Genomic DNA, 57,671 nt, shown 5'->3' with positions numbered 1-57,671 from the left:
CGGGCTGTATAGGAAGCGGATTTTTGGGGTGTTATCTGGACGGGGTGTGAGCGCTTCGGAATGACGATCACGTCGCCGCCAACAGAAAATGAATCCTGCAATAGGCTTATACGGATACGACTCGTGATAAAAGCTTTTATTTTACTGACCTTCAGCGCCTTGCTAATCGGTTGCCAAAGCACAAACAGCAGCGCCCGGAATGACGCTTTCGCGGACCTGCGCTGCATTGCTTTACGTAATCAAAACCCTATCACTTCGCATGGAATTACCGAGATTAGCGACTACGCCGACCGCGGTAATATTCGCTGCAAAATCATTCTGGGCACCCTGTATGAAAACGGTGAAAGTGTCTTGCAAAACTTTTCCAGCGCCAGGGCGCTTTATCAGTCTGCAGCCGATGTAGACCCAGCGGCGTATTACCAGCTCGGGCGCATGGCTGAGAATGGCATTGGCGAACCGGTCGACTACGTCAAGGCCAGACAACTCTACCAGCGGGCAGCCGGTACACCTGCAAACATACGCAGTAGCATTCAGTTGGCGGGACTTCTAGAGAACGGCAAAGGTGGCCCTCAGGATCGCGAGGGTGCGCTGACACTTTATCTCAGTGCTGTCAGCTACGCCGGCGACGAAGCGTGGGGTAACGTGCAGCGACTGCGTCGTACGGGGCTGACGCTCTCTATCACGCAGGCGAACCGCTACAACGAAATATGGGCCAAGGGCGCAAGAGGCAACGTCATCAGAGCCATTCAGGCGTTGCATCGCAAAACGGAAAAGTTGACGAATCCAGACCCAGCGGGCAAACCGGCTACCCTGCAACTCGACTATGCCCCCGGCAGCGCTGCGTCAGACGTTTCATTAGTTGAAAGCTCTGGCAATAGCGCTTTCGATCAGCAAGCCATGGACGCCATGCGCGAAGTGCGATTTATCGACGAACCGATCATGCCCGAAGGGCAAAAGAACTGGGTATTGAACGTTGAGGTCACCCAAAAAGCTCGTTCGCGCACACGGCAGAATATCCAGACAGTTGCGCCCGCCGCCGCACGATGAGTCGTGCTCGATCTGGTCGAGGCCTCGAGAAGGCGGTCAGCAGGCTCAACATGCACGCGTGGAAAACCCTCACGTCCCCCTCGGTTTCACCCGCGCCGTGGCCTCCGCCACCAACGGATCATCCGGCCAGTAATGCTTTGGATACCGCCCCTTCAAATCCTTCTTCACCTCAATGTAAGTCGACCGCCAGAAGTTAGCCAGATCCTGCGTCACCTGCACAGGGCGGCGCGCCGGGGACAATAAGTGCAGTTTAAGCACCTGTCGCCCGTTGGCGATGCGTGGTGTATCGGACAGTCCGAACAGTTCTTGCAGCCGCACCGACAGGATCGGCGGCTGTTCGCTGTAGTCGATGCGGATGTTTGAGCCGGAGGGCACCTGGATGGTCTGCGGGGCCTGCGCTTCCAGTTGTTGCGGCATCGGCCACGGCAGGAGGTTGCGCAAGATAGATGACAGGTCGAGCTGGCTGAAATGGCTGAGTCGGGTGACTTTGCCGAGGTACGGCATCAGCCAGTTTTCGAGTGTATCCATCAGTTGCGGGTCACTCAGGTCGGGCCATTCGCTCGTTCCGTTTTTGTCGATGTCCAGATTACGCAGTAGCGCGACACGCGCCTGCCATTGGCGCAGCTCTGGCGTCCACGGCAATAACTCCAGGCCTTTGCGACGTACCAACGCCAGCAGCGCGTGGCTGCGGGCTGCATCGTCGAGGCCGGTCAGCGGTTCGCGGCTGAGGATCAATTCACCCACTTTGCGCTGCCGCTCGGCGCGGAATACGCCTTCGCGCTCATCCCAGTCGATCTGGTCCACGGTGATGACCTGCTCGGCCAGCACGGAGTCGAACAGCGCCGGATCGAACTCCGCGGCGAGGTAGATGCGCTCTTCGCGCTGGCCCTGTCGACTGCCCAAGTCTGCAATGACCAGCCACGGCTGCTTCATCAGTGCGTCGGCCTCGGCGAACAGTGCCGCACGACCGTTGGCCAGTCGATATTCGGCACCGCCGGGGCGACGTTGTTGCGCTACACGATCCGGATAGGCCAGCGCCAGCAACGCACCGAGCCAGCGAGAGTGATCCGGGTCGCTGACCGGGCTGTTCGCAGCACCGCGCAGGTATCCGCGATATTGCCGCGACAATTGCCTGGCCCGCTGCACGCCGCCTTGCGCCCCACGCGCGGCTCGCTCGGTGCCCGCCAGCAAGGTCAGGCGACTGTGCAGATCAGCCCCGCCGCCGCGCAGAATATCGCGCTCACCCAACAAGGCGGCCACGTCACACGCCAGCTCGCCCAAACCCAATGCATGGCCCCGCAACAGTAGATGAGCGATACGCGGATGGGCAGGCAACTCGGCCATCGCCTGACCGTGTGACGTCAGGGCAGGCGGCTGACCCGGCTGATTGCTCAGCGCTTCAAGCCGCACCAGCAGGTCCTGCGCCTGCGCATACGCTGCGGCGGGCGGTATGTCGAGCCAGACCAGTTGCGCGGGCGTGACGCCCCAGCGCGCCAGTTGCAGCGCAAGCCCGGCGAGGTCCGCCTGAAGAATTTCTGCTGCCCCGTAGGCAGCCAGTTGGTCATGCTGCGCCTCGGACCAGAGCCGGTAACACACGCCCGGCTCCAGCCGCCCTGCCCGTCCGGCTCGCTGAGTGGCGCTGGCGCGGGAGATGCGCTGGGTTTCCAGACGCGTCATGCCGCTGCCTGGATCGAAACGCGGCACCCGCGCCAGCCCGGCATCGATCACCACACGCACGCCGTCGATGGTCAGGCTGGTTTCCGCGATGTTGGTCGCCAGCACCACCTTGCGCGTGCCTTTGGGGGCCGGTTCGATGGCGGCCCGCTGGGCACTGAGGTCAAGCTCGCCGTGCAAGGGGCAAAGCAGAATGTCGGCGCGCTCACCCAGCGCTTCCGCCAGTTGCTGGTTGACCCGTCGAATCTCGGCCTGCCCCGGCAAAAACACGAGCAGGCTACCGGACTCGCTGCCCAGCGCATCCAGCACCGTTTGCACGACTCGTGGCTCGACAAATTCACCCGTCTGAAAAGGACGTCCCCACTGCATCGCCACCGGAAACATCCGCCCATCGCTGCGCACCACGGGCGCATCGTCCAGCAACGCCGCCAACCGCTCGCCTTCCAGCGTTGCCGACATGAGCAGAATCTTCAGCGGTTGATCGTCTCGAAACAGCTCGCGGCCATTAAGGCTCAACGCCAGCGCCAGGTCAGCGTCCAGACTGCGCTCGTGAAACTCATCAAAAATCAGCAGCCCGACGCCTTCCAGCGCCGGGTCGTCCTGCAAGCGACGGGTCAGAATCCCTTCGGTGACGACTTCGATGCGCGTCTTCGGGCCGACCCGGCTTTCCAGACGAATGCGATAACCCACCGTCTCGCCGACCTTCTCGCCCAGCTCACTGGCCAACCGCTCCGCCGCAGCGCGTGCAGCCAGGCGGCGCGGTTCCAGCATCAGAATGGTCTGCCCCGCCAGCCAGGTTTCCTCCAGCAGCGCGAGCGGCACCCGCGTGGTCTTGCCCGCGCCGGGAGGGGCTTCGAGCACGGCTTCGTGGCGTGTGGTCAGGGCCTGACGCAGGGCTGGCAGGACGGAGTCGATGGGTAACGAAATCATGGGGGCTCCCGGAGAGATTCCGGGAGTATACAGAGCGCGGTGTGGTGGAATCAGGTAGCGTGTTTTATCGCCCGTAAACCGTCTGCAGTTGCGCCTGCGTCAATGCATCCTCAAAAGGCACGGGCACTGATTTCACGGCGCCGTAGAGGTTGCGATAGCGCCAGTAATGGCCGTTGCTGGCCAGCTGGTAGCCGCGCTCGACCACACGCCTGCCATCCAGCACATAGCGCAAAGTCTCTTGGGCGGCTTCTGGTGGGGCGGGCAGCATCAGGTCAGCGGCCAGCACGCGCATCGATTCTTCGATGCACTCATCGAGGGCTGCGGTGACTTGCGCCAGATCCAGCGCGCCGTCATCGATGCACTGTTTGCCACAGCGCCGAATGGGCTGGCTGTTGACCTCGATGCGCATGCGATATAACGCAGAACCGGCAATGTCCTGGACCTGGACCTGATTGATCAGCACAAAACTGCCGCGGTCGGGCGTGAGCATCAGCTTGGGCTCTATCACCAGACGCGCGCTGACGTTCCCCACCCCCTGTTTCAGGCCTGCAGTTGAGGAGGCCTGCTGAAAGCGTTGTTGCAGACGCTCCTGCAACTGCACGCCAGCCAGGAGGTTGGCCAACGGGAGCGACTCTTTGGCTGCGGCTTGTTCCGCATCGCGTTGCAAGCTGCCGCTGCCCATCTGAGTATTGATCAGGCTGGCGACCAGCAAACCGGCAAGCCCGGCGGCGTTGCCGGAACTCGCGACCAGGTTATGGCTGGACGACGCAGCCTTTTGCGCCGCTTCGGCATCCACCACGGTGCTGGCACCGACAAATGCCTGGGGCAGTTGCATGTCCACTTTGACCCCGTGGGCCTGGACGTAAGACACCGCGTCTTGCGTCTTGAAACCGGCCGGTGGCCCTGGCTTCTGCGCACAACCGGCGAGCATCAGCAGGGCCTGTGCGGCAACCGTGATCAATACGCGTTTCATTGCTCGAAGGAGCTGATCATTTGCTGGCGGCTTGTGTCCATCGCCTGATAGAACGCGTTGGTCAGGTTGGCGTATGTGGGCTCGTCCCACTCGCCTTGAGCGGCCTGCACGACCGAAAAGGGCTTGAACCACAGCAATTTGTTGTCGGACAGATCGACCAGCATGCCTTGACCGCCCACCTGCGCCATCGGCACGCTGGTTGGCACAACGCTGTAGTAGCTGCGAGTAGCGCCGGTGACCAGAACGTTGACCAATAGCAAGCGATCAACGCCATAAGTCGCCTTGAGCGGTGTCAGGTCACGGACGGTGTAGCCCTCTCGAAAACTCACTTCCTTGTAAGCGGTGAGGTTCACAGGCTCATTGATTCGTTTGACCTTGTAACCTTTGGCCTGCAGCTTGGCGACAATGACGTCAGGCAAGGTATTGAGATCGCGCACCTGCCACTTTTCGACATTTCCCCGAAGATTGCTGTTAACCCCGGTATTGATGGCCAGGTCCAGAAGCCCCTGGTTGCCGGTCAATGCCAGCACAGGCACTGGCACCACGGTAATCGCCACGCCGATGGTAGGCTCTTTGGCATTCCAGAATTGCTGGTCCAGCGCGACGGGAGGTTGAACGTGGGCGCAGCCGGTGAGGGCCACACAGGCGAGCAAAGCCAGCGCTGACAAGGTGCGAAGCGTATGAAATGACATGTATCAAATCCCTATGGTTAAAAACGATGCCGCCTGTATCGGCAGTCAACGTCCCAACAATAGTGGCTTATTGATATTTTTTTGCAGCATCAGCGCAGCCTTGATACTCAGCCGGCCTTGGCCGCCATCGCCGTCACTTCCACACGCATCCCCTCTACCGCCAGCGCAGCCACGCCCACCGCCGCCCGGACCGGCCACGGTTGTTTGAAGAAGCGTTTGTACACTTCATTGAAGGCAGCGCGGTCTGCCATGTCGGTCAGGTAGATGGTCAGGTGCATGACCCGGTCCATCGAACTACCGGCGCGCTCCAGTGCGTCTTTCAAGGCTCGAAGCGTGCATTCGCTTTGTTCGGTGATATCGCCCAGCTCCAGGCTGCCGTCGGGACGGGTCGGAATCTGGGTGCTGACCATCAGGCCGTTGAAGTCGGCGACGTCGGAAGAGATGGACTCCACGTCGGGATCGGGGGTGAAGGTGATGTCTGCGTTTGCCATGGGATCTCTGCTTTGCAAAAGTCGGAAAAGGATAAGCCTACGCGAGCGGCCAATAAGGGTCGAGCCGCAGGGCACGTCGCAGGCAGTTGAAATGCGGAGCGTAGCCCGACAGAATCGCGCCCCGATCCGGCCACAGCGCCGGGCGTTTGTGCTGAAAGGGGTTGCCGGTGAACGAACAGAAATTGTCCATGCGCCTTGAGCGTGTGGCGACGCATGTGCCAAGCGGTGCGCGGCTGGCCGACATTGGCTCGGACCACGGCTATTTGCCGGTGGCGCTGCTGAACCGCGGTGCAATCGCCTTTGCGGTGGCGGGCGAAGTGGCGTTGACGCCGTTTGGCGCAGCCGAGCGCACCGTGCGCGAGCACGATCTGGACCAGCACATCAGCGTGCGTCTGGCCGATGGTCTGGCGGCGATTGCACCGGAAGACGGGATCACAGCGGTCAGTCTCTGTGGCATGGGCGGCGAGACGATCCGTGACATTCTCGACAGCGGCAAAGCGCGGCTGAGCGGTCAGGAGCGTCTGATCCTGCAACCCAACGGTGGCGAACAACCACTGCGCCGGTGGCTGATGGAAAATGGCTACCGCATCGTTGCCGAGGACGTGCTGCGGGAACACCGTTTCGACTACGAGATCATCGTCGCCGAGCGTACCGGTCCGGTGACGTACACCGCCGAAGAACTGTATTTCGGCCCCTTGCAGATGCAGGCGCGCAGCCCGGCTTTTTTGCTCAAGTGGCAGCGTCTGCTGGGCAAGAAACAGAAGACACTGAGCAACTTCGCCCGGGCGCAAACGGCCGTACCCGAAGAGAAAGTGCAGGAAGTTGTGCAGCAGATCAGGTGGATGACCACGTTACTGGCCTGAAAATCGAACTCACGCCCTGATCGGCTCTCAAAACCGCATGATCGACGCGCAGCGCGAGTCAGTCTCTGCGCACCTCTTACGCAACCATCAACGGGAGAAACACGACCATGCAGTCAGACGCACTTTCCTGGGGCCACGGGCCTCGTCTGTTTGAAGTCTTCCTTGAGCCAACCTGCCCTTTTTCGGTCAAGGCGTTCTTCAAGCTTGATGAGTTGCTGGCTCAGGCCGGCGAAGACCGGATCACCGTCAAAATCCGCCTGCAATCCCAGCCCTGGCACATGTTTTCCGGCGTAATCGTGCGCTGCATTCTGGCGGCTGCAACGCTGGAGGGTGGCAAGGAAAGCGCCAAGGCCGTGATGACAGCGGTGGCATCGCACCGTGAAGAGTTCGAGTTTGAACACCATGCGGGCGGACCGAATCTCGACGCCACGCCCAATGACATCATTGCGCGCATCGAACGTTACAGCGGTCTGGCGCTGGCCGAAGCGTTCGCCAATCCCGACCTTGAACAAGCCGTCAAATGGCACACTAAATATGCTCGGCAGAACGGTATCCACGTTTCGCCGACCTTCATGATCGACGGCCTCGTACAGCCCGGCTTGAGCAGCGGCGATCCGGTCTCTAAGTGGGTGTCGGAGATTGGCTGAAAAAACGCCTCAGCCCGCCGCCGCGACCCGTTCGTTTATCCACACATGACTGCGCGCAAGAACCTTGCGCGCCAAAGCTGTCGGAAAGTGGATGAAGCCGTGCGGTGACTCGGGCAGAAGGTGCATCTCAACGTCTGCCGAACGTGCCCAGCGTTCAGCCATTTGCAGCGTGTCGTCCAGAAGCGGGTCGATCTCGCCGACGAACATCAGGGCGGGCGGCAGGTCGGTCAGGTCGCCATAAAGTGGCGACAGGGGCGGCTCACGACGTTGTTCGTCACTGAGGCCGGGGGTCAGCGAGCGCATGGCGCTGACCATGCCCGGGCCGTCCAGCACCAGCGTGTCAGGGCCTGCGGTGCGCACGCTGGGTGTTCCGGTCAGGTCATAGACGCCGTAATACAGCACTGTACCGATCACCCGCTTGAGCAGGTCGGGCCTGGTTTTCAATTTGAGCAACGTGGCTGCAGCGAGGTGCCCGCCCGCCGACTCGCCGACCACTATAACGGGCAGGCCGGCAAACTCTTTACAGTCACTCAACAACCAGCAAGCGGCCGAGAAACAGTCGTCCATCAAGCCTTCGACAGGGGTCGATAACGCGAGCCGGTAATCAACCGAGACAATGGCGACGTCGCACGCGTTGGCCATGCCGACGTTAAGATCGTCATTCATCTGGGCGTTGCCGATGACCCAGCCGCCACCATGAATATCCAGCACCACGGCCTTGGGTGTGCCGTGGGGTTTGATGATTCGCACCGGCACGGGTACGTTGTTCGTACTGACGACTCTTTTCTCGATCCGCAGATCACGCCGGGAAGGTTTGAGGGCGCTACCGACCTGGCTAACCCGTAACAATGCCTGAATCACCAACGGTGTCACGCGATTGCGAATCCGGAAGCGTGGCAGCCGTGCGAGGGTCTTGTTGAACCGACGGACTTCTGCCAGCTCCTGTTCGCTGGAAGGCCAAAGCTGTTTGATGTTCAATTTCTGCCCTCTTGTCAGGCTGATGTAGCAAGAGCAAGCACAGCGCCTGCTCCCGCTTATACCTGAGAGGCGTTTAATCGTAGAACGGTTCAACCGACGCGCGACTGCCGACAAAAAAACTGTCCGCGACCAGTCGCAAGGGCTCCAAATCAAGGTCGCTGGCGTTGTGGATGATCAGCTGCTGAAAGTGTCGATACACCGCTGCGTACTCGCCCTCTTCCGACACCGCCTGACGCACGCCATCGATACTCAGCAGCGCGCCGCCGTTGTCCAGTCGCAACGTGCCTTCGGCGCAGCGAATCTCGATACTCCAGAGTTCATCGTGGCCGTGATCAAAATCGAACTCCGCACGGATGTCGAGTTGACGCGTGTCGGACATTTTGATCGACGCGGCAATCGGCGACTGGCAGTTACCGGGCACACGCAGTTCGGCAGACTCTACGAACAGCGGCAGTGGCAACAGGTGCGTCGCAATCGACAACGCATTGATGCCCGGATCGAAGACACCCAGACCACCGGGCTGCCAGATCCACGCCTGGCCCGGATGCCATTTGCGCACGTCTTCTTTCCAGTCGATCTGTACGCTTTTCAGGGTGCGTGTAGCCAGCCAGTCGCGAGCCGCTTCGACACCAGGCGCGTACCGCGAATGCCAGGCGAACAGACCGCTGACGCCCTGCTCCGCCGCTTGCTGCACCAACGCCATCGCTTCGCCCAAAGTGGCGCATGGCGGCTTTTCAACCAGCACATGCTTGCCAGCGGCCAACGCCTGCTGCACCAGCGCGAACCGGCCTTGCGGCGGCGTGCAGAACGCAATCGCATCCACCTCTAAGCCGCTCTCAAGCAACTCGCCCAATGACTTGAAATTCTCCACCCCGGCGCAGGGCTGCCCTTGTGTCGCGACGGCCACCAGCTGGAACGCAGGATTGGCGTGAATGGCGGGCACGTGCTGATCCTGGGCGATCTTGCCATAGCCCACCAGACCGAGACGAATCGGTTGCATACATGACTCCTGAGTTTTTGTAATTATCTTGGGCACAGTAAACCAGATGTTAATCGTGGTCGGTAAGGGGGGCATCATGTGCATCTGACCGAAGACCCGAGATCGCGCTTAGCGTCGGGAAACGTTACGGGCAACCGTTGCTGCTTGCCGTTGATACGAAGGGCATGTGTGAAGCGGAGGGCGGCTTTTTCAGGCAGACAATGGGATTGGGCGGGTGGAGGCTGTGAACCGAGACTCCATCACGGTGCTGCAATGGCGCACCACTGAATAATGACATCTATCGAAACGCGGGGGACTGGGTGCTGGCCTTTGGAAAACGATACGTGCCGTTACCAAAATCCATAAACGAGGAGGCCCCGCAAGCGGGGCCACAACTTAACCTGGCCTCATCACCGTTTCTTGTAGCACGGGAGTGGAGCTTCCAGGGCAGCGAAGTGAATCTACCACACTACGAGGCGACGTCAACTCCCAAGACAGGGTTTGAAAGCGCCTGACCGACCTCTCGTGAGCGAGCCGATCACCTCAGGCTGCTACCCATTTCAGCAGACGCCAAAACAGGGAGCACTTCGTTTTCCCGCTACCGCGCCTCGATGATTTGTATTAAAGGCATCCCGATACAGCTATGAGCTTCTACGAGAAATCATTGACGTGTACCCTTTCGGTTTTGGCCCAAGGAATGAAGACCGGCCATTTAGACACCCAGGAGCAGTGAATCGCTATGGTTTGGCAAACGCTGGAGGCGAAGCTTTCTACGCCAAGGATGTCCCGCTACCTGAAGGGCAACCGAAACAAGGACCGAGCCGCAGAGGCTTACGTCCACAACATGAAAATTGCAGAGTCTCTCGTTTCAGTTTTTCATGTTCTTGAGGTAGCCGTGCGCAACGGAATTCAGAAAGAAATGGCCTTGGAGTATGGCCGGAATGACTGGTATGAAGAATGGAATGGCACCGGCAATGCACATTTCCAGAAACTCTATAACAAAATTTCAGAGGCCAAAGAAGAGCTTCGTAATCGAAAAATCGAGCTTACCCCTGACAACATAGTAGCGGAGCTCAGCTTTGGTTTCTGGACGTCTCTATTCAACCGGGCAACCATCACCAACCTGTCAAAACCGCTCATGCGGGTTTTCTATTTCTGCCCTAAGAGCATGCGACAACCCGATAACATCCGCACGCGCCTGAACAAGGGGCGAGACCTGCGGAACCGATGCTTCCACCATGAGCCGCTTTTGTGGCAACCGCTCTATGAACTGCATAGGGACATATCGGAAGTCATCAAGTGGATCGAGCCTGGATTACATGAGTGGATAAAGACCCATGATCGAGTGCCTGCCACGCTCGGAGACTGGGTGAACTGGCGAGACTCACCGGCGCCAGCGCATGCAGAGAGCCTACCGGCAATAACGAATGAGCAGAACGTGTCGAACAGCCTTTCCAAAAGTGCTTATCCAGCCGCTGATCCGGAAAACATCGCTGGGCACACACAGACTTGATTCAATACCGAGCTGTCTTCTACCTTTTTCAGAGCCGCTGCGCAGCCGTCGCAGTCGCCTTGACCTCCTGACGCTCCACCGCAGAACCACTCCCGTCACTCAATAGTCTTAGCCTTGCAGCCATTGCCTTGTATAGTTGCCTTCTTCATCTCAGGAGCTTTCCATGCGCATTCCTTCTCGTTTGATCGGTGGCGTTCTGGTCGCCACGTTGCTGACTCAGATTTCTGCCTGCGGCAGTATTTTCTATCCCGACCGCCGTGGTCAGATTGATGGCAAGGTTGATCCGGCCATTGCGGCGCTGGATGCGTTTGCGCTGTTGTTCTACATCGTTCCTGGTGTGATCGCGTTCGCGGTGGACTTCGCGACGGGTGCGATTTATTACGGGCCTGGCGAGCATGCGCAGATCGATCCGCAGAAGCTGCAAAAAGCCCTCAAGGCTGACGGCAGTGTCGACAACATCAAGCTGCAAGCCATTATCGAAACCGAACTGGGCCGGTCCCTGCCGCTGAACGACCCGCGTCTGATTCAGCACAAAGGCAGCGTGGAGCAACTGGCCACACTGGGTCTGATCCCGGCCGCCTGATCCCATACGGTCCAAGGAAACGCGTCATGAGCACCACTGCCGAACATTCCCGACTGCTGCGTCTGGCGACACGGGCCTCGCTGGCGGTTGCCGTGACGCTGATTCTGGCCAAAGGGGTTGCCTGGTGGCTGAGTGGCTCGGTGAGCCTGCTGGCCGGGCTGACCGACTCGCTGCTCGATGGCGCAGCGTCGTTCCTCAATCTGCTCGCGGTGCATTACGCGCTACGCCCTGCCGATGACGATCATCGCTACGGTCATGGCAAGGCGGAAGCCCTGTCAGGCATGGCACAGGCGCTGTTCATCACCGTCAGTGGCGTGCTGATCGCGGTGCAGGCCATCGAGCGTATCCAGAATCCGGAACCACTGGGCGCGCCGCTGCTGGGCATGGTGGTGATGGTGATTTCCATCGCGCTGACGCTGGCCCTGCTCACCCTGCAATATCGGGTCATCAAGGCAACGGGGTCGGCGGCGATTCGTGCCGACTCGCTGCACTACCGCTCCGACCTGCTGCTCAACGCCAGCATTCTGGTGGCGCTGACCCTGGCGTATTTCGGCTGGCAGCAGCTGGACGCCTACTTCGGTCTGGGCATCGCGCTGTACATTCTGTGGAGCGCCCTGCAAATCGCCCGTGAGACTGTATCCGTGCTGATGGACGAGGAATTGCCGGCGGATGTCAGCACTCGCATGCTGGAGCTGGCCTGCAGTGTGCCGGGCGTACTGGGGGCGCACGATCTGCGCACGCGGATTTCCGGTAATCACTGGTTCGTGCAGTTGCACTTGGAGTTGCCGGGGACCTTGACACTGTCAGTGGCCCACGCGCTGTGTGACAAGGTCGCCGACGCCATTCACGAGCAGTTCCCGAAAGCCGAGGTGCTGGTACACGCCGACCCTCAGGAAGTCGTCAAAAACAGTAACGCCTGACCCGCCTCAATTGACGCTGTAACCGCGCCCTGCCAGACACGCGCCCATCGAGCGACGGTACAGATCCACGACGTCAGGCGGTGGCTGACCGGTGACATTGGCCGGATCGAAGCCGCTCTGCTCGGCGGCCCAGCGGTAGCATTGGTAATGATCCAGCTCGACCTGTTGCGGGCTCTGGCCATTTTCCGGGTAGGCCACCGGATCGTAGCCATTGCTTTGCGGTTGGGCCGGGGCCTGCTGATACGTCGCTTCGTTCTGCGGCGGATTGACCACCACGTAATCCTGCGTATCAGGCTGATACGCGTAATACGTGCCCGCAGCCAGAAACAGCAGGCTGCTGCCGATCCACACCTCCTGCGAATAAGACGGCAGGCTGCGCACACGCACACCGTAAGGCGGCGTCACCACGACATAACGCGGACCTTGCGGGCGATACCAGTAGCCTTGCGAATAGAAGTAGTCCTGCCCTCGGTACGGAATGCGCGAGTAACCGCCCGGGACGCGATCTATCGCATAGCCGGGGCGATATTGCGGGCCAGGCCCCCAGCCGTTGCCGCGCCCGTCCGGGCGACCTTCCCAGCGATCATTGGGCCGACCGGCCTGCCAATTGCGGTTATTGCCGCGCGGGATGTCCTGATAGTAGCCCTGGCGCGGCGGCTGGCTTTGCCAGACTTCTTTGGGACCGCTCTGGATCGGCAGGTTATCCTGGTTCTGGCGCAACTGCTGACGCTGCTGATTTTGCTGCTGCTGAATCTGACGTTGCTGGTCACGCTGCTGCTGGTCGATCTGCTGTTGCTGCTGGCGTTCGACATTGCGCTGCTGAAGCTGTTGCTGCTGGATCTGGCGCTGTTGATTGAGCTGCTGCTGGTTGATCTGCTGTTGCTGCTGACGCTCGACCTGACGCTGCTGATTCTGCTGTTGCTGAATCTGGCGCTGTTGGTTGTTCTGCTCCTGACGAAGCTGTTGCTGTTGTTGTTGCTGCTGGCGCTGTTGCCCATTTTCAGCGGGGCTGCCATACAGCTGGTTCTGCCGAGACTCATCACGTTCGTCGGCCAATGCCTGGGCACTGATGCTCAGACACAACAGACTTACACCCGCCAACTGCCAGATGCCAGATTTCATGCTTTCCTCACTAGGACGCGGGTAGACGTTATTAAGACTGTTGAAGCGTAGCGCCGTTCTGCGCACTTTATCAGCAGACAAAGAAAAGGGGACCAGACGGTCCCCTTGAGATATTTCGTCGTCCTGCGCAACGCTTTTGACGTTGGCTCACCTCATGCCGTCTTCTGGACAGTATGCAGCCCGGGGGCCTGTCACACCCTGTCGGGTGGGAGGCCGCGACCGGCCTGATTGGGCGGGTCGCGCTGGACGCTATGTCCGGGCAGTGATTACGCTTAAAAGAATAGGCCTGAGGCGGTGGCGGAAGATTGCTAATATTGCCGATTAAAACATCACTTGCGCAATTTTTGACTTCAGATGAATAATCCAGCGCAATTCAACTCATAAAGGGATGCACCGTGAGCAAGCTCGACAGATATGACCTGAGCATTTTGGCGGAACTGCAACGGGACGCACGCATTTCCAATCAGGAATTGGCCGAACGCATTGGTCTTTCCCCTTCGCCGTGCTCGCGTCGGGTCAAACAGCTGGAAGACGACGGTTACATCGTGCGTCAGGTTGCCCTGCTGGATCGCAAAAAACTTGGCCTGAACCTGACCGCCTACGTATTGATCGGCATGGACCGCCATACGCCAGAGCGTTTCGAGAATTTCGAGCAGCACATTCGCAACCTGCCGCAGGTCCTTGAGTGCAGCCTGGTGACCGGCATGGATGCGGATTACCAGTTGAAGGTGGTGGTACCGGACATGGATCACTATCAGAAACTGCTGCTGGGCCATCTGACGCGCATCGAAGGCGTGACCAGCGTCAAGTCGAGCTTCGTGCTCAACCAGGTACTGGCCAGCACCGAAATGCCGCTGACCCACTTGCGCAGCTGATTCACAGCTTTGCGGCGACTTCCCGATATTGGCCCTGATCCAGCCCGTCAAGCGTCCAGTCGCCAATCCGGACTCGCACCAGCCGCAAGGTGGGCAGCCCGACGGCGGCGGTCATGCGCCTTACCTGTCGATTCCGGCCTTCCTTGATCACCAGTTCCAGCCAACAGGTCGGCACGCTTTTGCGAAAGCGCACCGGCGGGTTGCGTGGCCAAAGCTGCGGCTCTTCGAGCTGTCGCGCTTCGGCAGGCAAGGTCGGGCCGTCGTTGAGCTGGACGCCGTCGCGCAACTGCTGCAGTTGCGCTTCAGTCGGCTCACCCTCGACTTGCACCCAGTAGGTCTTGGCCAGTTTGTGTTTCGGATCGGCAATACGCGCCTGCAACTGGCCGTCGTTGGTCAACAACAGCAAGCCCTCGCTGTCACGGTCCAGCCGCCCTGCGGGATAGATACCGGGAATGTCGATGAAGTCCTTGAGCGTGGCCCGCCCGCCTTCGTCGCTGAACTGAGTCAGCACGTCGAAAGGTTTGTTGAACAGGATCAGCTTCGGCTCGGCGGGCGGCGCTTTGGCGACACGGCGTGCAGTATTCGCAGAGCCGGGGGCTGCGCGTCGGGAAACAGGGCGTTGAGTGCGGGACATGGGAATGGGGCAATCGGAAAACAGAAAGGGCCACTTTAGTGGCCCTTTCTGCAAATACCAACCTCTTAACGAGCGGCCATCAACGAAATGGCGGCTCGTCGAAGCTGCGCAGTTTGCGCGAGTGCAGCGAATTGAGCTGAGTGCGCATCAGGTCCAGTGCGGCGATGCCGATCTTCAAGTGCTGGCTGACCGCACGCTCATAGAACGCGTTGGCCGACCCCGGCAACTTGATCTCGCTGTGCAACGGCTTGTCGGAAACACAGAGCAGCGTGCCGTAAGGCACCCGCAGGCGATAACCCTGGGCGGCGATGGTGCCGCTTTCCATGTCCACCGCCACAGCACGGGACAGGTTGATCAACGGCCTTTCCTGCGCCCAGCGCAATTCCCAGTTACGGTCGTCATACGTCAGCACGGTGCCGGTGCGCAGGCGCTTCTTGAGCTCTTCGCCACGTTCGCCGGTAATCTGCGCGGCAGACTCCTGCAACGCCAGTTGCACCTCGGCCAGGGCCGGAATCGGGATGTGTGGCGGCAGCACACGGTCCAGAATCCCGTCGCGACGCATGTAGGCGTGAGCCAGCACGTAATCGCCAATGGTCTGCGACTGACGCAGGCCGCCGCAGTGACCGATCATCAGCCAGCAATGCGGGCGCAGCACCGCCAGGTGGTCGGTGATGTTCTTGGCATTGGACGGGCCGACGCCGATGTTCACCAGCGTCACGCCGTGACCGTCTTCGGCGATCAGGTGGTAAGCCGGCATCTGATAGCGGTGCCAGACCACGCTGGCAACAATCGCCTGGGCTTCATCAACGCCCATGCTCTTGTCGACGACCACGTTGCCCGGCAGAACCATGCGCACGAAACGCGGGTCTTCGCGCAGTTTTTCCAGGCCATGCAGAATGAACTGGTCAACATAACGGTGGTAGTTGGTCAGCAGAATCCACGGCTGAACATGGCGCCAGTCGCTGCCGGTGTAATGCACCAGACGGCGCAGCGAGAAATCCACCCGCGCGGCGTCGAACAGCGCCAGAGGCAACGGATCGACGTTGGCCCAGTCGTAAAGGCCGTCGGCGATGCCGTCGGTTGCGGCCGACAGGTCGGTGCTCGGAAACACCCGCGCCAGCGCCGCAGCGGTTACGCCGGTGCCCGCCAGCTCATCGCCCTGCTCGACCACGTAAGGGTAAGGAATGCTCTGCTCGCTCATGCCGACTTCGACCGTCACGGTGAAATCGCTCATCAGCGGGCCCAGTTGCTCCAGCAGGTACTTTTTGAATGCTTTGGGTTGCGTGACGGTAACGCTGTAAGTGCCGGGCAACTGGACTTTGGCGTAAGCGCGGGTCGTCAGCGGCACTTCACCGTGGCACTTGTAGACCAGGCGCAGCTCCGGGTAGTTGAACTGCGCACGTTCTTCGGCAGTGGGCTCGACGCGGTCTTTCAAATAACGTTTGAGCGCCTGACTCAACGCACTGGTGGCGCGCTCATGCAACTCGGCAAGCCGCTCGACGGCTTGCTCGGCGGTGTCTACGACAACAAAGGCTTGGGTCACGATTCATGTCCTGTCTGATCTTGCAGTCGTGCATCGTAACGGGTTCGCGTGCTCATGCCACCTGTGGCGAGGCCCTTCGCAGCAATGTTTCTACCTCAACACCTCGTGGCAAGGCGCCATAGACCCGCCCGCCGGACGCCAGTCGACCGGCAATAAAACCATCGCTGACCGCCGCGTTGCCTGCCTCCAGCAACAGCTTGGCCTGCACGGCGACAGCGATGTCTTCGGTCAGTTGCCGGGCGCGGTACTGAATGTCGCCGGTGTCCTGAAACGCAGCTTTAAGCCTGGCGATGTGTGATGCCAGATGACGATCACCCTGCCCGTCGCCCAGTTCATCGAACAACGCGTCGAGCGCGCCGGGCTCTTTGGACGCTGTGCGCAGCACGTCCAGGCATTGCACATCGCCAGAGCCTTCCCACGTCGAATTGACCGGCGCTTCACGGTACAGACGAGGCAAAATGCTGTCTTCGACATAGCCCGCACCGCCCAGACACTCGGCCGCTTCGTTGATCATGGCCGGAGCGCGCTTGCAGATCCAGTATTTGCCTACCGCCGTGATCAGCCGGACGAAACGCTTTTCGGGATCGTCATCCAGACGGTCCAGCGCACGCCCCATGCGCAGCGTAAGGGCCAGTGCCGCTTCGCTTTCCAGCGCCAGGTCAGCCAGTACGTTCTGCATCAACGGTTGCTCGGCCAGCAATCGACCTCCCACCGCGCGGTGCGCGCAATGGTGCGTGGCCTGCGTCAAGGCCTGACGCATCAGGGCGCTGGAGCCGACCATGCAATCGAAGCGGGTCATGGCGACCATTTCAATGATGGTGGGCACACCGCGCCCTTCCTCGCCGATCATCCAGGCCAGCGCGCCACGAAACTCCACTTCACTTGAGGCGTTGGACCAGTTGCCAAGCTTGTTTTTCAGCCGCTGAATGTAGAGCTCGTTGCGACTGTCGTCAGGCCGATGGCGCGGCAGCAGAAAACAGCTGAGTCCTTTGTCGGTCTGCGCCAGGGTCAGGAACGCATCACACATCGGCGCGGAACAGAACCACTTGTGCCCCACCAGCTCATAGGGCTGACCAGGGCCTCCAGCGCCGGTCGGGAAAGCTCGGGTGGTGTTGGCCCGCACGTCGGTGCCGCCCTGTTTTTCAGTCATCGCCATGCCAATGGTCACGCCAGCCTTGTGCGCGATACCCACATTGCGCGGATCGTATTGAGTCGACAGCACCTTCGGCAGCCAGATATCGGCCAGATCCGGCTGCAGCTTCAATGCCGGAACGCTGGCAAAAGTCATGGTCAGCGGACAGCCGCTGCCAGCCTCGGCTTGCGTGTGCAGGTAACTCATGGCGGCGCGTGCGACATGGGCGCCAGGCTGAGGCTCGGTCCACGGCAAAGACGGAATGCCGTGTTCGATGGCAGCGCTCATCAACTGGTGATACGCCGGATGAAACTCGACCAGATCGATGCGGTGCCCATAGCGGTCGTGACTGGCGAACACCGGCTTGTTCTGATTCGCCAGAAACCCCGCGGCCATCAGCGGCCCGCCCGCCAGCGCGCCATAAACGTCGATCCGCGACTGCGCCCAGCCCGCACCGAAACGCTTACTCCACTCTTGAAGCGGCAGGTCGATTCGGTAGAGATTCACACCGTCCAGCGGTGGCGGCTGATTGGTGACCTTGTGAGTTTCAGCGAATGACGTCAGGCTCATGGGCCATCTCCTGCCTGTGGGCGTGCGCACCCTGTGAGCAGTGAATCATGCACCCGGCACCGGCAAAAGTGCCGTAGCCGCCGAAACATCGGCGTTTTTGACTGTGGGCCATACCGGTATGTTCTTACGCCAGCAGGCTTATATGCCCCACTGAGCTTTCAACTCCGGCGTTTTGCGCACAGCGCCCGGTACAACCATCAGCACCGGAATGCTCAGCGTGAAGCAACTGCCCTTCCCAGGCTCGGAACGATGGCTCAGTTCGCCGCCTTGCAGCTCGGCCAGCTTGCGGCAGATCGCCAGACCGATACCCAGCCCGCCGTATTCACGCGTCATCGAGCCATCGACCTGAAAGAAATGCTGATACAGCACGGCATCGTCCAGCTGGCTGAAACCGATACCGCTGTCCATCACCTCGACGCGCAGGTCCATACGCTCCAGATCCCGAGGGAGACCACTGAAACGCACCTGCACCCGCCCCTTGCGCGTGAACTTGATAGCGTTATCCACCAGGCATTCGATGCACTGATAAAGCTTGCCTGCATCGCCCCGAACGCCAGGCGGCAGCTTGTCGTCCACATCGAGTGTCAATAACAACCCCTTGGCCTGAGCCGCACTGCTGAAACGCTCACGCAACCGGTCGACCAGATCCAGAGGGGCGAAGGTGTTGCAATCGGCGTACAGCACGCCGGCCTGGAGTTCGGTGAGGGTCAGAATGCCGTTGATCATGCACATCATGTCGCGGGCAGAGCTGGCAGCCGTCTGCTGATACATCTCGACCTCGTCGTCCATGTCGAGGGTTTGCATCACTTCCAGCGACCCGATCACACCGTTCATGGGCGTGCGCAACTCGTGGGTGAGCGTGGCGAGGAACTCATCTTTCAGCCGGTTGCTGGTGGCCAGTTGCTTGTTGAGCCGCTCAAGATCCTGACCGGCAGCCAGCAACGTCTGTGCCTGCTGACGCCGGGTGTGGTTGATACGGTCTGCCAGCGCCATGGAAAGGAACGCCATTTCCAGCACCGTGCCGATGTGCGAGGCGTAGAGGGTCAGGAATGTGTTGGGCAGGTAACCCAGCAGCATCAGCATGAAGATCAGCCCGCTGACCAGAAAAACCGACCAGGCGAGCACGAAATAACGCCCGACACGCTCGCCTTTCAGCACCGCGACGATGCCCGCCAGATAAATCGTGAAGGTGCCGGCCATCACCAGATAAGTGGCCGAACGCAAGGCCGGTCCGTACCCGAGGAACAGCGCCATGCCCATCACCAGGACTGCCGAGCCGACGACCGCCAGCAACAGACGGTCCAGCCAGCGTCCCAACCGCGCGGTCACCAGAAAACTGCGCGAGAACTGGCACGCAAACAACGTGGCAACCGCCATCAGAAATGGCGTGCATGCATTCGCCCACCAAGGGCTGTCGGGCCACAGGTACTCGATGGCCACCCCGTTGATCGACATCTGGTAAAGCCCGAATGACGCCACGTACAGCAGGTAATACAGGTAATCGCGCTCGCGGACGCTGACATAGATGAACAGGTTGTAGACCAGCATCCCCAGCAGGACGCCGTACATCAGGCCGAAGACGTAAATCTTCGAGGGCTGCGATTCAAGATAGGCGTGAGAGGACCACAGGTTGAGCGGCGCCTGGACCGATCCTTCGCTGCGAATGCGCAGATACACCGTGCGCGTCTGGCCCGGTGGCAGATCCAGCTGGAAGAGGTAGTTGTTCTGGGCAAACTGACGGCTGGAGAACGGCAGCATGTCACCGGTCCGCCAGGTCAGTTTCGGATGGCCGCGGGCGTCCTGGGCGTAGAAGTCGATGTGATCCATGGGCGGATAGGCCAGTTCCAGCAGCCAGTCGTTGTGGGTATCGGGGCCTAGAGGCCGATACGACAGCTCGAGTTTCAGCCAGAACGCGGAGCGCGAATACCCGGCATTGAAGGTGCCAGCAGGCGCAGGCTTGAACGACGCCGCTCCGGCTGCAGAGCTGACGTCTTCGATGGTGGCATCACCGGTCGGGTCTTCAAACACCTGGAGGGCACGGCTCAGCGACAGAAAACGAGTGTTTTCATCAAACTCGACCGCGTGACTCTGCATCGGTAGCCAGAAAGCCAGAATGATCAACAGATAGCGCATTGAAGCCCCAAGGTAGGTCGTCGCTTTCAATCCATCCATTGATGACGACGTCCCGCAATTTTCTATCCTTGAAACAAGGCTAATGATTCAAACAGACCACTGAACATGGGTATAAACGGACTGACATCGACATCGGCACACCAGCGAAACATCATTCATCAGCGTTGCCAGTGAAGCATAGCCGTTAATAGCGTAAAGACAGCATCGCGTCGAAAATCAAAGCAATAGCTCTATATCGGACGTCTCAGTGCAAACATGAAATTTCTCGAGGGTGTTTTTGCCGGGCGTTATCGACACGGGTCGCCTGACTCACGTGATAAAAACCCGGTATCCACGAGCGGCCCGCCAGAACGTTTAGTGATAAGCTCGCACACCATGAATATCTATAGCTCCCGCCCCGTTGTCCTCTGTCTTTCCGGTCACGACCCTAGTGGTGGCGCCGGTATACAGGCTGATATAGAAGCCCTGCTCGCCCAAGGCTGCCACGCCGCTGCGGCCATTACTGCACTCACGGTGCAAGACACCGTGAATGTCAGTGATTTTCGCGTGATGGATCGCGAATGGGTGCTGGCCCAGGCCAATGCCGTTCTGAACGATTCGTCTGTCGCTGCCGTCAAGCTGGGCATGTTGGGCTCGCTGGAAATGGTCGATACCGTTGTCGAACTGTTGCAGGCCAACCCGCACCTGCCAATGGTCTGCGACCCCGTGCTGCGGGCGGGCGGCGGCGGACGACTGGGCAAGGACGAAGTCGGTTATGCCATGCGCGAACAGCTGTTGCCATTGTGCGCAATTGCAACGCCAAACCTGCCGGAAGCACGCATCCTTGCCGAGCTGCCTGAGGGTACCGCGGACGAGTGTGCAGAAAAACTGCTGCCTTTTTGTGAATACCTGCTTATCACTGGCGGGCATGGTGATGAGCAGCAAATCCATAATCGACTGTACATACGCGGCGGCCAGACTCACACTTTTGTCTGCGAACGCCTGCCCGGCAGTTATCACGGTTCCGGATGCACACTGGCCAGCGCGCTGGCCGGGCGTCTTGCCCAAGGCGAAGAACGGGTCAGCGCCGTGAAGTCGGCACTGGATTACACCTGGCGCACACTGCGCGATGCCGAACAGCTGGGCCGGGGGCAATTTGTGCCTCGTCGCCTACCGCTGGATTTCTGTTCGTAACGCACTGCCATGAGGCTCGATTCATGAAACTACGTGGCCTGTACGCCATTACCGACAGCCAGTTGCTGACCGGCAGATTCCTGTCTTACGTCGAGGCGGCACTGGAGGGCGGCGTGACCCTGCTGCAATACCGTGACAAGACCCATGACGAGTCCCGCCGTCTGCGCGAGGCCACCGAGCTGCTCAAGCTCTGTGAGCGCTACAAGACCCGACTGATCATCAACGACGACGCCGAACTGGCGGCGCGTCTGGGGGTCGGGGTGCATCTGGGGCAGTCAGACGGCTCGCTGCCGGATGCCCGGGCGTTGCTGGGGCACAAGGCGATTGTCGGCGCGACCTGCCACGGCAATCTGGAACTGGCGGAACGGGCCAAGGCCGACGGCGCGACCTATGTGGCGTTTGGCAGATTTTTCAGCTCGCAAACCAAGCCTGGCGCCCCGGCAGTGCCGCTGGACCTGATCGCTCAGGTCCGTGCCAGGGTGCATTTGCCGATTGCGGTGATCGGCGGCATCACCCTGGAAAACGCTCCGCCACTGGTCGAACACGGCGCCGACCTGCTGGCCGTGATCCACGGCCTGTTCGGTGCCGAAAACACCCGGGAAGTCACCCGCCGGGCAAAAGCGTTTACGGCGTTGTTGTAGGGCTGCTGACTGTCAGAAACCCCTCGTTCCTCACGTTCCAGCGTGGAAGCTTGCGTCCCACCATAAGCTCAAGGTCGGACGCGGCGCATGGGCACGAGCGTCATATGTGCGCAGCATTTGTTATAGTGCGCGTTCCTGCGCCTTCTCTGGCTCATGCCACTCAATAAAGCAGCCCTTTATAAAGCTGCCCGCCTCGGCTGACCCCAGCGTAGACACGAATTCCCCGTTTCAAAGCAGAGACCCGATCATGTCCCGTTCCGAAACACTGTTCGCCAACGCCCAAAAACACATCCCCGGTGGCGTCAATTCGCCGGTTCGCGCTTTCAAGAGCGTGGGCGGTACGCCGCTGTTCTTCAAGCATGCTGCTGGCGCTTACGTGACTGACGAAGACGACAAGCGCTACGTGGATTACGTGGGCTCCTGGGGGCCGATGATTCTCGGTCACAGCCACCCGGACGTGCTCGACGCTGTGCGCAGCCAGCTGGAACACGGGCTGTCCTACGGTGCGCCGACGGCGATGGAAACCGAAATGGCCGATCTGGTCTGCGAACTGGTGCCCTCGATGGAAATGGTGCGCATGGTCAGCTCGGGCACTGAAGCCACCATGAGCGCGATTCGTCTGGCCCGTGGTTTTACCGGCCGCGACAGCATCATCAAATTCGAAGGCTGCTACCACGGCCATTCCGACAGCCTGCTGGTCAAGGCCGGTTCCGGCGCACTGACGCTGGGCGTGCCAAGCTCCCCCGGCGTACCGGCCGCTTTCGCGAAACACACCCTGACCGTGCCGTTCAATGACCTGAACGCCGTGCGCGACCTGCTGGCCGAAGTCGGCCAGGAAGTGGCGTGCATCATCGTCGAACCGGTGGCCGGCAACATGAACTGCGTGCCACCTGCGCCGGGCTACCTGCAAGGGCTGCGCGCCCTGTGCGACGAGCATGGCGTAGTGTTGATTTTCGACGAAGTGATGACCGGTTTTCGTGTAGCCCTTGGCGGCGCACAGGCTTACTACGACGTGAAGCCTGACCTGAGCACGTTCGGCAAGATCATCGGGGGCGGCATGCCGGTCGGCTGCTTTGGTGGCAAACGCGAAATCATGTCGCACATCGCGCCGCTCGGCCCGGTCTATCAAGCGGGCACCCTGTCGGGCAACCCTTTGGCGATGGCTGCGGGCCTGACCACCTTGCGCCTGATCAGCCGTCCTGGCTTCCACGATGAACTGAGCGACTACACCCGCCGCCTGCTCGAAGGCCTGCAACAGCGCGCTGACGCAGCAGGTATCGCCTTTGTAACGACTCAGGCAGGCGGCATGTTCGGCCTGTACTTCAGCGAAGCGAGCGAAATTGTTACGTTTGAAGACGTAATGACCAGCGATGCCGAGCGCTTCAAGCGGTTCTTCCACCTGATGCTGGAAGGCGGCGTCTACCTGGCGCCAAGCGCGTTCGAGGCCGGTTTCACCTCCATCGCCCACGGCGATGCCGAGTTGAAACTGACACTGGACGCTGCCGAAAAGGCCTTTGCCGCGCTGAAATAAAACCGTCCGGTTCACTTGCGCAGGGCGTCATTCAACCGGCGCAAGTGAAGTCCGTGAATGAAACGGAACGTTAAGTGCGTATTTTGCTTCTACAATGCAGGGCGAAAACTGCAAATACACGGCACGGGAAGTTCTGTTTCAGGTAATGACCCCGTAAAGAAGGGCTTTTTTCGGCCGTGCAGCAGAAAATCCGTAAAGACTTTGTAAGGTTGGCTCTGCTTATTTCATAATGCGCAGCCAGCACATTTAGCTGGTCGGGCATGCCCGCACCTTTTTCAGAGGTAAGTCGACTCCCATGAACCGCACCGGCCGCACCCTTGTATTGGGCTGCCTGTTGCTTGTCTATCCTCTGCTGGCAAATGCCGGCGGCAACTCGTTGTTAATTCCGGCGATGGGTCGTTGCACCCTGAATACTCAGCCAGAGAACCTGCCAGCGGCGCTTGCTGCCTGTCAGCAGGCTGCTCAGGGCGGGGATGCGCAGGCGCAATACGAGTTGGGTGAGTTCTATTACGAGGGCAAGCATGCACCTCGCGATTTGCCGCAGGCGCTGAGTTACTTCGAACAGGCGTCGTTGCAGGGCCACGCCCAGGCGCAGTATCAACTGGGCTTGATGTTCAGCCGTGGTGAAGGTGTACAAGCCAATAACATTCAGGCGTATATCGTGCTGAAGATGGCCGCGGTCAACGGTTCGGAAGAAGCGCTGGACGCCGCAGACGAAGTGTCGGCGAAGATGCAGCGCGACGAACTGGAAGTGGCCACTCAGGTGCTGGGCCAGATCTTCCGCAAATACCTGCTCGAACTGCAAACCGCCGAAGGTCGCAGCCCGTTCTCCCCATTGCCCTGATCCGGTTTCGTCCAGGGCAATCGCCGCTCATACCCTCGACAACTACTTTTCCGGCATCGGCATGGGAAACGGCATGACATTGCTGGTGCCACGCGCCTCGCTGATCTTTGGCGTGCCCATGCGCTCGACTTCATCGATACGCACAATCGAGTGCATCGGCACAAAACTGCGCACCACGCCTTCGAACTGGGCCTTGAGCTTCTCCTCGCTCGGGTCTACCACCACAGTCGTGCGCTCGCCGAAGACGAACTCTTCCACTTCCAGAAAGCCCCACAGATCACTTTGATAGATCTGCTTGGCATACATTTCAAACACCTGTCCCTGGTTAAGAAAAATCACCTTGTAGATTGGAGCTTCGCGTTTGGTCATAACGGGCGGGTAACGATCAGAGATGAAAAAGGGGCGCGGACTATAGCATGTCCGCCCGCCTCGTCGGACAGCCAACGCTAGGAACCGGAGCCCTTCATCCTTATAATGCTCGGTTCACTGAATCGGTTGATGATCACGCATGGCCAAGAAGCTTTACATCGAAACCCACGGTTGCCAGATGAACGAGTACGACAGCTCGCGCATGGTCGACCTGCTGGGCGAACATCAGGCTCTGGAAGTCACCGCTCGCGCGGAAGACGCCGACGTGATTCTGCTCAACACCTGCTCGATTCGCGAGCGCGCTCAGGACCGGGTGTATTCCCAACTGGGCCGCTGGCGCGAACTGAAACTGGCCAACCCCGAGATGGTGATTGCCGTCGGCGGCTGCGTGGCCAGCCAGGAAGGCGCTGCCATCCGCGACCGGGCGCCCTACGTAGACGTCGTGTTCGGCCCGCAAACCTTGCACCGCCTGCCGGAAATGATCGACGCGGCCCGCATCACGCGCCTGCCACAGGTTGACGTCTCGTTCCCAGAAATCGAAAAATTCGACCATTTGCCCGAACCTCGCGTCGATGGCCCGAGCGCTTACGTGTCGGTCATGGAGGGCTGCAGCAAGTACTGCACGTTCTGCGTGGTGCCGTACACCCGTGGCGAAGAAGTCAGCCGACCGTTTGACGACGTGCTGACCGAGGTCACTCACCTGGCCGAGTACGGCGTGCGCGAAGTCACCCTGCTGGGGCAGAACGTCAACGGTTATCGCGGCGCCACCCACGACGGGCGCGTCGCGGACCTGGCTGACCTGATCCGGGCCGTTGCCGCCGTCGATGGCATCGACCGCATCCGTTACACCACCTCGCACCCGCTGGAGTTCTCCGACAGCCTGATTCAGGCGCACGCGGACGTCCCGGAGCTGGTCAAACACCTGCATTTGCCGGTGCAGTCAGGCTCAGACCGCATTCTGGCGGCCATGAAGCGTAACCACACCACGCTGGAATACAAATCCAGGCTGCGCAAACTCAGGGCCGCCGTGCCAGGCATCAGCATCAGTTCGGACTTCATCGTCGGCTTCCCGGGCGAGACCGAAAAAGATTTCGACAACACCATGAAGCTGATCGAAGACGTTGGTTTCGACTTCTCGTTCTCGTTCATCTACAGCCCGCGTCCCGGAACGCCAGCCGCCGACCTGAAGGACGATACGCCGGAAGCACTCAAGAAAGAGCGACTGGCCGCCCTGCAACATCGCCTGAACCAGCAGGGTTTCGAGATCAGCCGACAAATGGTAGGCAGCACGCAACGCATCCTGGTGACCGATTACTCGAAGAAGGACCCCGGCGAACTGCAAGGCCGTACCGAGAACAACCGGATCGTCAATTTTCGCTGCGACAACCCCCGGTTGATCGGGCAGTTTGCCGATGTACACATTGACGACGCACAGCCTCATTCTTTGCGTGGCTCGCTGCTACAGTAAGGTGGGTATCCCGCCACAGAAACGAATCGCCGAATGAATTCGTTTCTGTGCGGTCCCTACCTTTGAGCACGGTGAACTCCTGGCGCGGCCTTTAACAAGGCAAAGCTTTCGCATAACCACCGCCAGAGGGTATTCTTCAATACATTCAAATTGCCGCCGGACGGCCATTAAACGACCTTGAACGCACCCATAGAACCTCATCGCTTCACCCTCGAACCTTTCGAGGCCCACCGTTTCGCCAACCTGTGCGGGCAACTCGACGAGCACTTGCGCCTGATCGAACAACGCCTGGACATCGAGATCCGCAATCGCGGCAATCAATTCGAACTCATTGGCGAGACCACACACACCCAATCTGCCGAGAATCTGCTGCGCCGCCTGTACCGGGAAACCAAAGGTACCGAGCTGACGCCGGACATGGTTCACCTGTTTCTTCAGGAATCAGGCGTCGACGGCCTGGACAACCACCCTGCCGCTGAAGTTGGCGTCTCGCTGCGTACCAAAAAGGGCATGATTCGCCCGCGTGGCCTGAATCAGCAGCGTTACGTCAAGGAAGTGCTCAGCAACGATATCAACTTCGGTATCGGCCCTGCGGGCACTGGCAAGACGTACCTGGCGGTGGCTTGCGCGGTCGACGCACTGGAGCGCGAGCAAATCCGCCGCATCCTGCTGGTGCGTCCGGCCGTCGAAGCGGGCGAGAAGCTCGGCTTCCTGCCGGGCGACCTGGCGCAGAAGATCGACCCGTACCTGCGCCCGCTGTATGACGCGCTGTACGAGATGCTCGGTTTCGAATACGTCGCCAAGCTGATCGAGAAACAGGTCATTGAAGTTGCACCGCTGGCGTACATGCGCGGACGCACCCTTAATAACAGCTTCATCATTCTCGACGAAAGTCAGAACACCACCGTCGAGCAGATGAAGATGTTCCTGACCCGTATTGGCTTTGGCTCCACCGCCGTGATCACCGGTGACATCACTCAGGTCGACCTGCCCAAGGGCACCCGGTCGGGTCTGACGCACGTCATCGATGTGCTCAAGGACGTGCCGGGCATCAGCTTCACGCATTTCAAACCCAAGGATGTGGTTCGCCACCCGCTGGTGCAGCGCATCGTTGAAGCCTACGAGCGCTTCGATGACCGGCTCAGCGATGGCCCGTCGGGCAACAATAGCTACTCACGGGACAAGAACCGCGATGCTTGAGCTGGATCTGCAGGTCGCCAGCGAGACAAGCGCCCCCAGCGAAGCCCAGTTCCGCCTCTGGTGTGAAATGGGCCTGCGCCAGCGCAGTGCCGATTCCGAGCTGACGATCCGGCTGGTTGACGAAACCGAAGGCCGTGAGCTCAATCACACCTGGCGGCACAAGGATTACGCCACCAATGTGCTGTCTTTCCCGGCGGACGTTCCAGACGACATGCTGGACATCCCGTTACTGGGCGATCTGGTCGTCTGCGTTCCGGTGGTCAACCGTGAAGCAGCCGAACAGGGCAAGTCCATCGACGCGCACTGGGCGCACATGGTCATTCATGGTTGCCTTCATCTGTTGGGTTACGACCACATCGATGATGAAGAAGCCGAAGAAATGGAAGCACTGGAACGAACGTTGCTTGAGGAGTTGGGCTACCCCGACCCTTACGCTGACGACGAAAGTGCCGACCTCTCCCATTCAGACACACCCAGCAAGGACCACGAGTAAGGGCTATGAGCGAAGATCGATCGAGCAACGGGCAAAAGTCATGGTTGGGTAAACTGACCCAGGCCTTTGTCCATGAGCCGAAAAACCGCCAGGAGCTGCTTGAGCTGCTGCGCGAAGCCCACCAGAACAAACTGCTGGACAGCGAAGCGCTGGCCATCGTCGAGGGCGCCATTCAAGTGGCTGACCTGCAAGTGCGCGACATCATGGTGCCGCGTTCGCAGATGATCAGCATCAAGGCGACCCAGACACCCCGCGAGTTCCTGCCCGCGGTCATCGATGCAGCGCATTCGCGCTACCCGGTGATCGGCGAAAGCCACGACGACGTGCTCGGCGTGCTGCTGGCCAAGGACTTGCTGCCACTGATCCTCAAGGCTGACGGCGACAGCGATGACGTCAAGAAGCTGCTGCGTCCGGCCACGTTCGTGCCCGAGTCCAAGCGCCTCAACGTATTGCTGCGCGAGTTCCGCGCCAACCACAACCACATGGCCATCGTCATCGACGAATACGGCGGCGTGGCGGGCCTGGTGACCATCGAAGACGTCCTGGAACAGATCGTGGGCGACATCGAGGACGAGCACGACGTCGAGGAAGACAGCTACATCAAACCACTGCCCAGCGGCGACTTCCTGGTCAAGGCCCTGACGCCGGTCGAGAACTTCAACGCGTTCTTCGACAGCAGCTTTTCGGATGACGAGTTCGACACCGTGGGCGGTCTGGTGATGAATGCGTTCGGTCATTTGCCCAAGCGCAACGAAATCACCGAAATCGGCGCCTATCGCTTCCGCATCCTGAGCGCTGACAGTCGTCGCATTCACTTGCTGCGGGTAAGCCCGATTTCACGTCCGTAATCACCGTCCGCACCAACCTGATGTCGCGTTAAGGAATCTACATGCGCTGGATAACCCGCCCCGGCTGGCCCGGTAATCTGCTGGCCCTGGTGGCTGGCGGACTCACGACTCTGGCCCTGGCGCCCTTCGACATCTGGCCGTTGGTGCTGGTGGCGGTGGCGATGTTCTATCTGGGGCTGCGCGACCTGAACCCGCGTCAGGCGCTGGCGCGCGGCTGGTGCTACGGCTTCGGGCTGTACGGTGCCGGTACCAGCTGGATCTACGTGAGCATTCACACCTACGGCGGTGCTTCGGTGCTGCTGGCAGGTCTGCTGATGCTGCTGTTCATCGCCGCCATCGCCCTTTTCTTCGCCCTGCCCGCCTGGCTATGGGCACGCTGGCTGCGCCGCAATGAGGCACCCCTTGCCGATGCACTGGCGTTTGCCGCCTTGTGGCTGGGGCAGGAAGCGTTTCGCGGCTGGTTTCTGACCGGGTTTCCGTGGCTCTATTCCGGTTACAGCCAGCTCGACGGGCCGCTTGCCGGGCTTGCTCCGGTGGGCGGCGTCTGGCTGATCTCGTTTGCACTGGGCCTGACTGCCGCACTGTTGTGCAACCTGCACCGCTTGCGGGCACGCCCATCCTTTCTGGTCATGGGCGTGCTGCTGTTGCTCGCGCCGTGGGTCGCAGGCCTCGCCCTGAAAAATCACGCCTGGACCTCGCCCTCCGGCCCGCCGCTGAAAGTCGCGGCGCTGCAAGGCAACATCGAACAAAGCATGAAATGGGACCCGCAGAAGCTCAACGACCAGTTGGCGCTGTACCGGGACATGACGTTCCGCTCGCAGCAGGCCGATCTGATCGTCTGGCCGGAGACCGCCATACCGGTTCTCAAGGAAAGCGCAGAAGGCTACCTGGCGATGATGGGCAAGTTCGCCTCCGACCGTGGCGCGGCGCTGATCACGGGTGTTCCGGTGCGCGAACCGACCGGGCGTGGCGAGTATCGCTACTACAACGGGATTACGGTCACCGGCCAGGGTGACGGCACCTACTACAAGCAGAAACTCGTTCCGTTCGGTGAATACGTGCCGCTGCAAGACCTGCTGCGCGGGCTGATTTCCTTCTTTGATCTGCCGATGTCGGACTTCGCCCGAGGCCCGAACGATCAGGCCCTGTTGCAGGCCAAGGGTTACCAGATCGCGCCGTTCATCTGCTACGAAGTGGTCTACCCGGAGTTTGCCGCAGGCCTGTCGGCGCAGAGTGACCTGCTGCTGACGGTCAGCAATGACACCTGGTTCGGCACCTCGATCGGTCCTTTGCAGCATTTGCAGATGGCCCAGATGCGCGCCCTTGAAGCGGGCCGCTGGATGATCCGCGCCACTAACAATGGCGTGACGGCGCTGATCGACCCGTTCGGCAAAATCACGGTGCAGATTCCGCAGTTCGAGCGCGGCGTGTTGTATGGCGAAGTCGTGCCGATGCACGAGCTCACGCCTTATCTGCACTGGCGCTCCTGGCCACTGGCAATCATCTGCCTGCTGCTGTTCGGCTGGGCGCTGATGGCGGCGCGGATTTCCAAGACGGTCTGACTGACAGGCCCAAAGCCGATGTCGCCTGCTTTCAGGTGGCATCGGCTTTCGGTCATTGACCGGCCCGATAGATCCACGGGTACACCAGCAGACCCGCCGCTTCGTTAAGCAACACCCCGCTTTGCGTGAACACTCGACTCTCGGGCAACCAACCGCCAAAAGGCCGCGCGTTGTCCACGCCAAGGAAGCCGACCGGCGCACTCACCACGGTAAAACCCGCCTGTTCGAAACTCCAGCGCGCCCGCGGCATGTGCCAGGCTTGCGTGATCAGCACCACACGCTTGATGCCCAGCGGTTGCAGAACCCGGGCGGTCAGGGTCGCGTTTTCCCACGTGGTGCGGCTCTGCCCTTCCTGCCAGCGCACCGTCACGCCAAAGTCTTGCTGCAGCGACTGCGCCATGATGGCCGCCTCGCTGGGGGGCTGATCGAAATGCAAGCCACCGGTGGTCAGAATCGGCAAACCGGACTCTTTCGCCAATCGAGCCGCCAGACGCAGCCGCTCCAACCCCAGGCCGGTCGGCGTATCGGTGCCCCAAGTGGGCGAGTTGCGCTCACGCCCGTTGCCCAATACCACGATGGCATCTGCCTGCTGCGCCAACATTGGCCATTGTGCCAGCGGCAACGGTGGAATCTGCTCCAGCCGGCGAGCTGAAATCTCCACCACGACAGGCAGGCTCATCAGCCACAAACCACCCAGCCCGAGGGCAAAACAGGCGGCAGCCAGACGCGGGCGGGATCGGCGCAGCCACCACGCGGCGATCAGCAGCAGAAACAGAATGCCGGGCGGTAAAAAGAGGGTTTTGAGCAGATAACGCAAAGGCATCGGAACATCTCCAGAGATGCCCGAAGCCTAGAATGTTTGAAGCCGGGCAACAATGCCGGAATGGCAGGCGCTCAGCCTGCGTGCAGGAACAGGATTGTGCTGCCTAACTGTGACGGCCCAGCCGCATCGATACTCTCGCTCGTCGCTTGTCTTTCAGCCAGATAATGGTGGCTGTCGCTTTAGGCGCCTTGATCGACCCGCTGTGCCCTGTTGACGCCGCGTAGCTGTCCTCTACGCTGATCGCCCCGTGTGTCGCCATCGTGTATTTCTCGAGATAGGCTTCGATCCATGCGAACTCGGCACGACTCAAGCCCTGAAGCTCAAGCTCGGCGGGCAACTCGTTTCGGAGCCGCACCGAGGTACTTGCCGTTTCAAGGGCAAGCCCGAGACGATCGATCAAACGTTCATACAGCTCAGATGTACTTGCAACGTGCTGCAACTCTGTCATCCGCTCACCTCCGCGGGGATAATCATCACCCTCGTCGTTGAGCTTAGCGCTGCTTCGAAAACAGGTAGGGCACGACGACCAACGGCCAGATAGAGCGGTCAGACGGGCTTTGCCCGTGTGAGAGGCAATCAGGGTTTCCCTCGATAGACGGCCCTCATGTATGCTACGGCGCTTCCTGTAATTCCACTTCCGCGCTCTTGAGCCCGAACGCACCGCACAGACAGTTGCAATTGTCCGCCACGCGGTGCCGACCTGACTCGGCAAAGCAATGAAGAGGTCAAGGGTCACTAATCTTTAGTCAAAAGTAGCCATGCACGAACTCTATCAGCCCCGTGAAATCGAAGCCGCCGCCCAAACGTTCTGGGACGAGCAAAAGTCTTTTGAAGTCAGTGAACAGCCAGGCAAGGAAACATTCTATTGCCTGTCGATGTTCCCTTACCCGAGCGGCAAGCTGCACATGGGTCATGTGCGCAACTACACCATTGGTGACGTGATCTCCCGCTATCAGCGCATGCTAGGCAAAAATGTCCTGCAACCCCTGGGCTGGGACGCATTCGGCATGCCGGCTGAAAACGCCGCCATCGACAACAACGTCGCACCCGCCAAGTGGACCTACGAAAACATCGATTACATGAAGACCCAGCTCAAGAGCCTGGGCCTGGCAATCGACTGGTCCCGTGAGATCACCACCTGCAAGCCTGATTACTACCGCTGGGAACAATGGCTGTTCACTCGCCTGTTCGAAAAAGGCGTGATCTATCGCAAGAACGGCACCGTGAACTGGGACCCTGTCGACCAGACAGTACTGGCCAACGAGCAGGTCATTGACGGTCGTGGCTGGCGCTCCGGCGCGCTGATCGAAAAGCGCGAAATCCCGATGTACTACTTCAAGATCACCGCCTACGCCGACGAGCTGCTGGAAAGCCTCGACGAGCTGCCGGGCTGGCCTGAACAGGTCAAGACCATGCAGCGCAACTGGATCGGCAGATCGCGCGGCATGGAAGTGCAGTTTCCGTACGACCAGGCTTCGATTGGCGAAGCGGGCGCACTGAAAGTCTTCACCACTCGCCCCGACACCCTGATGGGCGCGACCTACGTCGCCGTTGCCGCCGAACACCCGCTGGCCACCCTGGCAGCGCAAGGCAACCCTGCGCTGCAGGCTTTCATCGATGAGTGCAAGGGCGGCAGCGTTGCCGAAGCCGATGTTGCCACTCAGGAAAAGAAAGGCCAGCCGACCTCGCTGTTCGTTGAACACCCGCTGACTGGCGAAAAACTGCCGGTGTGGGTCGCCAACTACGTGCTGATGCATTACGGCGACGGCGCGGTGATGGCTGTGCCGGCTCACGACGAGCGCGATTTTGAATTTGCCACCCAGTACGGCCTGCCAATCAAGCCTGTGGTGCGCACCAGTGCGGGTGATGAAACACCCGCACCTTGGCAGCCAGCCTACGGCGAGCATGGCGAACTGATCAATTCCGGTGAGTTCAGCGGCCTGAAGTTCCAGGAGGCGTTCGACGCCATTGAAGCGGTGCTGGTCAGGAAAACCCTGGGCCAGTCCCGCACCCAGTTCCGCCTGCGCGACTGGGGCATCAGCCGTCAGCGTTATTGGGGCTGCCCGATCCCGATCGTGCATTGCGACACCTGCGGCGACGTGCCAGTCCCGGAAGACCAGTTGCCTGTCGTCCTCCCGGAGGACGTGGTGCCCGACGGCGCAGGTTCGCCATTGGCGCGCATGCCCGAGTTCTACGAATGCAGTTGCCCCAAGTGCGGCGCACCGGCCAAGCGTGAAACCGACACGATGGACACCTTTGTGGAGTCGTCCTGGTACTACGCGCGCTATGCCTCTCCGCAGTACGAAGGTGGTCTGGTCGAGCCGAACGCGGCCAATCACTGGCTGCCGGTGGATCAGTACATTGGCGGTATCGAACACGCGATTCTTCACCTGCTTTACGCTCGCTTCTTCCACAAGCTGATGCGCGACGAAGGCCTGGTGACGTCGAACGAACCGTTCAAGAACCTGCTGACTCAGGGCATGGTCAACGCCGAAACCTATTTCCGCATGGAAACCAGCGGCAAAAAGACCTGGATCAACCCGGCCGACGTGACCCTCGAAAGAGACGCCAAGGCCAAGGTGATCAGCGCCACGCTGACCCGCGACGGCCTGCCGGTTGAAATCGGCGGCACCGAGAAGATGTCGAAGTCGAAGAAGAACGGCATCGACCCGCAGACCATGATCGATCAGTACGGCGCAGACACGTGCCGCCTGTTCATGATGTTCGCCTCCCCGCCTGACATGAGCCTGGAATGGTCCGACTCGGGTGTCGAAGGCTCGCATCGCTTCCTGCGCCGCGTATGGCGTCTGGCTCAGGCGCATGTCGGCCAGGGTCCGTCGGGCTCGCTCGACGTTGCGGCACTGACCGACGAGCAGAAAGCCGTTCGCCGCTCGATTCATCAGGCCATCAGGCAAGCGAGCCAGGATATTGGCCAGAACCAGAAATTCAACACCGCGGTCGCGCAAGTGATGACGCTGATGAACGTGCTGGAAAAAGCCCCGCAAGCCACGCCGCAGGATCGCGCATTGCTGCAGGAAGGCCTGGAAACGGTCACCCTGTTGCTGGCACCGATCACGCCGCACATCAGCCATGAGTTGTGGAAGCAGCTGGGCCATGATCAGCCGGTCATCGACGCGGGCTGGCCTGCGTTCGACGCCAATGCACTGGTGCAGGACAGCCTGCAACTGGTCATCCAGGTCAACGGCAAGCTGCGCGGCCATATCGAAATGCCTGCCAGCGCCAGCCGTGAAGAAGTCGAGGCGGCTGCACGCATCAACGAGAACGTATTGCGCTTCACTGATGGCCTGACCATTCGCAAGGTGATTGTCGTGCCTGGCAAGCTGGTCAACATCGTCGCAAGCTGATTGGATCGGGCGCCCTGCGAACGCCGGGCGCCGACTATATTTCCAGGGCACGCACTGGCGGCCCAAACGGATTCAAGGGGAGCATCAAGATGATCAAACGCAATTTGCTGGTGATGGGCCTGGCTGTTCTGTTGAGTGCCTGTGGCTTCCACCTGCGTGGCACCGGCACCGCGGAGCTTGCGCTCAAAGAGCTGGATGTCAGCGCACGCAACGCCTACGGCGAAACCGTGACACAGTTGACGCGTCTGCTGACCAGCTCCGGCGTCAAGGTATACACCGGCGCGCCTTACAAGCTGATCCTGACCAATGAAGCAGAAACCCAGCGCACCATCAGCTATTCCGGTTCGGGCCGCTCGGCCGAGTACCAGCTGACCACCACCCTGACCTATGAAGTGCATGGTGATCGGGATCGCGTACTGCTGGACAACAAAGTCAGCGCAGACCGCTCCTACGTACACGATGGCAACAACCTGACCGGTTCCGATCAGGAAGCGTCGCAAGTACGTCAGGAAATGCGCAATGACCTGATCCAGAAGTTGATGGCCCGTCTGCAACAGCTGACACCTGCCCGTCTTGACGAACTGCAGGCCAAGGCCGATGCGGTCGCCAAGGCCGAAGCCGACGCACTGGAAGCGGCTCAACGCATCCGTGACGAGACGCCTCAGCAGTCGCCTGTCGAAGTTCCGGCCAGGTAAGTGTCCGGGGCCAGTGGTCTGGCCCCGACATCTTCTGACTCATGAAACTCGCCCCTGCCCAACTGGGTAAACACCTGCAAGGTGCGCTTGCGCCTGTCTACGTGATCAGCGGTGACGACCCGCTGCTCTGTCAGGAGGCTGCCGACGCTGTTCGCGCCGCCACACGCCAGCAAGGCTTCGATGAACGCCAGGTCTTCAGCGCCGACGCCAGCTTCGACTGGGGCACCTTGCTTCAGGCGGGTGCCAGCATGTCGTTGTTCGCCGAGCGCCGTCTTCTGGAGCTGCGCCTGCCTTCGGGCAAGCCCGGTGACAAAGGCGCTGCGGCGCTCATGGAATACTGCGCCAGGCCTGCTGAAGACACGCTGCTGCTGATCAGCCTGCCCAAGCTCGACGGAAGCGCGCAGAAGACCAAATGGGGCAAGGCACTGATCGACGGTGCGCAGACCCAGTTCGTGCAGATCTGGCCGGTGGACATCGGTCAGTTGCCGCAATGGATACGCCAGCGTCTTTCCCAGGCCGGGCTTGCCGCTACCCAGGATGCGGTCGAACTGATTGCTGCACGGGTCGAAGGCAACCTGCTCGCCGCCGCGCAGGAAATCGAAAAGCTCAAATTGATGGCCGAAGAAGGCCAGATCACTGTCGAGACGGTGCAGGCTGCCGTAGCAGACAGTGCGCGCTTCGATGTTTTCGGCCTGACCGATGCCGTGCTCAACGGCGAAGCCGCCCACGCCTTGCGCATGCTTGAGGGCCTGCGCGGCGAAGGCGTCGAAACACCGGTGATCCTCTGGGCGCTGACCCGAGAACTGCGGGCGCTGGCCAACATGTCCCAGCAGTTCAGCCAGGGTGTGCCGCTCGACAAGGTGTTCAGCTCGGCCCGGCCGCCGATCTGGGACAAACGCAAACCCTTGATGAGTAAAGCCCTGCAACGTCACTCGGCGAAACGCTGGAGCCAGCTACTCATGGATGCACAACGCATCGACGCGCAGATCAAGGGCCAGGCAGCAGGCTCGCCGTGGAGCAGCCTGAGCCGACTGGCGCTGCTGATGGCGGGACAGAGGCTGGCGTTGCCTGCGGAGTAAGCCCCATGTGCGCAGTAGTGGATGGTCTGCTTGAGGTCGTGTGTCGTGCCATTTTTTACCCGGTCGGATGGCCAGTCGTAAAACTTCTGACGCTGGGCAAATACCCGTTGAAAGGCTCCTGGTTCAAAGAAACCCCGGATGCAAACTGGACGACGGGAATCGGAGCAGCCGTCCTGGCCCTCATCATGATGGCGCTGTTTCACCAACTCGATTTTTGATCGATCCTGCGCTCAGCGTTACGCCCCCACAGGTATTCATTCATCCAGCCAACTGCGCGCTTAACGCCATAGCACACCACTATTAGACATAACCGCCAATCTGCCCGATGATTTGCCTCGCTTTACAACCCCCCTCAGGAGTACCCGCCATGAGCAAGCCAAAACGGCCGAACAAGGCCAAATCCATCATTGCCCAACCCTTGTTCCGCAGTCGTCAGGAACAACCGTCCAAGGGCAAAGGCAGCTACCGCCGCGAAGCCTTCCAGTCTAAAAGCTGGGAGGCTTCCTGCTTTATGGCTGCCTGATATCGAGCAACATCTCCGAGGCGCTTTCAACCGCTTAGCCGTGTTATGGTCTGCACCTAACGGTAATACCCTTGGACTCAAGCATGCCTTCTCGTTTTACCCATCGCCCGCAGCTGCGCCAACTCATCGCTGCCTCCAGCCTTATTGCCCTGGTAGCCTGCGCAGAAAAACCCACTGCAGCCGATGCCACGCCGCTCCAGTCCAGCAAAGTGCAGACAAACCCTCCCGCGGTGGCCCCCACGCCCGCGCTGGTCGTCGATGACACCCTCACGATTCAACCCGCCGTCAGCTTCAGCGAATGGCAGGCCGGTTTTCGCGCCCAAGCGTTGAAGGCAGGTATCCGTGCGGACGTGTTCGACCTGGCATTTGCCGGTGTCACACCCGACATGAGCGTCGTGAAGGCCGACCGCAGCCAGCCCGAGTTCAGCCGCCCGGTCTGGGAATACCTCGACGGCGCAATTTCTGCTGTTCGCGTGCGCAAGGGTCAGGCAATGCTTTCGCAGTACGCTGACGACCTGCAAAAGATCGAGCAGCAGTACGGCGTGGACCGTCAGGCACTGGTCGCGGTGTGGGGGATGGAGAGTAATTTCGGGTCGTTCCAGGGTTCGCAATCGGTCATTCGCTCGCTGGCGACGCTGGCCTATGAAGGCCGTCGCCCGGGTTTCGCGCAGAGCCAGTTGCTGGCCGCGCTGGAAATCATCCAGCACGGCGACATCACTCCGGACAAGATGCTCGGTTCGTGGGCCGGTGCGATGGGTCAGACCCAGTTCATCCCGACCACTTACAACACTCACGCCGTGGACTTTGACGGCGATGGCCGCCGCGATATCTGGAATACCCCGGCAGACGCCCTCGCCTCCACCGCGCATTACCTGCAAAGCTCCGGCTGGCAGCGGGGTCAGCCGTGGGGCTTTGAAGTGGTGCTGGGCACGGGGTTCGATTACTCGCTCGCCGACTCGACAACCCGCAAGAGCCTTGCCGAATGGCAGCAGCTGGGCCTGAAGCAACCCGACGGCTCGGCGATTCCGGTTGCCGCCAGCCAGCAGCAGGCGGCATTGCTGTTGCCTGCGGGCTATCGTGGGCCTGCGTTCCTGGTGCTGGATAACTTCCGCGCCATCCTCAAGTACAACAACTCTACGTCCTACGCGCTGGCGATCAGTTTGCTGTCCGACCGTTTCAAGGGTGCCGGGTACGTCGTAGGCAGCTGGCCGCGTGGAGACCTGCCGCTGAGCCGCTCTGAGCGTATCGAGCTGCAAACCCTGCTCTCGGCCCGTCAATACGACGCAGGCGCGCCCGACGGCATTATCGGGGCCAATACGCGCAAGGCAATCCGTAGTGCGCAGCAGTCGTTCGGTTGGCCAGCCGATGGTTACCCGACGCATGAGTTGCTGGAGAACCTGCGCAAGCCAGCCGGGCAGTAATCGGGAGGACGCAGAGCGTCCAGAACGGCATGCCAACGCAGAGCATTGGCACGATAGCGCTCTTACGGGCGTCTATCTTTCCTCACGCTCCAGCGTGGGAATGCATTTCCGGACGCTCTGCGTCCACTCTCGACCAAAGATGCGTCGCGAACGGCATGCCAACGCAAAGCATTGGCACGATAGCGATCTTACGGACGCCTATCGTTCCTCACGCTCCAGCGTGGGAATGCATTTCCGGACGCTCTGCGTCCACTCTCGACCAAAGATGCGTCGCGAACGGCATGCCAACGCAGAGCATTGGCACGATAGCGATGTTACGGACGTCTATCGTTCCTCACGCTCCAGCGTGGGAATGCATTTCCGGACGCTCTGCGTCCAATCTCAACCAAAGATGCGTCGCGAACGGCGTGCCAACGCGCAGCATTGGTACGATAGCGTTCTTACGGACGCCTATCGTTCCTCACGCTCCAGCGTGGGAATGCATTTCCGGACGCTCTGCGTCCACTCTCGACCAAAGATGCGTCGCGAACGGCATGCCAACGCAGAGCATTGGCACGATAGCGATGTTACGGACGTCTATCGTTCCTCACGCTCCAGCGTGGGAATGCATTTCCGGACGCTCTGCGTCCAATCTCAACCAAAGATGCGTCGCGAACGGCGTGCCAACGCGCAGCATTGGTACGATAGCGTTCTTACGGACGCCTATCGTTCCTCACGCTCCAGCGTGGGAATGCATTTCCGGACGCTCTGCGTCCACTCTCGACCAAAGATGCGGTGAAGCGTGTGACGCGGAGCGTCGGCACGATAATCAACCGCAAACAAAAAAGGGCCAGGTATCGCTACCTGGCCCTTCTTGTTTTGCGGCTTGCTGTCAGAGCATCGACTTGGCGATCTTGGCCTGTTCGTCAGCGTGGTACGACGAGCGCACCAGAGGGCCTGACGCGACGTTCTTGAAGCCCATCTTGTAACCTTCCTCGGCGAACCAGGCGAAGGTGTCCGGGTGAACGAAGCGCTGAACCGGCAGGTGATTGCGCGACGGCTGCAGGTACTGGCCCAGCGTCAGCATGTCGATGTCGTGCTCACGCATGCGCTTCATGACTTCGATGACTTCTTCGTCGGTCTCGCCCAGCCCCAGCATCAGCCCGGACTTGGTCGGCACGTGCGGGACCATCTGCTTGAAGCGTTGCAGGAGGGTCAGCGACCACTGGTAGTCCGAACCCGGACGCGCAGCCTTGTACAGACGCGGTACGGTTTCCAGGTTGTGGTTGAACACATCCGGCGGCTCGGCAGCGGTGATTTCCAGCGCGACGTCCATCCGGCCACGGTAATCCGGCACCAGCGTTTCAAGCTGGACGCCCGGCGACAGCAGGCGGATCTCGCGGATGCAGTCGGCAAAGTGCTGGGCACCGCCATCACGCAGGTCATCACGGTCTACCGACGTGATCACCACGTACTTGAGACGCAGGTCGGCAATCGCAATTGCAAGGCTCTTCGGCTCATCGGCGTCGAGCGCCTTCGGACGGCCGTGGCCCACGTCACAGAACGGGCAGCGACGGGTGCAGATGTCGCCCATGATCATGAAGGTCGCGGTGCCACCGGAGAAGCATTCGCCCAGGTTCGGGCAGGATGCTTCTTCGCAGACGCTGTGGAGCTTGTGCTTGCGAAGCAGTTGCTTGATACGGTCGACTTCCGGGGAAACCGGGATGCGCACGCGGATCCAGTCAGGCTTCTTCGGCAGATCAACGGTTGGAATGATCTTGACCGGGATGCGCGCAACCTTTTCCGCTCCGCGCAGCTTGACGCCGGCTTCGACTTTCGGACGGGCCACACGCTCGGAAACGTCAAGCGTCGGGATCAGGGTTTGCACGGTGTCAGTCATAATGGTTTATTCCGCCCGTAAGGGTCGCCTGCTCAGCGTAGTCGAGGTGTTTGACGAGCTGCGCACGCAGTCGGACACTTACCTCGGAAAATTCTATCTGCCCTGCCTGATCGCTCAGTTGGGTCATGGCCAGCCCGGCGTAGCCGCAAGGGTTGATGCGGCGGAACGGCTCGAGGTCCATGTCGACGTTCAACGCCAGACCATGAAACGAACAGCCGTTGCGAATGCGCAGCCCCAGCGACGCGATCTTCGCACCGTCGACGTAGACGCCCGGGGCGTCGGCCTTGGCCGCCGCCGCCACGCCGTAATCGTCCAGCAGGGCAATCAGCGTGGTTTCGATTCGGGTGACCAGATCGCGCACGCCGAAGCCAAGGCGTCTGACGTCGAGCATCAGGTACGCGACCAGTTGGCCCGGACCATGATAAGTCACTTGGCCGCCACGATCGACCTGTACGACAGGAATATTGCCCGGCAGCAGCAAATGCTCGGGCTTACCGGACTGCCCCTGAGTGAAGACCGGCGGGTGCTGAACCAGCCAGACTTCGTCAGCAGCGTCCCGGCCACGACCGTCGGTGAAGCGCTGCATGGCGTGCCAGACGGTTTCGTAATCGATCAGACCCAGATCACGAAATCCCAAGGCACCGCTCATCAGAGCACCATATGCACGAAACCCGTCGCGCGAAGGGCACTATTGATATCGCGCAGTTGATCTTCGCTGGTCGCGACGATGTGCAACTGGACGGTGGTGTATTTGCCGTTGGTGCTCTGACGCTCGGCGAGCGTCGCGTGGTCGACCTCGGCGTACTTGTTCAGGACTTCCATCACGGCAGCCTTGAAGCCCACACTGGTGTCGCCGATCACTTTGATCGGGTAGTCATTGCAGGGAAATTCGATTTTGTGCGACTTGATGTCGGTATCGGTCATGGCAGTAAAGGTCTCACAAGCCGTGACGACGGACACGCAGCCCGCTCAGATCATGAGCAGGCTGCGAGAAGGTCGGCAGTAGTTACTGGAAGGTCAGTTGAACAAGCCGTAGAAGAACAGGCGAATGCTATCCCACACGCGGCGGAAAATGCCACCTTCCTCGACGGCTTCGAGCGCGACCAGATTGGAGGTACGAACCACCTGATCGTCTTTCTTGACTTCAACCTTGCCGATCACGTCGCCCTTGGCGATAGGCGCAACCAGCTGCGGGTTCATGGTCATGCTGGCGGACAGCTTTTTCATGTCGCCTTTAGGCATGGTCATGCTCAGATCTTCAGCCAGACCGGCCTTGACCTGACGCTCGGTGCCTTTCCAGACCGTCGCTTGAGCCAGTTCGGTGCCTTTCTGATAGAAGTTCTGGGTCTCGTAGAAACGGAAACCGTACGTCAGCAACTTCTGGGTTTCAGCCGCACGGGCCTGTTCGCTGTTGGTGCCAAACACCACGGCGATCAGACGCATGCCGTCACGCACTGCCGAAGACACCATGCAATAGCCGGCTTCGTCGGTGTGACCGGTCTTCAGGCCGTCAACAGTCTTGTCGCGCCACAGCAGCAGGTTGCGGTTAGGCTGTTTGATGCCGTTCCAGAAGAACTCCTTCTGCGAGTAGATCGCATAGTGAGCCGGGTCTTCGTGAATGATCGCACGGGCCAGAATCGCCATGTCATGAGCCGACGAGTAGTGATCCGGGTTCGGCAGACCGGTCGGGTTCATGAAGTGGCTGTTGGTCATGCCCAGATCGGCAGCCGTCTTGTTCATCATGTCGGCAAATGCATCTTCGCTGCCGGCAATGTGCTCGGAGATCGCGACGCTGGCGTCGTTACCCGACTGGATGATGATGCCGTGCAGCAGATCGCTGACCGTCACCTGGCTGCCCACCTTGATAAACATCCGCGAACCGCCTGTGCGCCAGGCGTTTTCACTGATGGTCACCGGATCGTTTTCGCCGATCTGGCCGCGACGAATTTCCAGGGTCGCGATGTAAGCGGTCATCAGCTTGGTCAGGCTGGCAGGCGCGAGGCGCTGGTCACCGTTGTTCTCGACCAGAACGTTGCCGCTGGTGGCGTCCATCAGCACGTAGGACTTGGCCGCCAGTTGCGGTGCGGCAGGCGTCATCTGCTCTGCAGCCCAGGCAGCCGGGGTGATTATCAATGGAACAAGCAGGCACAAGCGTTTTGCAAAGGTGGTGATGTTCATCCGTCTCTCGAGAATCCTAATGGGCAAACATGCCCTTGCGGGCAAAACTGAACAGACCGGCGAAGCGAAAAACGCTTCGGTACGGCTCGTGGCGCCAGGCTGTAACCCCGGCTGACAAAGTCGCCTGTTCGACACACGACCTTGTGGGCAGTTACCTGCGACGCTTGCCCTGAGGCAAATCTGCGCCGCCTGCGACTGCAACTCGTCCTCCCATGCTGCCGGAGAACGACTGTCAAAAAACTTATTGATCCGATGTCACTACGCTTGGCTGACCCAGATTGGCCGACCTGACGCTGTTTTGCAGTTGCTGGGCTTCACCCGGCGTGTCGATCGGTCCCATCCGGACCCGATAGAGCGTTTGCTGATTGCGAGCTATCGAGCTGACGAAGACCGGCGCTCGAACCATCCCGCTCAGTTTCGACCTCAGGAGTTCCGCAGCGTCCGGGTTGGCGAAGGCTCCCACCTGGAGAAACAGCCCAGCGGCTTGTCCTGAAGCGTTTTTTTTTGCGTCAACCTGCAACGGCACGACCGGCGCAGCGTGCTGCTGGGGCGGCGGCGTGTACTGCTCGACAATTCCGGTCGAGGTGGACAGTGCCGGCGGCGTTGCCTGGGCCACGACCTGCGGCTGATTGAGCAGCAGCGGTGCCGGCCGGCCACGTTGCGCCCACCATTCCTGAGGGTCGATACCTTCAACCTTGACCCGTGCAGTGCCGGTTTCGGCATAACCGAGTTTCTTGGCGGCGGCATAGGACAGGTCGATGATGCGATCCGAATAGAACGGGCCACGGTCGTTGACGCGCAGGATCACCGTACGGTTGTTGTCCAGGTTGGTCACTTTGACGTAGCTGGGCAGCGGCAGCGTCTTGTGCGCAGCACTCATGCCGTACAGGTCGTACACCTCACCGTTGGCAGTGTTCTGGCCATGAAACTTGGTGCCGTACCAGGAAGCGGTGCCCGTCGCGACATAACGCTTGGAGTCGCTCATCGGGAAATAGGTCTTGCCCAGCACGGTATACGGGTTGGCCTTGTAGGCACCCGTGTGCAGGGTCGGCGTCGCATCGGGGATACGCGAAACATCCACGTCCCACCACGGCGCGCCGTCCTTGTGGGCCCGGTTGATGTCCAGCCCCGGCATCGAGCGCACAACGGCACCGCCTTTGGGCGACTGCGAACCGGTCGTGCGCGACGGCGAAGAGCAACTGGCGACCAGCAGCGCGAGGCCACTCAACGCCAGCAGCTTGAATGTTTGACGGATTGGCAATGCCCGCATTACTTGACGCCTCGAGCTTGAACCAACGATTCAGACAGCTGATACACGGCCATGGCGTACATCACACTGCGGTTATAACGGGTGATTGCATAAAAATTGTTCAGACCCAGCCAGTATTCAGGCCCCTTGTCACCGTCCAGACGGAACGCCGTCACCGGCATATCGTCGCGCAGCGCATCATGACTTGCCCAGCCCAACCCTCGCAACTCCCCAACCGACATTACCGGATCAAGCGCAGGACTCAAGCCCTCGTCAACCCGATCACCCCGTGCGGTCGCACGACTGACCACCTGCTGACCCGCCACCCAGCCGTGCTGCTTGAAGTAGCTGGCAACGCTGCCGATCGCGTCGTCCGGATCGGTCCAGATATTGATGTGGCCGTCGCCGTCGAAGTCCACTGCGTAGGCGCGAAAACTGCTCGGCATGAACTGTGGCAGGCCCATCGCCCCGGCGTAAGAGCCTTTCAGGGTCAGCGGATCAACCTGTTGCTCGCGGGCCAGCAGCAGGAACTCGCGCAATTCCTTGCGGAAAAACGGGGCGCGTGGCGGGTAATCGAAGCCAAGCGTCGACAAGGCGTCAATCACGCGGTAGTTGCCGGTGTTGCGGCCGAAGAACGTTTCCACGCCAATGATCGAAACGATGATCTGCGCCGGCACGCCATATTCCTGCTCGGCCCGCGCCAGCGCGGCTTCGTGCTGACGCCAGAAGTCGACACCCCGCGCAATGCGCGTATCGGTGATGAACATCGGGCGATAGTCTTTCCACTGCTTGACCCGTTCGGCCGGGCGGGAAATCGCATCGAGAATGGCCTGTTTGCGCTCGACTTCACGGAACAGGCTCATCAACTGCTCACCGGCAAAGCCGTGATCGCGGGTCATTTCACCGACGAACTCAGCCACCTGGGGAGAGCCTTCATAGTCACCGGCCAGTGCCTCTTGCACTGATCCAAGGATGCCCACCAGGCCGACCACCGGAGCATATCGAGCCCAGTTACGCATTGCTTGCATTGAATTGTTCACCTTAATCAAACCTGAGCGATCCATTTACGATGTGTGTGGATCGACATCAAAACCCCAAACGCTGACAGTAGGGTCACAAGCGAAGTTCCGCCATAGCTAATGAAGGGCAACGGCACCCCCACCACTGGCATCAGGCCACTGACCATACCGATGTTGACGAAAACGTAAACAAAAAACGTCATGGTCAACGCCCCGGCCAGCAGTTTTCCGAATAATGTCTGGGCCTGCGCAGTGATGACCAGCCCGCGACCGATCAGCAGCATATAGATGATCAACAGTGCGCAAATCCCCACCAGCCCGAATTCCTCGCCCAGTACGGCGATGATGAAGTCGGTGTGGCTTTCAGGCAGAAAATCCAGGTGCGACTGGGTGCCGAGCAGCCAGCCCTTGCCGAATACCCCGCCCGAGCCGATGGCCGCCTTGGACTGGATGATGTTCCAGCCGGTGCCCAATGGGTCGCTTTCCGGGTCCAGAAACGTCAGTACGCGCTGCTTCTGGTAGTCGTGCATAAAGAAGAACCACATGGCGACCGCCGCGGGCACAGCGGCGGCCAGCACGCTGAGAATCCAGCGCCAGCGCAAACCGGCCATGAACAGCACGAAGGCACCAGAGGCCAGAATCAGCAGCGACGTCCCGAGATCGGGCTGACGCACGATGAGAATGAAGGGCACACCAATCAGCCCCAGGCTCACCGCTACATGCTTGAGGTGCGGCGGCAGCGTGCGCTTGGACAGGTACCAGGCGATGGTCGCCGGCATGATGATCTTGAGAAATTCCGAGGGCTGAAAGCGAATCACGCCGGGAATGTTGATCCAGCGGGTCGCGCCCATCGCGTTGTGGCCCATCACATCCACGACCACCAGCAACAGGACGCCGACCACGTAAAGCACCGGCACCCAGCGCGCCATGAACCTGGGCTCCAGCTGGGCAATCACCACCATCGCGACCAGACCGATGCCGAACGAACTGGCCTGCTTGATCAGCAGGTCCCAGTTTTTGCCGCTGGCCGAATACAGCACGAACAGACTGCCTGCCGCCAGCGTCAGCAACAGGATCAGCAACGGGCCGTCGATATGAATGCGCTGCAGGAACGTGGCGCGGCGGCGCATCACGTCTTCGCTGGACAGGATGCGGTCGAAATTACTCTTCACGGGCCGCAGCCTCCAGATTCAGGGAACCGGCGTACTCAGGCTTGAGATGGCCGTTTTCATCAAGCAGCCAGGCGTCCAGGACCTGACGCACCACGGGCGCAGCCACGCCGGAACCGGACTCGCCGTTCTCGACCATCACCGCCACGACGATTTTCGGGTTGTCGGCTGGCGCAAACCCCACAAACAGGGCATGGTCGCGGTGACGCTCTTGCACTTTGGTGCGGTCGTACTTCTCGCCCTGCTTGATGGCGACGACCTGAGCCGTACCACTTTTGCCGGCAATCCGGTATTGCGCACCGATGGCGGCTTTGCGCGCCGTACCGCGGGCACCGTGCATCACTTGCTGCATGCCGTGGTTGACGCGTTCCCAATTGGCCGGGTCCCGCAACACGATGTTCGGCATCGGGTTCTCGTCAACGGGCGCTTTGCCTTCGATGGTCCTGGCCAGGTGCGGACGGTTCCACACACCTTTGTTGGCGACCAGTGCGGTCGCCTGCGCCAGTTGCAACGGGGTCGCCTGCATGTAGCCCTGGCCGATCCCGAGAATCAGGGTCTCGCCCGGGAACCAGGCCTGACGGCGCGTGGCGCGCTTCCACTCACGGGACGGCATGAGGCCGGGCGATTCCTCGAACATGTCCAGCGACACTTTCTGCCCGATGCCGAACTTGTTCATGTAGGTCGAAAGCCGGTCAATACCAAGTTTGTGCGCCAGATCGTAGAAATACGTGTCATTTGACCGCATGATCGCGGTATCCAAGTCCACCCAGCCATCACCGGTGCGGTTCCAGTTACGGTATTTATGGTCATAGTTCGGCAACTGGTAATAACCGGGGTCAAACACCCGCGAACCGGGGGTCACGACACCGGCGTCCAGCCCGGCAATTGCCACCGCAGGCTTGATCGTCGAACCGGGCGGGTACAGGCCACGAAGGATGCGGTTGAACAGCGGCCGGTCGATGGAATCCCGCAGCTCGGCGTACGCCTTGAAGCTGATGCCGGTCACGAACAGGTTGGGATCGAAACTGGGTGCGCTGACCATCGCCAGCACTTCTCCGGTCGAAGGGTCCAGCGCTACCACGGCGCCACGGCGTCCGCCCAGTGCGGCTTCGGCGGCTTCCTGAAGATTGATGTCCAGGCTCAGGACGATGTCCTTGCCGGGAATCGGATCAGTGCGCTTGAGCACCCGCAACACACGGCCACGGGCATTGGTCTCGACCTCTTCGTAGCCGACCTGACCATGCAGCTCTGGCTCGTAGAAGCGTTCGATACCCGTCTTGCCGATATGATGGGTGCCGCTGTAGTTGATCGGGTCGAGGCTCTTGAGCTCTTTTTCGTTGATCCGCCCCATGTAGCCGACCGAGTGCGCAAAGTGCGGCCCCTGCGGGTAGTGCCGGACCAGTTGCGCCACCACTTCGACGCCTGGCAGGCGGAACTGGTTAACGGCAATCAGCGCGATCTGCTCTTCGCTCAATTCAAACAGAATCGGAACGGGCTCGAAGGGACGTCGCCCCTGCTTCATGCGTTTTTCAAAAATGATGCGGTCATCAGGGGTGAGCTGCAGGATGTCGACAATGGTGTCGAGCACGCTGGACCATTCACCAGAACGCTCACGGGTCATGGTCAGACTGAAACTGGGCCGGTTATCGGCGACCACAACGCCGTTGCGGTCGTAGATCAGCCCCCGGCTGGGCGGAATGGGCTGAACGTGAACGCGGTTGTTTTCCGACAGCGTCGAGTGGTACTCGTACTGGATGACCTGCAAATAATACAGACGCGCAATCAGGACGCACACCAGCAACACCACCGCCACAGCACCGAACACGACCCTGCCGCGCACCAAGCGTGCGTCTTTTTCGTGGTCTTTGAGGCGGATCGGTTGAGACATTTAGGCCGTGTTCACAATAAAGACGATGCTACTTGTGATAAGGATGCCCGGACAGAACTGTCCAGGCGCGATACATCTGCTCGCCGATCAGAATGCGCACCAGCGGATGCGGCAACGTCAGCGGCGACAGCGACCAGCGCTGCTCACTGCGCGCACAGACTTCAGGCGCCAGCCCTTCGGGGCCACCCACCATCAGGTTCACCGTACGCGCATCGAGACGCCAGCGATCGAGTTCGACCGCCAGCTGTTCGGTACTCCACGGTTTGCCATGCACTTCCAGGGTGACAATCCGCTCGCCCGGCTGCACCTTCGCCAGCATCGCTTCGCCCTCCTGACGGATAAAGCGTGCGACATCGGCGTTCTTGCCACGGGTATTAAGCGGGATTTCCACCAGTTCAAGCGCAAGCTCGGAGGGCATCCGTTTGGCGTATTCGTGCCAACCTTCTTCCACCCACTTGGGCATGCGCGAACCGACAGCGATCAGACGCAAACGCACATCAAGGCCTTATTCGTGGCCTGGGGTGTGGTGTGCAGCGCTGGCAGCGCGGCTCAGCTCGGCGCCTTTCCACAGACGCTCCAGGTCGTAGAACTGGCGCGCCGCAGCGGTCATCACATGGACAATTACATCACCCAGGTCCAGCAGAACCCAGTCGCTGTCGCCCTTGCCTTCTTCGCTCAGGGATTTCAGGCCGGCAGCCTTGACCTTGTCGCGAACGTTGTCGACCAGTGCGTTCAGCTGGCGGTTGGAAGTACCGGTGCAGATCAGCATGTAATCGGCGATGCTGGTTTTGTCACGCACGTCGATGGTCAGAATGTCGCCACCCTTGACCTCTTCCAGGGCTGCAATCGCAACCTGCACGACTTCTTCACTGCTCATTTTTTGCTTTGTCATATAAAACTCATTCAGCTCGTATGTGTGGGACCGCCCAAACGCTTATCGATAAAAGCAATTTCAGGGCGACCCATCCGTGTTCGGCGCACGGTAAAGCCCGTGCGCATCGATATAGGCCAGTACCGCGTCTGGCACCAGAAAACGTACCGACTTACCGCTGGCCAGCAGTTGACGGATCTGGGTGGCAGACACCGATAAAGGCGTCTGCCAGACGAATGTAATCTGTCCGCCCGGCCCTTTCAGGGCCTTGGGGTCACTGACCGCGCGTGCCGCCAGCAGATTGCGCATGGCATCCGGCGACTCGCTGTCTGCGTCCGGGCGTTGCAGCACCACGATATGGCAGTGCTCCAGCAGTTCTTCCCACCGGTGCCAGGTCGGCAGCCCGCAAAAGGCATCCCAACCCAGCAACAGGAACAACTGGTCCCGAGACGCCAGTTCAGCGCGCATCGATTCCAGTGTGTCGAGGGTGTACGACGGTTTGTCCCGCTTCAGTTCACGGTCATCCACCGTCAGGGGCGACACGCCTGCAACCGCACTGCGGACCATCGCCAGACGGTCCTGAGCCGTAACGCTCGGCATGTCACGATGCGGTGGCCTGGCGCTGGGCGTCAGGCGCAACTCATCGAGTTCCAGCAACTCGGCCACTTCGAGCGCACCGCGCAAATGGCCGATATGAACCGGGTCGAACGTGCCCCCGAGCATGCCGATACGTCTGGGCAACGCGGTCATGGGGCTGCTCAAGTCAGGCTTGTCCGCGCAATTGGCCATCGCCGATCACGATGTACTTCTCGCAGGTCAGCCCTTCCAGCCCCACAGGGCCGCGGGCGTGCAGCTTATCAGTAGAAATGCCGATCTCGGCACCCAATCCGTATTCGAAACCATCCGCGAAACTCGTGGGCGCATTGACCATGACCGAACTGGAATCGACCTCGGCCATGAACCGGCGAATCTGGCTCTGGTGATCGGAAACGATGGCGTCGCTGTGGTGCGAGCCGTAGTGGTTGATGTGCTCGATGGCTTCGTCCAGCCCCGACACCACGCGAATTGACAGGATCGCCGCCAGGTATTCGGTGTGCCAGTCTTCTTCGGTGGCCGGGATAACGTCGATCAGGTCGCGGGTGCGGTCGCAGCCTCGCAACTCGACGCCCTTCTCGCGAAACTGTGCCGCCATCGCAGGCAGGAAATCGGCCGCGACGGTCTGATCGACCAGCAGGGTTTCCATTGCGCCGCAGATACCGTAGCGGTAGGTCTTGGCATTGAAGGCAATCTTCTGCGCCTTGGCCAGGTCGGCATGGGCGCTGACATACACGTGGCAGATGCCGTCCAGATGCTTGATGACCGGCACGCGGGCGTCGCGACTGACGCGCTCGATCAGCCCCTTGCCGCCACGCGGGACGATGACGTCGACGTATTCGGGCATGGTGATCAGCGCGCCCACGGCTGCACGGTCAGTGGTTTCGACCACTTGCACCACGGCAGCCGGCAGCCCGGCCTCGGCCAGACCGCGCTCGATGCAGGCCGCGATGGCACGGTTGGAATGTATGGCCTCGGAACCGCCACGCAGGATGGTCGCATTGCCCGACTTCAAGCACAGACTGGCCGCATCGATAGTCACGTTCGGACGCGATTCGTAGATGATTCCCACAACGCCCAGCGGCACACGCATCTTGCCGACCTGAATACCCGACGGCCGATAACTCATGTCGCGGATCGCGCCGACGGGGTCTGCCAGACCGGCGACCTGACGCAACCCGACGATCATGCTGTCGATGCGTGCGGGGGTCAGCGCCAGACGTTCCAGCATGGCCGGCTCAAGGCCATTGGCCTGACCATTGGCCAGGTCCAGCGCATTGGCAGCAGACAGCTCGGCGCGGGCTTCGTCCAGCGCGGCAGCGGTGGCTTGCAGGGCGCGATTCTTCTGCGCGGTGCTGGCACGACCGATCACGCGCGAGGCTTCGCGGGCGGCGCGACCCAGGCGGGTCATGTAGTCAAGAACGGACTCAGTCATGGTCTCAGAGGTCTTGGCGAAGAGGAAAGCGGTCGATTATAGCTGTCGTGCCGCACGAACGACAGCGCAGACAGGCGGATGGTCGATATCAGTGCGCAGATTTATCTCACACAGCGGTGCCCGTCACTTCAGCACCGTCCCTGTGGCCAACGGTATCGCAAAGCGACAGCCGTACGAGAAGCACAAAACGAAGCTGGCCGGCTTGTCACGATTCGGTCATTTTCAGAAACAACAAAGTTTTTAATACCGACACATTCAGCTGCAATTAAAGTTGTGCTTGTTATGATCAGGCACCTTTTCCACGTACCCGCCTGACTATGCCTGTTGCCCTTCCTGACGCTTTTTTCCAACGCGACGCACAACTGCTTGCGCGTGACTTGCTGGGCAAGGTCATCCGCCACAAGGTGGGCGAGCTGTGGCTGGCCGCCCGTATCATCGAAACCGAAGCGTATTACTGCGCCGAAAAAGGCAGCCACGCCTCACTGGGCTACACCGAAAAGCGCAAAGCCTTGTTCCTCGAAGGCGGCCACATCTATATGTATTACGCGCGCGGCGGCGACTCGCTGAACTTCAGTGCCGAAGGGCCGGGCAATGCGGTGCTGATCAAATCGGCGTTCCCCTGGACCGACGCGACCAGCGACCAGAACGCGCTGGCACACATGCAACTGAACAACCCCGACGCCAGCGGTGCAATGCGTCCGGCGCACCGGCTCTGTGCGGGTCAGACGCTGCTGTGCAAGGCCCTTGGCCTGAAAGTCCCCGAATGGGACGCCAGGCGTTTCGACCCTCACAAGCTGCTGGTCGAGGATGTCGGCCAGGCGCCCGAGTGCATTATCCAGACCACCCGCCTGGGCATCCCCAGCGGACGCGACGAACACTTGATGTACCGCTTCGTGGATTCGGGCTATGCCCGTTTCTGCACACGGAACCCTCTCAGACGCGGCCAGGTCGAAGGCCGCGACTACCTACTTCTCGATCAAGGAAACTGACCCATGGGCGACCTGCTCAATGGCATGACCGGCTGGCTGACGGCAAACCCTTCCTGGGTGGCGGTGGCGATCTTTTTAGTCGCCTTCACTGAATGTGTCGCCATTGTCGGCATCGTCGTGCCGGGGACAGTGATCATGTTCGCCATTGCAGCCCTCGCCGGTAGCGGCATTCTGCCGTTGAGCGAGGTGCTGTTGCTGGGGTTTCTGGGCGGGCTGCTCGGGGATGCAGTGTCTTACTTCATTGGCCGACGCTTTCATCAGAACATCCGTCAACTGCCAGGCCTGCGCACGCACCCGGAGTGGATGGCCGGCGCCGAAAACTACTTCCATCGTTACGGTATCGCGAGCCTGCTGGTAGGCCGTTTTATCGGACCTTTGCGGCCGATGCTGCCAATGATCGCCGGCATGTGCGACATGCCGCTGCCGCGCTTTATCGCCGTCAGCGTGCTGGCCGCCGCAGGCTGGTCGATTGCCTACCTGATGCCGGGCTGGGCAGCTGGTGCGGCCATTCGCCTGCCGCTGCCGGAAGGTTTCTGGCCTGAAGCGGCGGTGGTCGGTGCCGGGCTGGCCATTCTGTTCGGGCTGAGCATTCAAAGCAGCATTCGCCAGAAACGTTACGCGACCAAGCTGATTTCCGGGCTCAGCCTGACGCTGGTTGCCGCGCTGTTCATCGGCTGGCCTTACCTCGCAGATTTCGACAACGGCCTGATGACACTCATTCAGGAACACCGCAGCGAAGCGGCGCAGAACATCGTGCTGTTTGTGACCAGCATCGGCGACTTCAAGGCCCAATTGCTCGCGGCGTCTTTGCTGATCATCGTCCTGGCGGTTGCCAGACAATGGCGCCATGCGGCTTTCGCTCTGGCGGCCACGTTAGGCACCGCCGTCGCCAACGGCGTGCTGAAAACATTTTTTGCCCGCGCCCGTCCGGACGTTCTGGTCGACCCGCTGACCACTTACAGCATGCCCAGCGGACACAGCTCTGCGGCTTTTGCGCTGTTCATGACGCTTGCAGTGCTGGCCGGACGCGGCCAGCCGGTCCGCTTGCGCCTGACCTGGATGCTGGTGGGCGGCATTCCGGCACTGGCGATTGCCTTGTCGCGGGTTTATCTGGGTGTCCACTGGCCAACGGATATCCTGGCGGGAATGCTGCTGGCGTTCTGCGTCTGCGCCGCCAGCCTGGCCTTCATTCAACGCAAGCAAGCCCTGCCGGCCATGTCGGTGCGGGTCTGGTGGCTGATCGTACCGGCAATGACCGCGCTGCTCGGTATTTTTGCGGTGCGCGCCCTGTCCCACGCAGTGCTGCGTTATCAGTACTGATCAGCACCGGATCAATAGCGTCAGCCAACTGACTGAGCCAACTGACTGAAAAGTGCCTGCACAAGCGGGCACTCGTTCTCAAATCTGGCACCTTGCCAGTGCGCTTCCGAACCGTTGACTACACTCCCCTCACACGGGTGAGTGAGCGACGGCGTTGCCGAAGGAGTGCTGATGTCCCACCTGAATCGTTATGCGACGTCAGCCGCCCGGCAGCGCGGCGCCATCGGCCTGACGGCGGCGCTGACCCTCGGGCTGGCGCTGCTGTGTGCGCTGGTGGTGGTGGACAGCGGCAGGCTGTATCTGGAGAAACGCTCGCTGCAGCGAATCGCGGACATCGCCGCGCTGGAAGCTGCCGGGCGCAGAGGCACCTGCAGCGGCGCGGCCACCGCACCCGAATACGCCAGTCAGAGCGCCACGCGTAACGGCTTTACGCCTAACTCCGGCGGGCGAACACTGGTGACCCGGTGCGGCGCGCTGTCCCTGGGCATTCAGAGCCAGCGTGTATTTGTTGCCGATTCCACTCAGACTCAAGCCATTCAGGTCGTCGCCGCGCACCCGGTGCCGCGCAGTATTGCAGCCGGTATCGGCGCCCTGTTCGACAGCACGCCGACCCCGGTGGACATCACCCTCAGCGCCACGGCGGTCGCCGCGAGCGCTGCACCGCTGGCGGCACTGACCATTCGCAGCGCTGCCTTGACGGTGGACAGCACCCGGGCAGCCATTCTGAACCCGGTCATTGGCAGTCTTTTGGGCGGCTCTCTCAACCTCAGCGTCGCCAACTGGCAAGGCATCGCCAGTACCGACGTGAGCCTGCTGAACTACCTGAACCGGCTCAAGACCGACCTTAATATAACGGCGGTGGGCTACAGCGACGTGCTTGCCACCTCCGTTTCGGTCAGCCAGTTGATTCAGACTGCCATCAACGTGCTTGACCCCAGCGGCACATTGAGCGGCACGGCCACCATTGCGGGCCTGAACGCGTTGAAGCTGGCCACCGGCACCACCAAGGTGGTACTGGGGGAGTTGCTGTCGATACAGGGAAGCTCGGATATCGCAGCCTTGAACACCAACCTGCGCCTGATCGACCTGGTCCAGGGACTCGCGCAACTGGCCAATGACAAGAATGGCATTTCGGCCGCGACGCAGATCAATGTGGGGGGCCTGGCGCAAGTGACGACGCGCATTCAGGTAATCGAACCGCCTCAGCTGTCAGCCATCGGCGACCCCAGCAAGATCGACCCGCTCAACCCCAAGACCGGCGCCAACCGGATCTACGTGCGGACCGCGCAGATGCGTGCGCTGGTGTCGATCAATCTGCCGATGCTGGGCACTATCACCTCGCTGGTCAACACCACCACCTCGGTGGTTGGCAGCCTGACGCCTATTCTCAATAACGCCTTGAGCCTGAACATCGCAGGTGTGCTGGGTTCCACCACCTGCGCGCTGGGCCTGACCAGTTGCATGGTCACCGACTTCAGGTTTTTGACATCAGGCACGTCGTCCAGCGCCGGACCGAAAATAGACCTCAGCCTGTCGCTGGCCAGCGCCGACAGTTATGTCACCGGTTTTACTTGCACCAGCAACACCCACAAAACCCTCAACGTTCACACCGAAGCGGCGTTGCTCAGCGCCAAGATCGGACTGATCACGGATGCCAATGCCTTCCCCGCCAGCACCGACCCGTCAGCCGTCACTGCACGGCCCCTCCCGGTGCTCGACATCGGCACCCAGATCTGCCAGAAAATACTTACCGTGGGAAGTTGCACCGCGCGCACCCCCTTTGGCGGTGGCGGCATCGGCCTCAGCTTCGACACCGTCAGCCAATCGCCGCTGAGCGGTTCGGCGGCGACCGACCGGACCTTCAGCTCACCCGGCCTGCCGGAGATCACCCAGTTCCCGTACTTCCAGCCAGGTATCGCCACCACGCTGCCCAGCAGCGTGCTGAACGGCGTGGTATCGGGCGTCAAGGTGGATGTCTACAAGCCTGCAACCAGTACCGTGCTGGGCAATGTCATCACCGGGGCGGCGTCAGTGCTGAGCAGCCTGACCCTGGCGCTGGGCGGTATCGTCGAAAGCACCCTCAAGCCGCTGCTGACGTCGGTGGTCGACCCCTTGTTTCAGTCCCTTGGGCTGGGCGTGGCGCCAGCGGATGTCGGCGCCAATTTGAGCTGTCATCTGGGTCAGGCGACGCTGGTCATCTAGACCGGCCATTCAGACCGCATTGAATATCGGCAGCTCGATGCTGAAGCGAGCGCCCTCGTCCACATTGCTGACACTGAGCTGCCCGCCCATCTGATCGACAATGCCGTAGCTGACGGACAACCCCAGGCCGGTGCCGACGCCCACCGGCTTGGTGGTGAAGAACGGCTCGAAAATACGCTCCAGTAAACGCGGGTCAATACCGCCGCCGTTATCCTGGACCACTAGCCGGATGATGTTTTCATCGCGCTCGGCGTCGACACTGATCCACGGCTCGAAATCCCGGTCCTTTTCCCGGCGCGACAGCAAGGCGTCGCGCGCGTTGACCACCAGGTTGATCAGCACCTGTTCGAGCTGATCGACATGCCCCCGGACCTGCACGGCGTCGATCATGCTTCCGACCCGCAACTGCACGCCCCGGCCTTTCATGCCTTCGGCGAGCATCGAGATCGTGCCCTCCACCGCCTGCGCCGGGTCGAACAGTTGCTCCTCCACTTCGGAACGCCGACCGAACACACGCATGTGGTCGACCACTCGAGCGGCGCGCTGCACCTGGGCATCGATACGGTTGAGCTTTTCGGTGAGGTAGTCGATATCCACCTCGCCCCGGCCCAGGCGCTTGAGGACGTTGACCACCGCCATGCGCATGACATTGAGCGGCTGATTGATCTCATGCGCCAGCCCGGTGGACATTTCGCCAAGCGTCGCCATCTTCGCGCTCTGGTTCAACTGCATCCTGGAACGGCGCACATCGGTGTTGTCGCGGCCCACCGCCTGCACTTCGACCAGCGTGCCATGCTCATCGAAAATCCCCCGGTCGGCCCACACCCACCAGGCGTACTCGCGACCGGGCAGTTCGATACAGATTTCTTCGGTGCTCAGCGGTGCTTCCGGGGTCAACTGGCCGATGCGCCGGATGAACGCCTCGCGCTGTTCGTCCGAGAGCCAGTCCCCCAGATTGATACCGGTCAGTTGCTCCGGCGTGCATTCCATGTAGTTGGCCAGCGGGCGGTTGCCGAAACTGAGCACCAGGTCCGGGGAATAGCGGCAGATCATCGCCGGAGAGTCCTCGACCAGAATGCGGTAGCGCTCTTCACTCTGGCGCACTTGCTCGGCCGCCAGGGTGGCGTCGGTCACGTCCAGCCACAAACCGACCGCCTCCACCGGCATGCCGAGGTCGTCACGCAGCAAGCGCGCCTCGTCCAGCAGCCAGTGGTAGTTGCCACTCTTGTCGCGCAACCGGTAGCGTCGGCTGACAACACCCTCGCGTAACAACTGCCGGTTGCGCTCGAACCAGATGTCCCGGTCTTCGGGATGGATGTATTCCGCCAGTTGCCCCTCGGTGCAGTCGGCCAATGTCCAGCCCAGCAACGGCGTGAGGCTGTCGCTGAAAAAAGTCGGCTCCAGATTGCCATGGTCATAACGCTGCACGTAGATCACGGCAGGCGAACTGGCAATCAGGTTGTCCAGCCTGGCGTGCGCCGCAGCCGCTTCGGTTTCCTGATTCTTGATATCGCTGACATCCAGCATGAAACCGAGTACGCGCTGCACCTGCCCGCTGATCAACGCCTGGCCCTGAATACGAAACCAGAGAGTTTCCTGAGCGGGATCGCTTTGCACAAGACGCACGCAAAGCAACAGCGGCGTGCCTTTGTCACGCAACTGCGCCAGACGACTGGACAGCTCCTGGCGGTCAGCCGGGTGAATCAGCGCCAGCCAGTCCGCACGCGACAGGCTCTCGACCCGATTGCCGAGGCGCAGGCTGCGCGCCAGTTGCGGGGCCAGCAGCATCTCGTCACGGGCGGGAATCAACTCCCACCAGCCGGTGCCCAACAGGTCCTGAAGCACCGCCAGACGCTCTACATGATGCCGATTGTGTTGCTCGGACAAACGGAACAGCACCGGGCCGGCCAGCGCCGAGCACAGGTTCAGCCACTCGCGCTCCCCGAGGTCCGGGGCCTGCTGATGCGGATTATAGAAGCCGAACATCAGCCAGGCCTTGGCAACGTTGTCGCGGCTGTGGGGGATCAGGAATCCGTCAGCGTTGCCGAAGGCGCTTTGCAGCGCCCCTTGATCGATACCGCTGCCAAACCTTAGTTGACGCGTGGTATCGGCATCGAACATATCCAGCGCGACGCCTAATCGCTGCCCGACCTGCCACAGCTCCGGCGCCGTGTGCGCGCTGTACTGACAGTAGACGCGCCAGCCCACGCCACTGATTTCCGGCAATACCAGCGCCACGCAGGGAATACGCCAAAGCTGAGCCAGTTCTTCCAGTTGCTCGGTCACCACCGCCGTCAGACGGTCCACGCTGCACGCGCGCACACGCTCGGCCATCTGCCCGGCAAAACGCAGGCATTGCTGGCGGCTGCGGGCGGCACTGGCTTCTTCCATCAAGTCGCTGATATCGAGCAACTGCAACAGCCAGCCCTTTCCACGGGCCTGCACCCAGCCACGGGCATGCAACACAGGAGCGTCGACACTTTTGAAATCCAGGTCGAGCATGTGCCCCTGCCAATCGCTCGGCACACCTTCAATGACCAGTGC

Annotated in this window: 54 protein-coding genes (2 of these 54 cut by a window edge); 27 read left to right on the top strand and 27 right to left on the bottom strand. The window is 60.6% G+C overall.

What is annotated here, in order from left to right:
* Positions 1 to 64: the final stretch of an EamA family transporter gene (locus BW686_RS20210; protein ID WP_084919267.1), read on the top strand. It extends 833 nt beyond the left edge of the window; the window shows 64 of its 897 coding nt (coding positions 834–897); its start codon lies off the left edge, out of view; the stop codon is at positions 62 to 64.
* A gap of 59 nt (positions 65 to 123) precedes the next feature.
* Positions 124 to 1,047 (top strand): SEL1-like repeat protein, encoded by a 924-nt coding sequence (locus BW686_RS20205; RefSeq protein ID WP_179149325.1) that lies wholly within the window; start codon positions 124 to 126, stop codon positions 1,045 to 1,047.
* Positions 1,048 to 1,116: 69 nt separating this feature from the next.
* Here BW686_RS20205 and hrpB read toward each other — a convergent pair whose 3' ends face one another.
* The 4 genes from hrpB to BW686_RS20185 form a co-directional block, all read right to left on the bottom strand.
* Positions 1,117 to 3,651 (bottom strand): ATP-dependent helicase HrpB, encoded by a 2,535-nt coding sequence (gene hrpB / locus BW686_RS20200; RefSeq protein ID WP_084919265.1) that lies wholly within the window; start codon positions 3,649 to 3,651, stop codon positions 1,117 to 1,119.
* A 64-nt stretch (positions 3,652 to 3,715) separates the two neighbouring features.
* Positions 3,716 to 4,624 carry a hypothetical protein gene (locus BW686_RS20195; protein ID WP_084919264.1) on the bottom strand — a complete coding sequence of 303 codons (909 nt, stop codon included), beginning with the start codon at positions 4,622 to 4,624 and terminating at the stop codon, positions 3,716 to 3,718.
* Positions 4,621 to 5,316 (bottom strand): hypothetical protein, encoded by a 696-nt coding sequence (locus BW686_RS20190; protein ID WP_084919263.1) that lies wholly within the window; start codon positions 5,314 to 5,316, stop codon positions 4,621 to 4,623. The genes BW686_RS20195 and BW686_RS20190 overlap by 4 nt, the downstream gene beginning before the upstream one ends.
* A gap of 107 nt (positions 5,317 to 5,423) precedes the next feature.
* The gene (locus BW686_RS20185; RefSeq protein WP_084919262.1) at positions 5,424 to 5,807 is read right to left on the bottom strand and encodes a RidA family protein; all 384 of its coding nucleotides are present in this window, start codon (positions 5,805 to 5,807) and stop codon (positions 5,424 to 5,426) included.
* Between the two features lie 167 nt (positions 5,808 to 5,974).
* Between BW686_RS20185 and BW686_RS20180 the strand changes: the two genes are divergently transcribed.
* Positions 5,975 to 6,670 (top strand): tRNA (adenine(22)-N(1))-methyltransferase, encoded by a 696-nt coding sequence (locus tag BW686_RS20180; protein ID WP_084919261.1) that lies wholly within the window; start codon positions 5,975 to 5,977, stop codon positions 6,668 to 6,670.
* Positions 6,671 to 6,777: 107 nt separating this feature from the next.
* Positions 6,778 to 7,317, top strand: coding sequence for a DsbA family protein (locus BW686_RS20175; RefSeq protein ID WP_084919260.1), 540 nt, complete (start codon positions 6,778 to 6,780; stop codon positions 7,315 to 7,317).
* 9 nt (positions 7,318 to 7,326) lie between these two features.
* Here the strand turns inward: BW686_RS20175 and BW686_RS20170 are convergent, their stop codons facing one another.
* Entirely contained in the window at positions 7,327 to 8,295 is a 969-nt protein-coding gene (locus BW686_RS20170) for an alpha/beta hydrolase (RefSeq protein ID WP_179149324.1), read from the bottom strand.
* 73 nt (positions 8,296 to 8,368) lie between these two features.
* Positions 8,369 to 9,295, bottom strand: coding sequence for a Gfo/Idh/MocA family protein (locus BW686_RS20165; protein ID WP_084919259.1), 927 nt, complete (start codon positions 9,293 to 9,295; stop codon positions 8,369 to 8,371).
* 718 nt (positions 9,296 to 10,013) lie between these two features.
* Here BW686_RS20165 and BW686_RS20155 point away from each other — a divergent pair.
* The 3 genes from BW686_RS20155 (at position 10,014) to BW686_RS20145 (ending at position 12,290) form a co-directional block, all read left to right on the top strand.
* Positions 10,014 to 10,787, top strand: a complete 774-nt coding sequence (locus BW686_RS20155; protein WP_084919258.1) for an Abi family protein — start codon at positions 10,014 to 10,016, stop codon at positions 10,785 to 10,787.
* 163 nt (positions 10,788 to 10,950) lie between these two features.
* Complete coding sequence (locus tag BW686_RS20150; protein ID WP_003376614.1) at positions 10,951 to 11,370, top strand: hypothetical protein; 420 nt, start codon at positions 10,951 to 10,953, stop codon at positions 11,368 to 11,370.
* A 26-nt stretch (positions 11,371 to 11,396) separates the two neighbouring features.
* Positions 11,397 to 12,290, top strand: a complete 894-nt coding sequence (locus tag BW686_RS20145) for a cation diffusion facilitator family transporter (protein ID WP_084919257.1) — start codon at positions 11,397 to 11,399, stop codon at positions 12,288 to 12,290.
* Positions 12,291 to 12,296: 6 nt separating this feature from the next.
* Here the strand turns inward: BW686_RS20145 and BW686_RS27345 are convergent, their stop codons facing one another.
* Positions 12,297 to 13,010, bottom strand: a complete 714-nt coding sequence (locus BW686_RS27345; protein WP_179149331.1) for a DUF6515 family protein — start codon at positions 13,008 to 13,010, stop codon at positions 12,297 to 12,299.
* Here BW686_RS27345 and BW686_RS27340 point away from each other — a divergent pair.
* Both BW686_RS27340 and BW686_RS20135 read left to right on the top strand, forming a co-directional pair.
* Positions 12,954 to 13,463, top strand: coding sequence for a hypothetical protein (locus BW686_RS27340; protein WP_306298899.1), 510 nt, complete (start codon positions 12,954 to 12,956; stop codon positions 13,461 to 13,463). The two genes, BW686_RS27345 and BW686_RS27340, sit on opposite strands and share 57 nt — an antisense overlap.
* 344 nt (positions 13,464 to 13,807) lie before the next feature.
* A complete protein-coding gene (locus BW686_RS20135) occupies positions 13,808 to 14,287 on the top strand; it encodes an Lrp/AsnC family transcriptional regulator (RefSeq protein ID WP_003376607.1) in 480 nt (159 codons plus the stop codon).
* Between the two features lies 1 nt (position 14,288).
* Here the strand turns inward: BW686_RS20135 and BW686_RS20130 are convergent, their stop codons facing one another.
* The 4 genes from BW686_RS20130 to BW686_RS20115 form a co-directional block, all read right to left on the bottom strand.
* Positions 14,289 to 14,921 (bottom strand): rRNA large subunit pseudouridine synthase E, encoded by a 633-nt coding sequence (locus BW686_RS20130; RefSeq protein ID WP_084919255.1) that lies wholly within the window; start codon positions 14,919 to 14,921, stop codon positions 14,289 to 14,291.
* Between the two features lie 79 nt (positions 14,922 to 15,000).
* Entirely contained in the window at positions 15,001 to 16,464 is a 1,464-nt protein-coding gene (amn, locus tag BW686_RS20125) for an AMP nucleosidase (protein WP_084919254.1), read from the bottom strand.
* Positions 16,465 to 16,516: 52 nt separating this feature from the next.
* Positions 16,517 to 18,166, bottom strand: a complete 1,650-nt coding sequence (locus tag BW686_RS20120) for an acyl-CoA dehydrogenase family protein (RefSeq protein ID WP_084919253.1) — start codon at positions 18,164 to 18,166, stop codon at positions 16,517 to 16,519.
* 138 nt (positions 18,167 to 18,304) lie between these two features.
* Entirely contained in the window at positions 18,305 to 20,299 is a 1,995-nt protein-coding gene (locus BW686_RS20115) for a sensor histidine kinase (RefSeq protein ID WP_084919252.1), read from the bottom strand.
* Positions 20,300 to 20,674: 375 nt separating this feature from the next.
* Here BW686_RS20115 and BW686_RS20105 point away from each other — a divergent pair, with 375 nt between their 5' ends.
* The 4 genes from BW686_RS20105 (at position 20,675) to BW686_RS20090 (ending at position 24,488) form a co-directional block, all read left to right on the top strand.
* Positions 20,675 to 21,472 (top strand): hydroxymethylpyrimidine/phosphomethylpyrimidine kinase, encoded by a 798-nt coding sequence (locus tag BW686_RS20105; RefSeq protein ID WP_084919251.1) that lies wholly within the window; start codon positions 20,675 to 20,677, stop codon positions 21,470 to 21,472.
* 23 nt (positions 21,473 to 21,495) lie between these two features.
* Entirely contained in the window at positions 21,496 to 22,113 is a 618-nt protein-coding gene (gene thiE / locus BW686_RS20100; RefSeq protein WP_084919250.1) for a thiamine phosphate synthase, read from the top strand.
* A 247-nt stretch (positions 22,114 to 22,360) separates the two neighbouring features.
* Entirely contained in the window at positions 22,361 to 23,644 is a 1,284-nt protein-coding gene (gene hemL, locus BW686_RS20095) for a glutamate-1-semialdehyde 2,1-aminomutase (RefSeq protein WP_084919249.1), read from the top strand.
* A 295-nt stretch (positions 23,645 to 23,939) separates the two neighbouring features.
* Complete coding sequence (locus BW686_RS20090) at positions 23,940 to 24,488, top strand: tetratricopeptide repeat protein (protein ID WP_084919248.1); 549 nt, start codon at positions 23,940 to 23,942, stop codon at positions 24,486 to 24,488.
* 42 nt (positions 24,489 to 24,530) lie between these two features.
* On the opposite strand, the gene BW686_RS20085 is transcribed toward BW686_RS20090, so the two are convergent.
* Positions 24,531 to 24,857: a DUF1820 family protein gene (locus BW686_RS20085; protein WP_003313868.1), complete on the bottom strand. Its 327-nt coding sequence runs from the start codon at positions 24,855 to 24,857 to the stop codon at positions 24,531 to 24,533.
* Between the two features lie 139 nt (positions 24,858 to 24,996).
* Here BW686_RS20085 and miaB point away from each other — a divergent pair, with 139 nt between their 5' ends.
* The 5 genes from miaB to lnt all read left to right on the top strand — a co-directional run bounded on the left by miaB (position 24,997) and on the right by lnt (position 30,428).
* The gene (gene miaB / locus BW686_RS20080; RefSeq protein WP_084919247.1) at positions 24,997 to 26,325 is read left to right on the top strand and encodes a tRNA (N6-isopentenyl adenosine(37)-C2)-methylthiotransferase MiaB; all 1,329 of its coding nucleotides are present in this window, start codon (positions 24,997 to 24,999) and stop codon (positions 26,323 to 26,325) included.
* A gap of 177 nt (positions 26,326 to 26,502) precedes the next feature.
* Entirely contained in the window at positions 26,503 to 27,525 is a 1,023-nt protein-coding gene (locus tag BW686_RS20075; RefSeq protein WP_084919246.1) for a PhoH family protein, read from the top strand.
* Positions 27,518 to 28,018: an rRNA maturation RNase YbeY gene (gene ybeY / locus BW686_RS20070; protein WP_084919245.1), complete on the top strand. Its 501-nt coding sequence runs from the start codon at positions 27,518 to 27,520 to the stop codon at positions 28,016 to 28,018. The genes BW686_RS20075 and ybeY overlap by 8 nt, the downstream gene beginning before the upstream one ends.
* 5 nt (positions 28,019 to 28,023) lie before the next feature.
* Complete coding sequence (locus BW686_RS20065) at positions 28,024 to 28,866, top strand: HlyC/CorC family transporter (protein WP_084919244.1); 843 nt, start codon at positions 28,024 to 28,026, stop codon at positions 28,864 to 28,866.
* Between the two features lie 41 nt (positions 28,867 to 28,907).
* Positions 28,908 to 30,428, top strand: coding sequence for an apolipoprotein N-acyltransferase (gene lnt, locus BW686_RS20060; RefSeq protein ID WP_084919243.1), 1,521 nt, complete (start codon positions 28,908 to 28,910; stop codon positions 30,426 to 30,428).
* Between the two features lie 52 nt (positions 30,429 to 30,480).
* Here the strand turns inward: lnt and BW686_RS20055 are convergent, their stop codons facing one another.
* Positions 30,481 to 31,251 carry a YdcF family protein gene (locus tag BW686_RS20055; protein WP_084919242.1) on the bottom strand — a complete coding sequence of 257 codons (771 nt, stop codon included), beginning with the start codon at positions 31,249 to 31,251 and terminating at the stop codon, positions 30,481 to 30,483.
* Positions 31,252 to 31,354: 103 nt separating this feature from the next.
* The gene (locus BW686_RS20050; RefSeq protein ID WP_084919241.1) at positions 31,355 to 31,699 is read right to left on the bottom strand and encodes a hypothetical protein; all 345 of its coding nucleotides are present in this window, start codon (positions 31,697 to 31,699) and stop codon (positions 31,355 to 31,357) included.
* Between the two features lie 310 nt (positions 31,700 to 32,009).
* Between BW686_RS20050 and leuS the strand changes: the two genes are divergently transcribed.
* The 6 genes from leuS to BW686_RS20020 all read left to right on the top strand — a co-directional run bounded on the left by leuS (position 32,010) and on the right by BW686_RS20020 (position 38,334).
* Positions 32,010 to 34,616 carry a leucine--tRNA ligase gene (gene leuS / locus BW686_RS20045; protein WP_084919240.1) on the top strand — a complete coding sequence of 869 codons (2,607 nt, stop codon included), beginning with the start codon at positions 32,010 to 32,012 and terminating at the stop codon, positions 34,614 to 34,616.
* Positions 34,617 to 34,705: 89 nt separating this feature from the next.
* Positions 34,706 to 35,311, top strand: a complete 606-nt coding sequence (locus BW686_RS20040) for an LPS-assembly lipoprotein LptE (RefSeq protein ID WP_084919239.1) — start codon at positions 34,706 to 34,708, stop codon at positions 35,309 to 35,311.
* A gap of 41 nt (positions 35,312 to 35,352) precedes the next feature.
* A complete protein-coding gene (gene holA / locus BW686_RS20035; RefSeq protein ID WP_084919238.1) occupies positions 35,353 to 36,390 on the top strand; it encodes a DNA polymerase III subunit delta in 1,038 nt (345 codons plus the stop codon).
* Positions 36,391 to 36,395: 5 nt separating this feature from the next.
* A complete protein-coding gene (locus BW686_RS20030; RefSeq protein ID WP_084919237.1) occupies positions 36,396 to 36,608 on the top strand; it encodes a hypothetical protein in 213 nt (70 codons plus the stop codon).
* 149 nt (positions 36,609 to 36,757) lie between these two features.
* Positions 36,758 to 36,913 (top strand): alternative ribosome rescue factor ArfA, encoded by a 156-nt coding sequence (gene arfA, locus BW686_RS20025; RefSeq protein ID WP_003376569.1) that lies wholly within the window; start codon positions 36,758 to 36,760, stop codon positions 36,911 to 36,913.
* Between the two features lie 83 nt (positions 36,914 to 36,996).
* Positions 36,997 to 38,334 (top strand): lytic murein transglycosylase, encoded by a 1,338-nt coding sequence (locus tag BW686_RS20020; RefSeq protein WP_084919236.1) that lies wholly within the window; start codon positions 36,997 to 36,999, stop codon positions 38,332 to 38,334.
* Positions 38,335 to 39,205: 871 nt separating this feature from the next.
* Here the strand turns inward: BW686_RS20020 and lipA are convergent.
* The 12 genes from lipA to BW686_RS19955 form a co-directional block, all read right to left on the bottom strand.
* Positions 39,206 to 40,213 (bottom strand): lipoyl synthase, encoded by a 1,008-nt coding sequence (gene lipA, locus BW686_RS20010; protein WP_084919235.1) that lies wholly within the window; start codon positions 40,211 to 40,213, stop codon positions 39,206 to 39,208.
* Positions 40,206 to 40,862, bottom strand: a complete 657-nt coding sequence (gene lipB, locus BW686_RS20005; protein ID WP_084919234.1) for a lipoyl(octanoyl) transferase LipB — start codon at positions 40,860 to 40,862, stop codon at positions 40,206 to 40,208. The genes lipA and lipB overlap by 8 nt, the downstream gene beginning before the upstream one ends.
* The gene (locus BW686_RS20000) at positions 40,862 to 41,137 is read right to left on the bottom strand and encodes a DUF493 domain-containing protein (protein ID WP_084919233.1); all 276 of its coding nucleotides are present in this window, start codon (positions 41,135 to 41,137) and stop codon (positions 40,862 to 40,864) included. The genes lipB and BW686_RS20000 overlap by 1 nt, the downstream gene beginning before the upstream one ends.
* Positions 41,138 to 41,230: 93 nt before the next feature.
* Positions 41,231 to 42,391, bottom strand: coding sequence for a D-alanyl-D-alanine carboxypeptidase family protein (locus tag BW686_RS19995; protein ID WP_084919232.1), 1,161 nt, complete (start codon positions 42,389 to 42,391; stop codon positions 41,231 to 41,233).
* A gap of 241 nt (positions 42,392 to 42,632) precedes the next feature.
* The gene (locus BW686_RS19990; RefSeq protein ID WP_084919231.1) at positions 42,633 to 43,661 is read right to left on the bottom strand and encodes a septal ring lytic transglycosylase RlpA family protein; all 1,029 of its coding nucleotides are present in this window, start codon (positions 43,659 to 43,661) and stop codon (positions 42,633 to 42,635) included.
* Complete coding sequence (mltB, locus tag BW686_RS19985; RefSeq protein WP_084919230.1) at positions 43,661 to 44,668, bottom strand: lytic murein transglycosylase B; 1,008 nt, start codon at positions 44,666 to 44,668, stop codon at positions 43,661 to 43,663. Before mltB ends, BW686_RS19990 begins: the two co-directional genes overlap by 1 nt.
* Positions 44,669 to 44,685: 17 nt before the next feature.
* Complete coding sequence (rodA, locus tag BW686_RS19980) at positions 44,686 to 45,789, bottom strand: rod shape-determining protein RodA (RefSeq protein ID WP_179149329.1); 1,104 nt, start codon at positions 45,787 to 45,789, stop codon at positions 44,686 to 44,688.
* 31 nt (positions 45,790 to 45,820) lie between these two features.
* Positions 45,821 to 47,716, bottom strand: coding sequence for a penicillin-binding protein 2 (mrdA, locus tag BW686_RS19975; protein ID WP_084919228.1), 1,896 nt, complete (start codon positions 47,714 to 47,716; stop codon positions 45,821 to 45,823).
* A gap of 28 nt (positions 47,717 to 47,744) precedes the next feature.
* A complete protein-coding gene (gene rlmH, locus BW686_RS19970; RefSeq protein WP_002555336.1) occupies positions 47,745 to 48,212 on the bottom strand; it encodes a 23S rRNA (pseudouridine(1915)-N(3))-methyltransferase RlmH in 468 nt (155 codons plus the stop codon).
* Positions 48,213 to 48,221: 9 nt separating this feature from the next.
* Positions 48,222 to 48,608 (bottom strand): ribosome silencing factor, encoded by a 387-nt coding sequence (gene rsfS, locus BW686_RS19965; RefSeq protein ID WP_084919227.1) that lies wholly within the window; start codon positions 48,606 to 48,608, stop codon positions 48,222 to 48,224.
* 60 nt (positions 48,609 to 48,668) lie between these two features.
* Positions 48,669 to 49,328 carry a nicotinate-nucleotide adenylyltransferase gene (gene nadD / locus BW686_RS19960; protein ID WP_179149328.1) on the bottom strand — a complete coding sequence of 220 codons (660 nt, stop codon included), beginning with the start codon at positions 49,326 to 49,328 and terminating at the stop codon, positions 48,669 to 48,671.
* 22 nt (positions 49,329 to 49,350) lie between these two features.
* Positions 49,351 to 50,616 (bottom strand): glutamate-5-semialdehyde dehydrogenase, encoded by a 1,266-nt coding sequence (locus BW686_RS19955; protein ID WP_084919226.1) that lies wholly within the window; start codon positions 50,614 to 50,616, stop codon positions 49,351 to 49,353.
* Positions 50,617 to 50,933: 317 nt separating this feature from the next.
* Here BW686_RS19955 and BW686_RS19950 point away from each other — a divergent pair, with 317 nt between their 5' ends.
* The 3 genes from BW686_RS19950 to BW686_RS19940 all read left to right on the top strand — a co-directional run bounded on the left by BW686_RS19950 (position 50,934) and on the right by BW686_RS19940 (position 55,127).
* Positions 50,934 to 51,605: a DNA-3-methyladenine glycosylase gene (locus BW686_RS19950; RefSeq protein ID WP_084919225.1), complete on the top strand. Its 672-nt coding sequence runs from the start codon at positions 50,934 to 50,936 to the stop codon at positions 51,603 to 51,605.
* 3 nt (positions 51,606 to 51,608) lie between these two features.
* Complete coding sequence (locus BW686_RS19945; RefSeq protein ID WP_084919224.1) at positions 51,609 to 52,925, top strand: bifunctional DedA family/phosphatase PAP2 family protein; 1,317 nt, start codon at positions 51,609 to 51,611, stop codon at positions 52,923 to 52,925.
* 171 nt (positions 52,926 to 53,096) lie between these two features.
* Complete coding sequence (locus BW686_RS19940) at positions 53,097 to 55,127, top strand: pilus assembly protein TadG-related protein (protein ID WP_084919223.1); 2,031 nt, start codon at positions 53,097 to 53,099, stop codon at positions 55,125 to 55,127.
* A gap of 9 nt (positions 55,128 to 55,136) precedes the next feature.
* Here the strand turns inward: BW686_RS19940 and BW686_RS19935 are convergent, their stop codons facing one another.
* Positions 55,137 to 57,671, bottom strand: partial view of a PAS domain-containing sensor histidine kinase gene (locus BW686_RS19935; protein WP_179149323.1) — the 3' portion only. It continues 234 nt past the right edge of the window; the window shows 2,535 of its 2,769 coding nt (coding positions 235–2,769); its start codon lies beyond the right edge, outside the window; the stop codon is at positions 55,137 to 55,139.

The organism is Pseudomonas syringae (assembly GCF_002157375.1).
Classification (GTDB): Bacteria; Pseudomonadota; Gammaproteobacteria; order Pseudomonadales; family Pseudomonadaceae; genus Aquipseudomonas; species Aquipseudomonas syringae_T.
Note: the sequence above shows the minus strand (reverse complement) of the source record. Positions and strands in the feature narration are given on the sequence as shown.

Coding starts and splice junctions, on each gene's coding strand:
- hrpB (WP_084919265.1), bottom strand. CDS start 3,651: ATGATTTCGTTACCCATCGACTCCGTCCTGCCAGCCCTGCGTCAGGCC.
- BW686_RS20195 (WP_084919264.1), bottom strand. CDS start 4,624: ATGAAACGCGTATTGATCACGGTTGCCGCACAGGCCCTGCTGATGCTC.
- BW686_RS20190 (WP_084919263.1), bottom strand. CDS start 5,316: ATGTCATTTCATACGCTTCGCACCTTGTCAGCGCTGGCTTTGCTCGCC.
- BW686_RS20185 (WP_084919262.1), bottom strand. CDS start 5,807: ATGGCAAACGCAGACATCACCTTCACCCCCGATCCCGACGTGGAGTCC.
- BW686_RS20175 (WP_084919260.1), top strand. CDS start 6,778: ATGCAGTCAGACGCACTTTCCTGGGGCCACGGGCCTCGTCTGTTTGAA.
- BW686_RS20165 (WP_084919259.1), bottom strand. CDS start 9,295: ATGCAACCGATTCGTCTCGGTCTGGTGGGCTATGGCAAGATCGCCCAG.
- BW686_RS20155 (WP_084919258.1), top strand. CDS start 10,014: ATGGTTTGGCAAACGCTGGAGGCGAAGCTTTCTACGCCAAGGATGTCC.
- BW686_RS20150 (WP_003376614.1), top strand. CDS start 10,951: ATGCGCATTCCTTCTCGTTTGATCGGTGGCGTTCTGGTCGCCACGTTG.
- BW686_RS20145 (WP_084919257.1), top strand. CDS start 11,397: ATGAGCACCACTGCCGAACATTCCCGACTGCTGCGTCTGGCGACACGG.
- BW686_RS20130 (WP_084919255.1), bottom strand. CDS start 14,921: ATGTCCCGCACTCAACGCCCTGTTTCCCGACGCGCAGCCCCCGGCTCT.
- BW686_RS20120 (WP_084919253.1), bottom strand. CDS start 18,166: ATGAGCCTGACGTCATTCGCTGAAACTCACAAGGTCACCAATCAGCCG.
- BW686_RS20115 (WP_084919252.1), bottom strand. CDS start 20,299: ATGCGCTATCTGTTGATCATTCTGGCTTTCTGGCTACCGATGCAGAGT.
- BW686_RS20105 (WP_084919251.1), top strand. CDS start 20,675: ATGAATATCTATAGCTCCCGCCCCGTTGTCCTCTGTCTTTCCGGTCAC.
- thiE (WP_084919250.1), top strand. CDS start 21,496: ATGAAACTACGTGGCCTGTACGCCATTACCGACAGCCAGTTGCTGACC.
- hemL (WP_084919249.1), top strand. CDS start 22,361: ATGTCCCGTTCCGAAACACTGTTCGCCAACGCCCAAAAACACATCCCC.
- BW686_RS20090 (WP_084919248.1), top strand. CDS start 23,940: ATGAACCGCACCGGCCGCACCCTTGTATTGGGCTGCCTGTTGCTTGTC.
- BW686_RS20085 (WP_003313868.1), bottom strand. CDS start 24,857: ATGACCAAACGCGAAGCTCCAATCTACAAGGTGATTTTTCTTAACCAG.
- miaB (WP_084919247.1), top strand. CDS start 24,997: ATGGCCAAGAAGCTTTACATCGAAACCCACGGTTGCCAGATGAACGAG.
- ybeY (WP_084919245.1), top strand. CDS start 27,518: ATGCTTGAGCTGGATCTGCAGGTCGCCAGCGAGACAAGCGCCCCCAGC.
- BW686_RS20065 (WP_084919244.1), top strand. CDS start 28,024: ATGAGCGAAGATCGATCGAGCAACGGGCAAAAGTCATGGTTGGGTAAA.
- lnt (WP_084919243.1), top strand. CDS start 28,908: ATGCGCTGGATAACCCGCCCCGGCTGGCCCGGTAATCTGCTGGCCCTG.
- BW686_RS20055 (WP_084919242.1), bottom strand. CDS start 31,251: ATGCCTTTGCGTTATCTGCTCAAAACCCTCTTTTTACCGCCCGGCATT.
- BW686_RS20050 (WP_084919241.1), bottom strand. CDS start 31,699: ATGACAGAGTTGCAGCACGTTGCAAGTACATCTGAGCTGTATGAACGT.
- leuS (WP_084919240.1), top strand. CDS start 32,010: ATGCACGAACTCTATCAGCCCCGTGAAATCGAAGCCGCCGCCCAAACG.
- BW686_RS20040 (WP_084919239.1), top strand. CDS start 34,706: ATGATCAAACGCAATTTGCTGGTGATGGGCCTGGCTGTTCTGTTGAGT.
- holA (WP_084919238.1), top strand. CDS start 35,353: ATGAAACTCGCCCCTGCCCAACTGGGTAAACACCTGCAAGGTGCGCTT.
- BW686_RS20030 (WP_084919237.1), top strand. CDS start 36,396: ATGTGCGCAGTAGTGGATGGTCTGCTTGAGGTCGTGTGTCGTGCCATT.
- arfA (WP_003376569.1), top strand. CDS start 36,758: ATGAGCAAGCCAAAACGGCCGAACAAGGCCAAATCCATCATTGCCCAA.
- BW686_RS20020 (WP_084919236.1), top strand. CDS start 36,997: ATGCCTTCTCGTTTTACCCATCGCCCGCAGCTGCGCCAACTCATCGCT.
- lipA (WP_084919235.1), bottom strand. CDS start 40,213: ATGACTGACACCGTGCAAACCCTGATCCCGACGCTTGACGTTTCCGAG.
- lipB (WP_084919234.1), bottom strand. CDS start 40,862: ATGAGCGGTGCCTTGGGATTTCGTGATCTGGGTCTGATCGATTACGAA.
- BW686_RS20000 (WP_084919233.1), bottom strand. CDS start 41,137: ATGACCGATACCGACATCAAGTCGCACAAAATCGAATTTCCCTGCAAT.
- BW686_RS19995 (WP_084919232.1), bottom strand. CDS start 42,391: ATGAACATCACCACCTTTGCAAAACGCTTGTGCCTGCTTGTTCCATTG.
- BW686_RS19990 (WP_084919231.1), bottom strand. CDS start 43,661: ATGCGGGCATTGCCAATCCGTCAAACATTCAAGCTGCTGGCGTTGAGT.
- mltB (WP_084919230.1), bottom strand. CDS start 44,668: ATGCAAGCAATGCGTAACTGGGCTCGATATGCTCCGGTGGTCGGCCTG.
- rodA (WP_179149329.1), bottom strand. CDS start 45,789: ATGCGCCGCCGCGCCACGTTCCTGCAGCGCATTCATATCGACGGCCCG.
- mrdA (WP_084919228.1), bottom strand. CDS start 47,716: ATGTCTCAACCGATCCGCCTCAAAGACCACGAAAAAGACGCACGCTTG.
- rsfS (WP_084919227.1), bottom strand. CDS start 48,608: ATGACAAAGCAAAAAATGAGCAGTGAAGAAGTCGTGCAGGTTGCGATT.
- BW686_RS19955 (WP_084919226.1), bottom strand. CDS start 50,616: ATGACTGAGTCCGTTCTTGACTACATGACCCGCCTGGGTCGCGCCGCC.
- BW686_RS19950 (WP_084919225.1), top strand. CDS start 50,934: ATGCCTGTTGCCCTTCCTGACGCTTTTTTCCAACGCGACGCACAACTG.
- BW686_RS19945 (WP_084919224.1), top strand. CDS start 51,609: ATGGGCGACCTGCTCAATGGCATGACCGGCTGGCTGACGGCAAACCCT.
- BW686_RS19940 (WP_084919223.1), top strand. CDS start 53,097: ATGTCCCACCTGAATCGTTATGCGACGTCAGCCGCCCGGCAGCGCGGC.